Origin of the sequence: [Flexibacter] sp. ATCC 35208 (genome assembly GCF_001975825.1) — a bacterium.
Classification (GTDB): Bacteria; Bacteroidota; Bacteroidia; order Chitinophagales; family Chitinophagaceae; genus Chitinophaga.
Genome location: NZ_MTKN01000037.1, coordinates 1 through 57,671, shown reverse-complemented (window position 1 = coordinate 57,671; position 57,671 = coordinate 1). Strand labels below are relative to the sequence as shown.

Annotated in this window: 47 protein-coding genes (1 of these 47 running past the window's edge); 32 read left to right on the top strand and 15 right to left on the bottom strand. The window is 40.6% G+C overall.

Annotation, left to right across the window (positions count from 1 at the left end):
* Together BW716_RS21700 and BW716_RS21695 are read right to left on the bottom strand one after the other, a co-directional pair.
* A protein-coding gene (locus BW716_RS21700) for a HEPN domain-containing protein (RefSeq protein ID WP_083725919.1) crosses the window boundary here: on the bottom strand, positions 1-657 show its 5' portion. It extends 258 nt beyond the left edge of the window; the window shows 657 of its 915 coding nt (coding positions 1-657); it begins with the start codon at positions 655-657; its stop codon lies beyond the left edge, outside the window.
* A 36-nt stretch (positions 658-693) separates the two neighbouring features.
* Positions 694-1,425 carry a HAMP domain-containing sensor histidine kinase gene (locus BW716_RS21695; protein ID WP_083725917.1) on the bottom strand — a complete coding sequence of 244 codons (732 nt, stop codon included), beginning with the start codon at positions 1,423-1,425 and terminating at the stop codon, positions 694-696.
* Positions 1,426-1,684: 259 nt separating this feature from the next.
* On the opposite strand from BW716_RS21695, the gene BW716_RS21690 reads away from it, so the two are divergent.
* The 8 genes from BW716_RS21690 to BW716_RS21655 all read left to right on the top strand — a co-directional run bounded on the left by BW716_RS21690 (position 1,685) and on the right by BW716_RS21655 (position 15,144).
* Positions 1,685-2,119, top strand: coding sequence for a helix-turn-helix transcriptional regulator (locus tag BW716_RS21690; RefSeq protein ID WP_083725915.1), 435 nt, complete (start codon positions 1,685-1,687; stop codon positions 2,117-2,119).
* 207 nt (positions 2,120-2,326) lie between these two features.
* A complete protein-coding gene (locus BW716_RS21685; protein ID WP_083725913.1) occupies positions 2,327-3,148 on the top strand; it encodes a type IV toxin-antitoxin system AbiEi family antitoxin in 822 nt (273 codons plus the stop codon).
* Positions 3,145-3,957, top strand: a complete 813-nt coding sequence (locus tag BW716_RS21680; protein WP_083725911.1) for a nucleotidyl transferase AbiEii/AbiGii toxin family protein — start codon at positions 3,145-3,147, stop codon at positions 3,955-3,957. Before BW716_RS21685 ends, BW716_RS21680 begins: the two co-directional genes overlap by 4 nt.
* Before the next feature lie 20 nt (positions 3,958-3,977).
* Positions 3,978-4,883 carry a hypothetical protein gene (locus BW716_RS21675; RefSeq protein ID WP_083725909.1) on the top strand — a complete coding sequence of 302 codons (906 nt, stop codon included), beginning with the start codon at positions 3,978-3,980 and terminating at the stop codon, positions 4,881-4,883.
* Entirely contained in the window at positions 4,880-6,352 is a 1,473-nt protein-coding gene (locus BW716_RS21670) for a hypothetical protein (RefSeq protein WP_083725907.1), read from the top strand. Before BW716_RS21675 ends, BW716_RS21670 begins: the two co-directional genes overlap by 4 nt.
* On the top strand, positions 6,349-9,951 hold the full coding sequence (locus BW716_RS21665) for a helicase-related protein (protein WP_083725905.1): 3,603 nt from the start codon (positions 6,349-6,351) through the stop codon (positions 9,949-9,951). The genes BW716_RS21670 and BW716_RS21665 overlap by 4 nt, the downstream gene beginning before the upstream one ends.
* 5 nt (positions 9,952-9,956) lie before the next feature.
* Positions 9,957-11,831 (top strand): DUF1998 domain-containing protein, encoded by a 1,875-nt coding sequence (gene drmB / locus BW716_RS21660; RefSeq protein WP_083725903.1) that lies wholly within the window; start codon positions 9,957-9,959, stop codon positions 11,829-11,831.
* A 163-nt stretch (positions 11,832-11,994) separates the two neighbouring features.
* Positions 11,995-15,144, top strand: a complete 3,150-nt coding sequence (locus BW716_RS21655) for a DUF3883 domain-containing protein (RefSeq protein ID WP_083725901.1) — start codon at positions 11,995-11,997, stop codon at positions 15,142-15,144.
* A gap of 231 nt (positions 15,145-15,375) precedes the next feature.
* Here BW716_RS21655 and BW716_RS21650 read toward each other — a convergent pair whose 3' ends face one another.
* Together BW716_RS21650 and BW716_RS21645 are read right to left on the bottom strand one after the other, a co-directional pair.
* Positions 15,376-17,988, bottom strand: a complete 2,613-nt coding sequence (locus BW716_RS21650; RefSeq protein WP_083725899.1) for a glycoside hydrolase family 3 C-terminal domain-containing protein — start codon at positions 17,986-17,988, stop codon at positions 15,376-15,378.
* 319 nt (positions 17,989-18,307) lie between these two features.
* A complete protein-coding gene (locus BW716_RS21645; RefSeq protein WP_083725897.1) occupies positions 18,308-18,538 on the bottom strand; it encodes a hypothetical protein in 231 nt (76 codons plus the stop codon).
* Between the two features lie 494 nt (positions 18,539-19,032).
* Here BW716_RS21645 and BW716_RS21640 point away from each other — a divergent pair, with 494 nt between their 5' ends.
* Positions 19,033-21,411, top strand: coding sequence for an ABC transporter permease (locus tag BW716_RS21640; RefSeq protein WP_083725895.1), 2,379 nt, complete (start codon positions 19,033-19,035; stop codon positions 21,409-21,411).
* 551 nt (positions 21,412-21,962) lie between these two features.
* On the opposite strand, the gene BW716_RS21630 is transcribed toward BW716_RS21640, so the two are convergent.
* Positions 21,963-22,559: a Crp/Fnr family transcriptional regulator gene (locus BW716_RS21630; protein ID WP_083725891.1), complete on the bottom strand. Its 597-nt coding sequence runs from the start codon at positions 22,557-22,559 to the stop codon at positions 21,963-21,965.
* 141 nt (positions 22,560-22,700) lie between these two features.
* Between BW716_RS21630 and BW716_RS36865 the strand changes: the two genes are divergently transcribed.
* A complete protein-coding gene (locus BW716_RS36865; RefSeq protein ID WP_179091220.1) occupies positions 22,701-22,853 on the top strand; it encodes a hypothetical protein in 153 nt (50 codons plus the stop codon).
* 95 nt (positions 22,854-22,948) lie between these two features.
* Here BW716_RS36865 and BW716_RS21625 read toward each other — a convergent pair whose 3' ends face one another.
* The 3 genes from BW716_RS21625 to BW716_RS21620 all read right to left on the bottom strand — a co-directional run bounded on the left by BW716_RS21625 (position 22,949) and on the right by BW716_RS21620 (position 24,636).
* On the bottom strand, positions 22,949-23,308 hold the full coding sequence (locus tag BW716_RS21625) for a glyoxalase (RefSeq protein ID WP_083725964.1): 360 nt from the start codon (positions 23,306-23,308) through the stop codon (positions 22,949-22,951).
* 799 nt (positions 23,309-24,107) lie between these two features.
* Positions 24,108-24,257, bottom strand: coding sequence for a hypothetical protein (locus tag BW716_RS36860; RefSeq protein ID WP_179091219.1), 150 nt, complete (start codon positions 24,255-24,257; stop codon positions 24,108-24,110).
* Between the two features lie 103 nt (positions 24,258-24,360).
* Positions 24,361-24,636: a hypothetical protein gene (locus BW716_RS21620; RefSeq protein WP_083725889.1), complete on the bottom strand. Its 276-nt coding sequence runs from the start codon at positions 24,634-24,636 to the stop codon at positions 24,361-24,363.
* Positions 24,637-25,123: 487 nt separating this feature from the next.
* On the opposite strand from BW716_RS21620, the gene BW716_RS21615 reads away from it, so the two are divergent.
* The 16 genes from BW716_RS21615 (at position 25,124) to BW716_RS21540 (ending at position 44,979) form a co-directional block, all read left to right on the top strand.
* On the top strand, positions 25,124-25,618 hold the full coding sequence (locus BW716_RS21615) for a hypothetical protein (RefSeq protein ID WP_083725887.1): 495 nt from the start codon (positions 25,124-25,126) through the stop codon (positions 25,616-25,618).
* A gap of 38 nt (positions 25,619-25,656) precedes the next feature.
* On the top strand, positions 25,657-26,208 hold the full coding sequence (locus tag BW716_RS21610) for a flavoprotein (protein WP_143708952.1): 552 nt from the start codon (positions 25,657-25,659) through the stop codon (positions 26,206-26,208).
* Between the two features lie 12 nt (positions 26,209-26,220).
* On the top strand, positions 26,221-26,808 hold the full coding sequence (locus BW716_RS21605) for a hypothetical protein (protein ID WP_083725883.1): 588 nt from the start codon (positions 26,221-26,223) through the stop codon (positions 26,806-26,808).
* A gap of 10 nt (positions 26,809-26,818) precedes the next feature.
* Complete coding sequence (locus BW716_RS21600; RefSeq protein WP_083725881.1) at positions 26,819-27,115, top strand: SCP2 sterol-binding domain-containing protein; 297 nt, start codon at positions 26,819-26,821, stop codon at positions 27,113-27,115.
* A gap of 9 nt (positions 27,116-27,124) precedes the next feature.
* Complete coding sequence (locus tag BW716_RS21595; protein ID WP_083725879.1) at positions 27,125-28,123, top strand: DUF1028 domain-containing protein; 999 nt, start codon at positions 27,125-27,127, stop codon at positions 28,121-28,123.
* Positions 28,120-29,055, top strand: a complete 936-nt coding sequence (locus tag BW716_RS21590) for a DUF1702 family protein (protein WP_083725877.1) — start codon at positions 28,120-28,122, stop codon at positions 29,053-29,055. The genes BW716_RS21595 and BW716_RS21590 overlap by 4 nt, the downstream gene beginning before the upstream one ends.
* Position 29,056: 1 nt before the next feature.
* The gene (locus BW716_RS21585; RefSeq protein ID WP_083725875.1) at positions 29,057-30,898 is read left to right on the top strand and encodes a VCBS repeat-containing protein; all 1,842 of its coding nucleotides are present in this window, start codon (positions 29,057-29,059) and stop codon (positions 30,896-30,898) included.
* A 5-nt stretch (positions 30,899-30,903) separates the two neighbouring features.
* Positions 30,904-31,821, top strand: a complete 918-nt coding sequence (locus tag BW716_RS21580; RefSeq protein ID WP_179091218.1) for an enediyne biosynthesis protein UnbU — start codon at positions 30,904-30,906, stop codon at positions 31,819-31,821.
* Positions 31,811-37,246 carry a type I polyketide synthase gene (locus BW716_RS21575; protein WP_083725873.1) on the top strand — a complete coding sequence of 1,812 codons (5,436 nt, stop codon included), beginning with the start codon at positions 31,811-31,813 and terminating at the stop codon, positions 37,244-37,246. Before BW716_RS21580 ends, BW716_RS21575 begins: the two co-directional genes overlap by 11 nt.
* Positions 37,233-37,649 (top strand): thioesterase family protein, encoded by a 417-nt coding sequence (locus BW716_RS21570; RefSeq protein WP_083725871.1) that lies wholly within the window; start codon positions 37,233-37,235, stop codon positions 37,647-37,649. The genes BW716_RS21575 and BW716_RS21570 overlap by 14 nt, the downstream gene beginning before the upstream one ends.
* A gap of 11 nt (positions 37,650-37,660) precedes the next feature.
* Positions 37,661-40,048, top strand: coding sequence for an outer membrane beta-barrel family protein (locus BW716_RS21565; protein ID WP_179091217.1), 2,388 nt, complete (start codon positions 37,661-37,663; stop codon positions 40,046-40,048).
* Between the two features lie 87 nt (positions 40,049-40,135).
* Positions 40,136-40,510, top strand: coding sequence for a nuclear transport factor 2 family protein (locus BW716_RS21560; protein WP_220388807.1), 375 nt, complete (start codon positions 40,136-40,138; stop codon positions 40,508-40,510).
* A gap of 82 nt (positions 40,511-40,592) precedes the next feature.
* On the top strand, positions 40,593-41,351 hold the full coding sequence (locus BW716_RS21555; RefSeq protein WP_083725865.1) for an ABC transporter permease: 759 nt from the start codon (positions 40,593-40,595) through the stop codon (positions 41,349-41,351).
* The gene (locus BW716_RS21550) at positions 41,338-42,057 is read left to right on the top strand and encodes an ABC transporter ATP-binding protein (RefSeq protein WP_083725863.1); all 720 of its coding nucleotides are present in this window, start codon (positions 41,338-41,340) and stop codon (positions 42,055-42,057) included. The genes BW716_RS21555 and BW716_RS21550 overlap by 14 nt, the downstream gene beginning before the upstream one ends.
* A gap of 21 nt (positions 42,058-42,078) precedes the next feature.
* Complete coding sequence (locus BW716_RS21545; protein ID WP_083725861.1) at positions 42,079-43,095, top strand: ABC transporter substrate-binding protein; 1,017 nt, start codon at positions 42,079-42,081, stop codon at positions 43,093-43,095.
* 99 nt (positions 43,096-43,194) lie between these two features.
* On the top strand, positions 43,195-44,979 hold the full coding sequence (locus BW716_RS21540; RefSeq protein WP_143708951.1) for a hypothetical protein: 1,785 nt from the start codon (positions 43,195-43,197) through the stop codon (positions 44,977-44,979).
* A 207-nt stretch (positions 44,980-45,186) separates the two neighbouring features.
* On the opposite strand, the gene BW716_RS21535 is transcribed toward BW716_RS21540, so the two are convergent.
* On the bottom strand, positions 45,187-45,510 hold the full coding sequence (locus BW716_RS21535) for a nuclear transport factor 2 family protein (RefSeq protein ID WP_083725858.1): 324 nt from the start codon (positions 45,508-45,510) through the stop codon (positions 45,187-45,189).
* A 20-nt stretch (positions 45,511-45,530) separates the two neighbouring features.
* Entirely contained in the window at positions 45,531-46,325 is a 795-nt protein-coding gene (locus BW716_RS21530) for an SDR family oxidoreductase (RefSeq protein WP_083725856.1), read from the bottom strand.
* 119 nt (positions 46,326-46,444) lie between these two features.
* On the opposite strand from BW716_RS21530, the gene BW716_RS21525 reads away from it, so the two are divergent.
* The 3 genes from BW716_RS21525 (at position 46,445) to BW716_RS21510 (ending at position 50,971) form a co-directional block, all read left to right on the top strand.
* The gene (locus tag BW716_RS21525) at positions 46,445-46,825 is read left to right on the top strand and encodes a helix-turn-helix domain-containing protein (RefSeq protein WP_083725854.1); all 381 of its coding nucleotides are present in this window, start codon (positions 46,445-46,447) and stop codon (positions 46,823-46,825) included.
* A gap of 191 nt (positions 46,826-47,016) precedes the next feature.
* Positions 47,017-48,933 carry an alpha/beta hydrolase-fold protein gene (locus BW716_RS21520; protein ID WP_083725852.1) on the top strand — a complete coding sequence of 639 codons (1,917 nt, stop codon included), beginning with the start codon at positions 47,017-47,019 and terminating at the stop codon, positions 48,931-48,933.
* 625 nt (positions 48,934-49,558) lie between these two features.
* Positions 49,559-50,971 carry an SDR family oxidoreductase gene (locus BW716_RS21510; protein ID WP_083725848.1) on the top strand — a complete coding sequence of 471 codons (1,413 nt, stop codon included), beginning with the start codon at positions 49,559-49,561 and terminating at the stop codon, positions 50,969-50,971.
* A gap of 14 nt (positions 50,972-50,985) precedes the next feature.
* Here the strand turns inward: BW716_RS21510 and BW716_RS39030 are convergent, their stop codons facing one another.
* The 4 genes from BW716_RS39030 to BW716_RS21490 are packed head-to-tail and all read right to left on the bottom strand — an operon-like array spanning position 50,986 to position 54,490.
* Entirely contained in the window at positions 50,986-51,696 is a 711-nt protein-coding gene (locus BW716_RS39030; protein ID WP_179091216.1) for a lycopene cyclase domain-containing protein, read from the bottom strand.
* Complete coding sequence (locus tag BW716_RS21500) at positions 51,671-52,165, bottom strand: sterol desaturase family protein (RefSeq protein WP_083725844.1); 495 nt, start codon at positions 52,163-52,165, stop codon at positions 51,671-51,673. The genes BW716_RS39030 and BW716_RS21500 overlap by 26 nt, the downstream gene beginning before the upstream one ends.
* Positions 52,162-53,001 (bottom strand): phytoene/squalene synthase family protein, encoded by an 840-nt coding sequence (locus BW716_RS21495; protein WP_083725842.1) that lies wholly within the window; start codon positions 52,999-53,001, stop codon positions 52,162-52,164. Before BW716_RS21495 ends, BW716_RS21500 begins: the two co-directional genes overlap by 4 nt.
* Positions 52,985-54,490, bottom strand: coding sequence for an NAD(P)/FAD-dependent oxidoreductase (locus tag BW716_RS21490; RefSeq protein WP_083725840.1), 1,506 nt, complete (start codon positions 54,488-54,490; stop codon positions 52,985-52,987). Before BW716_RS21490 ends, BW716_RS21495 begins: the two co-directional genes overlap by 17 nt.
* Before the next feature lie 145 nt (positions 54,491-54,635).
* Between BW716_RS21490 and BW716_RS21485 the strand changes: the two genes are divergently transcribed.
* Positions 54,636-55,517: a MerR family transcriptional regulator gene (locus BW716_RS21485; protein WP_083725838.1), complete on the top strand. Its 882-nt coding sequence runs from the start codon at positions 54,636-54,638 to the stop codon at positions 55,515-55,517.
* 602 nt (positions 55,518-56,119) lie between these two features.
* On the opposite strand, the gene BW716_RS21480 is transcribed toward BW716_RS21485, so the two are convergent.
* Positions 56,120-56,479: a hypothetical protein gene (locus BW716_RS21480; RefSeq protein ID WP_083725836.1), complete on the bottom strand. Its 360-nt coding sequence runs from the start codon at positions 56,477-56,479 to the stop codon at positions 56,120-56,122.
* A 467-nt stretch (positions 56,480-56,946) separates the two neighbouring features.
* Between BW716_RS21480 and BW716_RS21475 the strand changes: the two genes are divergently transcribed.
* Both BW716_RS21475 and BW716_RS37670 read left to right on the top strand, forming a co-directional pair.
* The gene (locus BW716_RS21475) at positions 56,947-57,420 is read left to right on the top strand and encodes a ribonuclease H (RefSeq protein WP_083725834.1); all 474 of its coding nucleotides are present in this window, start codon (positions 56,947-56,949) and stop codon (positions 57,418-57,420) included.
* Positions 57,421-57,488: 68 nt separating this feature from the next.
* A partial coding sequence (locus tag BW716_RS37670) for a hypothetical protein (protein WP_220388806.1) occupies positions 57,489-57,671 on the top strand: 183 nt, incomplete at its 3' end.

The following is a 57,671-nucleotide window of genomic DNA, read 5'->3' as shown; positions in this document are numbered from 1 at the left end:
GAAGTTGTCAATCAGGGCCAGTAAGCGGGATAGATTATGGGTAGTTGAGCGATAGCCGGTGATTCCCCTTAATATTGCCATACAGGTATGTTGTGCTGCCTGATGGAGGTTAAATACTGCCTGCTCCGGCCAGTTGTCCTGCTGGCAATCAATCGCTGTCTTGAAAAACCGTTGGGCAGTAGTGAAACACCGGTTCCATTGGGTGGTAATTCGGGTTTTAATCTCTTCTTTCGTTAGCTCACCGGGCAATTCCGCTGTCAATGGCTTTCCATTGCTGTAAACAGGTACGGCTTTACGGTAAACGGCGGTATCGAAACGATAACCGGCAGGCAGCCCGTCCATAAATGCTGCATACTTCTGCACCATACAGGTGATTTCACAGGGTAATGATGCCGCTTGCTGCTCTATCAACTGGATAAGTTCATATTCCGGTCGTTTTTCTGTATCGGTGGTTAGGATCATCAAGTCGAACGTTATCGGAAATATCGTTTCCCGGTAACCTTCACCCGGCCAGAAGCAACTCCAATCCTGCATAATGCTTGTACGGGTGCCTAAGCACCAGATCAGTTCCGGTTGAAGAACAAGCAGGATTTTCTCTATCAGCTTTGCCAGTTGTATGATCTGTTGTTTGGACAGATGGGGTAAATGTGTGCGCATAGGTACTTTTTAGATTGTTTAGAGGGCGGGTTAGCGCTAAACGGGAAGGGTTAACGTAAAAACGGTATTTCCCCGCTCGCTTTGCACAGCAAGAGCACCGCCCAAAGCCTGTGCATACTGCGCGCTGAGAAAAAGCCCTAGCCCGGTGCCTGCCAGGCCATTGTCTAATCTTTCATAGGGCATAAATAAACGGGAGACTTTTTCCGGTGGGATTTCCATGCCTTGATTGATGACCTGTAGAGAGATTGCGTTACTTTCCAGGCGGCATTTTACGGTAATAACAGTACCGGGATGGCTGTATTTAAGCGCATTGGAGAGGAGATTTTGCACTATCTGCCCCAGCTTTACAGGGTCTGTGGTAACCTGTATATTTTCCAGCGAGGGATGCAGTATCAGGCAAACATCCTTTTGTTGCAGGGCCGCAGTCCTTTCCTGTTGGCGAATGACCGGTGTTATCCATGACCGGAAATCAATCTGGCAGTAGGCAGGTGTAATATCCAGTTTACCGTTATGGAATTTTACGGTATCAAGCATATTGTCCAATATATGTAAGGTATCAAGGGTTGTGGTTTCCAACGCCTGAAAGAATGCTTCCGACTTGCTGCCTTCGCGGATATACCGGCAAACCTGGACAGTACCAGCCACCTGCGTGCGTAGTTCATGGGCAAACATACCGAGAAACAGCTCTATAGTCTGTGGGGCGCTTTTTTGAGTTACAGCAGCCGGGGGCAATGGGGTAATAGTGTTGTTTTCAAATGAGATTGGCATAACTGGCTAGTTTAATGGTGTTAAAGGAGACGGTTGTCCATAATAGCTCTGGTAGCGTATTTCACCACTGGCGGCTGTTGGATATCTGATTCGAGTGGTAAATTACCATCCCCGGTAACCGTACCCCACTAAGCGAGCCTGTGCATTAACAAAAATTAGTTGTATTTTACCGGATAGTTAACCGGGAATAACCCTTGGTATCTCACCAGCCCGGATGAAGTAGGATACCAAATTATTAGTTTTCAATATCTTTGTGACTATGACAATTACCAGTATGCCTGAAAAAGTACACCAAGGACGCGCGGTAAAACGCCTTAGAGAAATCCTGCATGTTAAACAGGATGTGTTGGCTGATGCCCTCAATATCAGCCAGCAGAGTGTTTCTTTATTGGAAACCAAAGAAACCATTGAGCCGGAACAGTTGGAGTTGATTGCAAAGACGTTGAAAGTGCCGGTGGACGCGATTAAGAATTTTAATGAGGAGGCGCAGATCTATAATATTCAAAACAATTATGAGGGTGCATCATACAATAAGGTCAATGAAGTTGGCATAGCCTATAATTGCACGTTCAACGCACTTGACAAATGGGCTGAGGCGATGGAAGAAATAAAAAAGCTGAATGCGGCGCTCTTGAAAGAAAAGGATGAGAAGATTGCCATGCTGGAGAAGTTGTTGGGAGAGAAAAAGAAGTAACTCAAAATTCAAATATTCTTATTTAAGCCATCTACAGAAGTAGGTGGCTTTTTATTGTAATCAAGCTCGCAAATAATTCTATAAGAAACTGTATTTCATAGTTAATTAGTCAGCTCAAAGCTGACTAAGGCGATACTAAACATACTTTTATAGTATTTGGCATATATTTCATATCATTGTAGTCAGGTTTAAGCTGACTATCGGCATATGAAAAATAAGTACATATCAACACAATCTAACGAACTACTATCTTACTTTAATCAGCAAGGCAGAGCGTGCTTTGAATACACGGAAGCATTTCAAGCCTTGCCAGATTCAAAAGAAAGTGCAGTAAAACAATTGCTTAGCGATATGACCCGCCGTGGGCTATTAATGCGGCTCAAAGAAGGGGTATATTATATTATACCTTACGAGGCCGATGCAGAAACGTTCATGCCTGATTGGCATACAATAGCAGGATTCCTGGTTAATAATGCTGATTATTACATAGGATATTACTCAGCACTTCATATTCACAATCTTATTATACAGCCATCCTTAAAAGAGCAAATAGTTGTATCAAAACAATTACGGCCTACTATCATTAAGATTAAAAATATTCCCTTCCAATTTATATATCATAATGAAGATCACTTTTTTGGCGCAAAAAAAATTTGGGTAGATAGTTTTAATAAGGTTCAATGCTCAGACCTGGAAAAAACAATTATTGATTGCCTATTCAAGCCAGATTATGCCGGTGGCATAGTAGAGGTTGCAAGAGCAATAAATATTTCAAAAGATAAAATTAAGTTTGATAAGTTACTGGAATATACAAGGAAGTTTAAATCACAAGCTGTAATCAAAAGATTAGGGTTCCTATTAGAAGCACTGGACATCAATAATAGTATCATAGATGAATTATTAAAAGCGAAAACCTCCTCTTATATTTTATTGGATACTGAATTACCAAAATCAGGTAAATTGGTAAGCAGATGGAGCATTCAGCAAAATCTGGAATCGGAAACAATTAAAGCTGCTATATACACATGATTAAACCAGGAGAGATACAACAAAAAGCAAGAGAAACTGGTGTACGCGATCAGCAGATAGAAAAGGATTATGTGCTTTCATGGATATTAAAAGGAATTTCCCAAAATCCGCAACTATCCAAAGTGATTGTGTTTAAGGGAGGTACAGTATTGAAGAAAGTTTATTTTGAAGATTACCGCTTCTCTGAAGACCTCGACTTTACTTTATTGGACGATACAGTAACGAATGAACAAATTTTTGAATGGTTCAAAGAAACATTTGACTATGTAAAAGAAGAAGCTAATATCCCGTTAGGAATAATAGATAATAATGAGCATGAAGATGGGGGAATAAACTTTTATATTAGCTATGTTGGCCCCTTAGGTGGACAAGGGAATAACAAAAAGGTAAAGGTGGATATTTCAAGAAGCGAAGTATTAGCTTTTGATCCCATTAAAATGCCCGTACATATTGGCTACACTGATATAGAAGAATACGAGTTATTATGCTATTCGTTGCAAGAAGTACTGGTAGAAAAAATGCGTTCTGTAATGCAGCGAATGGCAGCACGAGATTTTTACGACATCTGGTATTTGCTGGAAGTTGAAAAAATGGAGGCCGGACATTATCTGAATGAATTCAGCCAGAAATGCAAAAGCAAAAATCTGAAAACATCGGATTTTTCAGCAAAGTTACAGGAACGCTTGCCACAATATAAAGCGCGCTGGAAAAATTCGCTCGCGGACCAAATTAAGGATTTACCCGATTTTGAGCAGGTGGAAAGAGAAGTGCAAAGACATTTAAGAGAATTAAATAATAAGTTTAAGTAGCATCTATAAATTATTGTGATGTGATTCTGAATGCAACATATTATCAGTTACTGTGGGAAAAGTTCAAAAACGTTCAAATTCTATCAACTGAACGCTTGGATAACTCCGTTCATCTTTCGATTAAAATTATTTTGGAACAGTACAGGAAAAAGACACCCCTACAGGTCAACTTTCAAAATTCAAAAGAGTCAATCTTACAAATAGCTCGTCACTTATTTGTGGAACTAGCAAATGATATCTATTTAAATCATTATGATTTGCCAAATGATTTTTGCATAGGAGACAAGTTGAAAAAAATAAAAGATAATCAGTATTATGAGATAATTAGAACTGAAAAAGATGACTACACACTAAGACAGGTCTTAAGAAAAGGAAAGAGAGATGTTTCACCTGCAATAATTCATGGTTTGACTTATGATAAACTAACCAAAGGTTATGTGAAAGTTGACTTAGGCATAAGTGAAAGGACAATTAAAAATTATTTTAGTTTTTTTCAGGAACTAAATAATGAAAGTAGCGAATTTCCAAAAACAAACTTCGAGATGAAATCGGTATTTATCTCAAAAAGATCACTATGGGATGACTTGGACTTAAAAAATAAGGTACCATCTATATACTTACCCAATCCTAGAGAAGAGAGTAATTTAAGTGAGCAAAAATCAATACCTGCACTTTCTGATTGTATGATTTATTTCACTTCCAAATACGAAGTGTGTTATCAGAAAATTCTACTTAAAAATAAAAAAATAAAAACAATAGTTATTATTGACACTGAAGCAAGTGCAATTCAGCAAATGCTTCAAGACAGAATAAAATTTGGGTTCAATATTATAATATTATCTAATAGCCTTTCGCCAATCAAGAATGATGCAATTCCCTGTTGGGATTGGTTTAAAGAAGAACTTGAAATCGTTAATGCCTTATGATTGAATTCATAGACGTACCAAGTAATGAATTAGACGAGTATATCGAACGCCTTGACCGCAAGATCGCTCATGTCAATTCCGAATTTGGCTTTGAACTGAAATCTTATGGAAACATCCTGAGAATTGCCATAAATGCTATTCAGAAAGAGACAAATGAAAATTTGATTGAACGAGTAATCATTAATAGAGAATTAGAAAACGGCTTGGACAACGCGGGTGGTTATACAGTTGATTATCTTGCGGAAAACAATCCCAAAACAGAATTACTTGAAATACTCAAGTATCTTAAAAATAATCTTCGCAAGCAACAAGTTTTATTGAAATTGTTGAAAGAGACCGACAAAAGAGTAATTGCCGTTTTTGATAACAATGATTTGGATTTTATAAATCAACGCATCAAAAATAGAAAGGTCGAAATTATACCCTTTTCGGAGTTAAAGAAAGTAAACACTCATAACAAAATTTTGGTTTTTTATTCGTTCAATGGGCAGAAAGACTTTGACTATGTCTACAATTTGGATAACGAAGTGATTTTATTACTTTATAAACAAGAAAAAGACCTGTATTACAAATATCTCGATCAAAGAAAGAAATTGATTGAGGCGGAAATAAAGTCAAACGACCGTATGGCAATTTGCGGTATTCCATACACAGAAGTCAGGTACAATGTAACAGATGTTAGCACTACTATCAATAGCATTATTTCCCGTTTAGATGAAATGAGTGGCAGGGCCTATGAAGGGTACAAAAATGAGTGCGATTTATTGCTCAATGAGATTGAAGAAAAATTGATTTACAAAATTGCATCTGACAAAACAACTTTATTCTTAGAGAGCAACGATACGATTTTTACAGATAAAGGCGAACTGATAAAATCATATAAAATTAGTGTAGGCAATAAAATTAGAATATATCCAAAAGAAGAATTAGCGGAAAATTTATATCAGGTTGCTGTTGAAACGGAGCCTGACATTTTCGGGAAAGTAGAAGAGCATGCCACATTTTGGAAACAACTCATAAATGAGTTGAGAAACAAATTGGGTGATGATTTGCTTTACCAAAAATTGAAAGAAAAAGGATTGAGAATATTGCCTGCTACATTGGTAACTTATGGAAAAGGGCACAGGAAATTCCCTATGTTCAATAATGATTTGAGAGCAATTTTCAAATTGTATTACCTGGATAAATCAGATAATGAAATTGATGCAATTTTAAAACCAATCCTCAAATCAAAAACTACTTACAATAGCACAATGATTGTACTAGGAAGAGGCTTGAAACAGGAGTTGCGGTTTTTTTTGAAAGAAAAGAGAATCGGCGAAATTCTCCAAAAGCGGAATTTCAGCGGAATTACCTTGCAGACTTTTGTCGATGAATTTATGCAGGTTCATACCGTAATCACTAAAGAAGTATTTAGCGGTAGTCTTGAAAGTTTGGAAGAAGCAACCTTACAACAAATTGAATTATGAGTCCAAAAGAAAATAGAAATATAGTTATTGACCGTGTCCGAAAAGAAATAATAGGTCCAGGGTCGGACGTTTTTCACTGTAAAGAAGATTTTAGCAATGAAATTATCGAGGGCAAACCTTTGCAAAGGTACTTTTCGAGCATTTTGTTTCCTAAACAGTTACAGCCCAATGCAAACGATAATGGTGAACAAGAAATGAAAGATGAAGATACAGATGACATAGCTGATTTGTATTCTGAATTTGGTGAACCTGAAAACAAGGAAAAGGAAATTTTTGAAGAAGATGAAGACGAAACCGATAAAACGGACACACAACCTAAATACACATCAAACACATTCTTTCCTTCTCACTTCGGGATAACTTTTTCTGTTGATAGAACAATTGAAAAATTAAAAACAATAATCAGTTTTGGAAATTATACCAAAGCAAGCTACTCAGCAATTAAAATTCCTTATGGCGGAGAGGGGATACATTTATTGGCTGAATGCGGCTTAAATCATTATGTAGTCTATGATGAAGAAACAAAAACGCTTTCCCAAACTAAACAAATTAAAAGAACCCAGGGCGGAAAAATAACAGCTGATTATATACATTTTCAAGACAGTTTAAAATCGTTAAGACAAAAGACTTCTTATGATTTTTCTTTAGCTAAAGTAATTTCAAAGTTATTTTTCAAAGACAAGTACAAACGGAATGATAACCTCATAGAATTGGTAATAGGCATTTCAGAGATTTTTTCTGCACCCAATCGACACCTTGAAATAAAATTATCAGAACAACCTAACTGTAATTCAGAAAATTGGAGCAAGGAAATGAAAGACAATCTTGTTTTTCATTTGAAATTGTATGACAATTATACCGACAAGTATTATATCAAAGCAGTCATTGAAAACAAAACATTAATTGAAAAAAAAGATTTTTTACTTTCCAGAGAAAAGGTCAATCGGCTAAGCTGCTTTCAGACCGAAATCAGGATCGGAAGTGATAAACTTTTACCATTCAGAGATTACAAGACACATTTATATAAAACTGATGAAGATAAAATGCTCGATTATCTCTATCGGGATAAACTTGCATTTGGAATTGGTCATAACACAGCGTGCACTTGGGAAAATGCTAAATTCCCAAACACGCCTCAATGGATAAAATCAACATTTCTGCCTGAGTATGACGTAAAGAGTCAAAGCTCGGAAATAGATAAAATTAAAGGCGATATTCTGAACATAAAAAAACTATCCGTTTACAATACAAATAAGGCAAGTATCATTTCAACCCTTAGTAATGTTTCCGAAGCTTACCAATATTGGATTGATGATGAACGAAAAGTAGCAAATGGCAATGAACTTGGATTGAAAAACATTACAAAATGTGAACATATCTATGAGCGAATAAACAAAGGAATAAAGCTGTTGTCAGAAAACGAAAATGCTTTGCGAGCATTTCAGTTAGCCAACACTGCTATTTACTTGCAAATGTTCCAAAGTCAGCGGCATTTCGGTAAGAAAAAAGAAGGATTTGAAGTCTGGGAACGAAACGAAACCTTACAGTATCGTTTTGAAGATTATGCCAAATCACCTTTTCCTTCCGCTAAAGAACCCGAATGGAGACCATTTCAGTTAGCTTTTATTCTACAATGTATCTCTTCGTTCGTTGAAGAAAATAGTTCCGAAAAAGAGTTGATAGATTTATTGTATTTCCCGACAGGTGGAGGCAAAACAGAAGCCTATTTGGCGGTTTCTGCATTCCTTATTTTTTGGAGAAGAATACAATATACTGATACTTATGGGGGAGTAAACATCATCATCCGTTATACATTAAGATTGCTTTCGGCACAGCAGTTTGAACGTGCCTCAAAAATGATTTTGGCTTGTGAATTTATCCGAAACCATTATAAAGACTTGGGCAACAACAAAATTTCAATCGGCTTTTGGGTGGGTAAGCAAACCATTCCAAACTACTTGGAAGATGCCAAAAAGAAGTTAGAAGCCACACTGAAGAAACTAAATAAGGGTGACAATTATGTTGTAAATCCATTTCAATTGTCAAATTGCCAATGGTGCAATACTAAAATCATTTCGCGGCTTGCAGAAAGAGATGGTACATATCAAATCGGACACCGAACAAACAGACAATTACATAGCTATTGCCTGAATGAAAGTTGTCATTTTTCAGAGAAGAACGGAGGTTTGCCAATCGTTATGATTGATGAGGATATTTATTCAAACCCACCAACTATACTATTCGCAACCGTTGATAAATTCGCAACACTCGCTTGGAAAGGAGAGGCAACAACCCTTTTCAATAACGGTTCAAACAGAAAACCCGAATTAATTATTCAAGACGAATTACATCTACTAAATGGAACATTAGGAAGTTTGGTCGGTTTGTTTGAAAATGCGCTGTTGCAACTTTGCGAGAATCCTAAAATTATTGCTTCAACAGCAACTGTAAAAAACGTAGATAAACAAATTCAAGGTTTGTATGGACGTGAAGCAAGAGTTTTTCCACAATATGCCACTAATGCAGATGATACATTTTTTTCGAGAGTCATCGAAGAGAGTAAGAGAAAGTACATGGGTATTTTACCAACAGGCAAAACAACGGTTGTTACTAATTTACAGTTATTGGCTTCCCTTCTCTATGCAAGATTGGAAATTTGGAAAAACGCAAGCGAAAAAAAAGATGCAGATGGTTTTTGGACAATACTTTCTTATTTCAAAAGTCTTAAGGAAATTGGACGTTTCTCCAACAAAATCAATTCGGAACTGAAACCGATTATTAAACAATTACAGGTGCGTTACTTGAATGATGATTCCATTGCAGCTAACAATTACAACAAACTCTCTTTCCGAAACATTGAATTAACAAGCCGTATTCCGAACGAGAAAATCAAAAGAAATTTAGACAAGTTAGAAATTCAGTTTACCGGAAATATCAAAGAACACAAGGCTTACGACTTGGTTTTGGCAACCAATATGATTAGTGTTGGGCTTGATGTAGGAAGACTAGGCGTAATGGTAATGAATGGAATGCCCCCAAATACAGCAGAATATATTCAAACGAGCAGTCGTGTTGCAAGGAGAAATGAAGGATTGGTAGTTACGCTTTACGACCCATTTAACAACCGTGATTTATCTTATTTTGAGGATTTTGTTCAGTTTCATAAAACGTTTTACAAGCAAGTTGAGCCTTTGAGTGTAACACCTTTTGCTGAAAATGCTTTGGACAAAATGCTATTTACGCTCATTTTGGCTTATTTCAGGCATACAACGCAATATACCAACAATGATGCGGCAAAAGCTTTAACTGATGATAAAGTGAAAAATGAGTTGCGGAATAACTTGATACAGCTTTTCAGCAATCACCAATTCGCCCACAATGATTTACAACTCATTACGGAAAAGGTGGACGATATTTTAAGAGATTGGAAATACAAAATTCAGGCACAAAGGGATTTGAAATACTATTGGGCAAATCACCCGAAAGAATCCCTGATTGTTCCAATGCAGGAAAAGGCAAATGATGATGAAAATCTAACCGCAATGCAGTCAATGCGAAGTGTAGAGCCAAGCGCTGAAATACTAATTAGACAATATTAGAAGTTATGCCAAATGATAAAATAAAACATGGGAGAAGCAAACACATCTCCAATTATGGCGGTGTTGGTTCGCTGATTGAAACAACGAACAATTCCATAATTATAGAAACGTTTGATAATTGGGGCTATGATGATTTAAACGAGAAATTGGCTCATTATATTATCAAAGATGACCGTTTATTGCAACGCCTTAAAAATCGTTTTCCTAACCTTAAACATTTGGTAGCAATTCCTACCGACAGAGATTCCTCTCTGCATGGGATAAGACCGAAAGCAAATTATTTTCCAAAATGGTTTTATTGTACCTATTGTCATCGTTTTGCTACCTACAGTGAATGGAGAAATCGTTGGCGAAGTGTGGGGAAAAATCTCGACTTTTTTAATCCCCCAAAATGTAACAATAAAGATTGTAAGGAAAATCATTTGGAACAAATCCGTTTCGTAATGACTTGCAATAACGGGCATATTCAGGATTTGCCGTGGGAATTTTGGAACAACCGTTTACCAACCGACAGGACAAATGAGGAAGAAAATGAAGATAATAGTAAAAATGAAAAGCCGAAAGGGCCTCAGTTAAATTTCTATAAAAAATGTTGCGAAAGTCAGGATTTGATATACAAAATTAGCCGTGAGAATACGGACCTTTCAGGTATTTGGGTGGAGTGTAAAAATTGTAACAGTAAAGCTAACTTAAAAGGTGTTTTCAACTACGAACAAAAATGTAACGGAAAGAAATTTTGGTTGGGGCAAATCAATGGAAAATTTCACGAAGAAGAATGTACAGAAACAACGAGTGTAAAACTGAAAACTAGCAACAGCGTCTACTATGTCAACTCGTTGAACAGCTTGTATATTCCTGAATTGCAAAATCCACTTCCTTCCGAAACCAGAATTGATATCGATAATATGGTAGAAAGTGGAGAATTTTCTACTGAACAAATTGTTCAACTAGTAAGTATTCAGAAGAAAATTGATAAAGAGCTAATCCAACAGTATTTAGCAACAGGAGACATAACATACATTCCTGACAACGTTTACAGGCAAACGGAATATGATTATTTTTTACAGAAAGAGCAGCCGGACAGCAAACAGATAAAATTCCGTGTGATAGATTGCAAGGAACAGATAAGCAGCTTTTCAAAACTGGTAAAAATTGACAAACTAAAAAGAACGACCGTTCAAACCTCATTTACACGAAATGAGCCGATTGATATAGATTCAATCCTGCAAGACCAAAATGAATATGAATATACCGTTCAAAGGCAATCTATTTCTAAAAACAACTTTGATGCAAAAAAATTACCTGCATTGGAAAGTTATGGAGAAGGGATCTTGTTTGTTTTGGAAAAGCAAAAATTAGAGTTATGGGAAAGACAACAAGAAGTAATTGAAAGGACGGAAAAGATAAAGACAAATGCCCAAAATGCCGAATGGAAATCGCATCAGATTATAGCCAAAACATTAACGCCAAGAAAAGTGTTAATCCATACTCTTTCTCATTTGCTAATGCGTGAGTTAGAATATGTTTGCGGTTATCCGGCATCATCGCTTCAAGAAAGATTGTATGTAAATGAAACTATGTACGGTTTTTTAATTTCAGCTTTTGACGGAACAGATGGATATTTAGGTGGACTTTCAAACTTATGCAACGATTTGGAAAATCTGAACAAGATTATCAATAGTGCTATTTTCAGAGCAACAGATTGTTCTTCTGATCCGATTTGCATTGAGTCAGACGGACAAGGCGTTGGCCACTTAAATTTAGCAGCTTGCCATTCCTGTACCTTAACCCCTGAAGCTACTTGCGAATATTCCAATTTATATCTTGATCGAAAATTAGTTGTGAGTGAAGAATACGGATATTTTACGAGTTTAATATAAAGGATAAGGGATAAGGTTACCTCACTTTGTATTCCTAATATTTGAGCCTTATGTACTATTTAACTTGTCTTTGATAAATGGCCGTAACTAATTTATTGGGCTATTATTATGGCTTATCAAAAACTTGAATATAATATGTTAAAAATTTAATTAGAGCTTTGATATGGAAAATATTACAATCGAAACTGCGGAAGACTATCAGAAACAGTCCGAATTAAATGATATGAGGCAACATGCCAATAAGATCATTCAAGGGATCAAGAAGCTTAACAATAAAGATGCGAATAGAGCTATATGGGAATTATTTCAGAATGCAGTAGATTTGAGCAGTGAGTGTATTATTGAGATCAAAATCTCGGAGGATACATTCGAGTTTAGCCATAATGGTGAGCCATTTACACCTATGACGCTGGATTGTCTCTTCAAGCAGGTAAGCTCCAAAACGCTTGAGGAAAAAAAGGAGCAGTACGAAGAGAATGATCCAGTTGGTCAGTATGGTACTGGGTTTATGACTTCCCATGTTTTTGGCAAAAAATTATCTATAGACGGTGCTATCATTAAAGGTAGCGGTTATGTGGCACTGAACAACTTTGTGATCAACCGCCAAACTGATAATTGGCTCTTGTTAGCCGGAGAAATCAGAGATCTTAAAAAGGAAGTCGTAAACCTGTTAAATAAGGAAGCCCTTATTGGGCAGTTTCCCAGAACTAAATTTACATACACTTTTTCAAATGACTATAATCGGAAATGCGCATCCAATGCAGTAGGATCTCTAGGACTCATTCTGCCTTATGTTATGACTTTAAACCCCCGACTCAAGTCAGTTAAGGTTACTGATTCCAATGGGGTTGAAACGTTTTACCATAGAGAAGACATTTATAAGGTTGGTGAATTGCAGGTTAGGCGGATCAAAATAAATCAAGATTTAAAGGAGGTCTGTTTCCTGGAGTCAGAGGATAAGAAAGTAACTGTTATCCTTCCTATAAACGCACAGTTTGAGGCAACCGATCTCCCTGATGCCCTTCCTAGGATTTTTTTGTATTATCCACTTGTGGGTTCAGAACATTTTGGAGTTAACTTTTTGGTACACTCACGGCAATTTCAACCTACTGAACCAAGGGATGGCTTGCATTTGAAATCAGAAAACGAATCCAACAAAAAAGAAGAAGAGAGGAATCAGTGGCTCATTATGCATGCTTCTGAGAAAATATTTGACTTTATCGCTGCTCACACGGATAAGATCAAGAGCCCTATAAAAATGGCTTCTGTTAATTTTATTGTAAATGGCGAAGATGAGTTGTTAAACGAATATTTCAAAGGGCTTAAAGCTGTTTGGATTGATAAGTTTAAAGAGCTGGAACTGGTTGAAACCGGGTCAAAGAGAATAAGTCCGAGTAACACCACTTTCCTCCACAGAGAGCTACTGGAAGATATTTCAAGTTTCGATGCTATTTATTCACTTGTCAGCCAGTTTTTGACAAATATTCCTAAGTCGGAAATTATCATGGAATGGGCTCAGAAAATAAGAGAGTGGGATGTGCAGGATATTAAAGAAATTAAGATCAAGGATTTAATCACAGAACTACAGAAGCTAGGACATTTAGATGGTATTACTAATAAAGAAGATTTAAAGACCTTTTATCGGTATATAATCAATTTAGAGTATGCGGAAGTGTTCAATACGTGCAACTTATTACCTAATATTAAAGGGGAGTTTCGCTGTATTATAGGAGACAAAGGATTAAATCAAAGTCACAATATTACTCCTGAGTTAATTGCAATCGCGGATGTGTTAGTCCCTGAAATACCAAAAAGACATGTACATCCCGATTTTACTTTTGATATAACATTCCCCAGTTATTCCAGGAAAAACTATGTATCGGAAGTTAACGAGCATGTATTGAGGGTCGTTGCTGAAAAAGGGAGTGTAAAAATTCTTCCTGCGCCTTTTTTTGATAAACTCTTGGATTATGCTAAGATTGTGAGTTATGCCGACGCTAGTAATGTGCCTACTAACATGATGAAACTCATGGCTCGTTATTATGGAAAGAGTGAAGAGGTGATTGTTATTCCTACTATTGCAGACGATGAGATAGATGTAAGGACAGTACAGAAGAGACTTGTCAGCGCTTTGTTGAATGATATTAGCGCTTCAGATAGCAAGTGGGTTGCAGATGAAGTGGCATATTTGCAGGAATTGTTTAGTGTCGGTGCGAAATATGAAGCATACGAGGATTATTTTAAAACATCTAAAGTTTTTCCCAACCAGTTAAATGAGCTAGCAGTTCAAAATACATTGAGAACCGATGCGGGTATCCCATCGGAGATTAAAGATATGTATGGAGATGTAGTGAGTCCAAATCCATCCATCCGCGCGGAGCTGGTGCATTCTGATTTTAAAAAGTATCTTACGAATCCTAATCCGATGGAAATTAACGAGGTGACGGCGAAAATCGAAACCAAGTTTTTTATAACTACTTCTGTAAAGTCTATTAGCGAACACCCATATAAAAAGCAAATATTAAGTATCATCGAAGAGTTTAAAAGGTCTGATAAATATAAAGAGTATTTTCCCCTTGTTTATCTCAAAAAATCGGAAATATTAGTAACACTGGCTGATGGAGAAGATACTTTTAAGATTTTGACATTGAACGCGGCAAAAATAAAGAAGTTGGCAGAGCTTGGACGCGATCCAAATTTTGAAGAAATCGTAAAGTTGGGAAAAGAGGAGTTTGAACGGAAGCGACAGGAACAGAATAATATGTTGTATAAATATACTATTGGGACTCATATTGAAAGTGTGTTAAGAAATAACCTTTCAAAAATCATCCCGGATAGTATTGAAGCTGATTTTAAGAATGTGCAGGACGGACAGGATATTATTGTAAAAGTTTTAGGTGAATCACTTTACCATATTGAGGTCAAATCTCGTTGGGCTACCAATAGCTCTGTTAGGATGTCAAAAAATCAGACATTGACTGCTTATAAGGAAAAAGACCGTTACGCTTTGTGTACAGTAGATATGACGAAGTATGAAGGAGTGGACAGGGAGACCATTTGCGATTTAGACAAAATTAAACATTGTATAAGATTCAATAAGGAAATTGGCTACGATGTTTCTCATCTAGTAACTATCCTTAACCAATCAGAAAAGATGGAAGAAATACATTTGGATGGAGATTACAGAACATTGGTGCCAATGAGGTATATTGAAGATGGCTGGGATTTGGATCGATTTATTAAATATTTAATAGAGGTAATTAATAAGAGGATTGAGGATACCAATTCTCAGAATGAAATAGCCAAGCCTTAAACAGGAAGGGCCAAATTGCAGTGTAATATTCCTATATTTGTTCTGACAGGTGAAAAAGAGCTAAAAAGTGTGAACAACAGGCACACTTTTCAACTGCCTAAAAAACAGTGTCACCAATTTGACATTCCGCGACTGTAAGATATTAATAACCAGACAGATAGTATTCCTGTTCTGGGCACAAAATGAAAATGTCGGAGATATCTCCGACATTTTCATTTTAAATTTTCCAACCTACCGGACCATCACCGTATGCAATAACACCTTATTCATACCTCCATGCGCCTGCCCCGGTTGTCCTCCTCCTATACTGATCACTGTTTTTCCTCCAGGTTGATATCGTATTCCATTGTCATCAACCAGAGAAAGATCTTCTGTCGTTAATGTAAATGATACTTTTTTACTTTCACCATGTTTCAACGATATGCGCTGAAAACCTTTTAATGCCCTTACAGGTGCATTTGCCACCCCGGGGTGACTTACATAGAGCTGTACCACCTCATCCCCATCAAATTGCCCTGTATTAGTCAACAATACACTGATACTGACCGGCGTCCCTTTGCGGACACTTTCTGCCACCTTTAGCTCACTATAAGAGAAATGAGTGTAGCTTAATCCATACCCAAATGGATATAAAGGCTTCCCCCTGAAATAGCGGTAAGTCCTGTTCTGCATAGAATAGTCTGTGAAAGAACGCAGATCTTTATCTGATGCATAGAACGTCACCGGCAGGCGTCCCGAAGGATTATAATCACCAAAAAGTACATCCGCAATAGCAGAACCTGCCCGCTGCCCTCCATACCAGGCGTTGATAATGGCAGGTAGCTTCACCTCCTCTTCAGGAATAGCAATAGCGCTGCCGGTCATCATCACAAAAACGACCGGTTTACCGGTTTGCTGTAAGGCTTTCAGCAGCGCTGTCTGTACCTTGGGCAACATAATGGAAGTGCGGTCACCACCGTCAAACCCCGGCACACTTACAGGCATCTCTTCTCCTTCCAGTTGCGGTGAGATACCGCCGGCAAAAATGATGGCATCTATATCCTTCAGCCTTCCTGCCAAAGCAGCAAAGTCAGTTTTTACCCTGTCGCCGGCTTTTACCCGGATAAAGGCATTGCCCTCATTCTGATGAAATTCAACCACGATTTTGTAGCTGCTGTCTTTCCTGGCAGATAATACAAAGGGTCTTGCACCCCAGCGGTTCTTTGTCCAGGCATCAACGATCAAAGAGTCATTGATAAACAGGCGATAGCCGTCATCTCCATCTATCTCAAAATTCATTATCTCCGTTGCTGCTGCTTTCAGAAAGGTGGTATACCTGGCTGAATAATGGATGGTCTTCAGGTTAGGTGCAGGTGTCTGTCCTTCCGCCCAGTAATGGTCAATATCCTTTTCGATGAGGGTCTGCAGGGGTGTACCCTCCAGCCGCTCATTGTCAAAATACGCTGCCTGCACCCCAGGACTCCCTTTAAAGGATAGCATAGCGGTAATATCCCGGTAATTCAGCAGGGTATCGTTAGTATGATTGATCGCCTTTTCGTAGATAAGTGTTACATCCGGACCCAGCTTTTCCCTGATCCCTTCCACAACGGTCACTACCCGGGAGGGGGTTCCGTTATAGTTGCCAAGAACTGCTATTTTATTATCAGCATTGGGCCCTATCACCGCTATCTTTTTTATCCTTTTACTAAGCGGTAGTATGCCTTCCGAGTTTTTCAGCAGAACAATGGATTCCCTGGCCATTTTCAGGGCATGGGCATCATGCTCCGGGCTTTCCAGTACTGAATCGGGCGTTTGTGCATACCTAACCTGTGATACAGGGTCGAACAAACCCAGCCGGTACCGTATGGTGAATAATCTACTGAGAGAAGTATCCAGCTGAGCTTCGCTGATCAACCCGGTTTTTACTGCATTGATCAGCGAATAGTAGACCGAGGTGCCGCACTCAATATCTGTTGAATGAATGAGGGCATCTGCTGCTGCTGCCGTAGCATCCTTATGGGTCTTATGGTATTTGAAAAAATCATCCAGTGCCCAGCAATCGCTGGTTACATAACCGGTGAACTTCCATTGCCTTCGCAGAATGTTGGTCATCAGCAGATCATTTCCACAGCAAGGCTGACCATCTACGGCATTGTATGCGCACATTACGCCGGCAACACCCGCATTCACAACCAGTTCATGAAAAGCAGGCAGGTAAGTATCCCAGAGATCATGCAGCGAAGGATGAATATCATCGGAATGCCGGCTGGGTTCCGGACCGCTGTGTACTGCAAAATGTTTGGCGCAGGCAGCAGCCTTCAGGTATATGGGATCATCGCCCTGCAGTCCGCGTACAAATGCAGCTCCCAGTTTAGCGGTCAGGTAGGGGTCCTCTCCGTAGGTCTCCTGTCCCCTGCCCCAACGGGGATCACGAAATATATTGATATTGGGTGTCCAGTAGGTTAACCCCATATACCGTTCATTGTTCTTTCCCTCAGCCGTAGCCCTGTTATAAATGGCCCTGCCCTCGGTGGCCGAATAATCTGCCATCAGGAACAAAGCAGCAGTATCCCAGGTGGCAGCCATGGCAATGGCCTGCGGATAAGAAGTAACGTGATAAGGAGTACGGGCAACGCCATGAAGCGTTTCATTCCACCAGTCATAGGCTGGTATACCGAGATGGGTGATAGCAGGAGCCGCATTGACCATCTGCCCCACCTTTTCTTCCAGCGTCAACCGGTGAACCAGATCATTGACACGTTGCTCCACAGGCAGCGTGTAATCCCACATAGGAAAACTCTTATACTGCTGGCCCAGGGAAGATCCGGCAACAAATAATCCAATAAATACGATTAGTTTTTTCATAACATGAGGGTGGTCTTTAATGGAAAATAAGTAAAATTGTCAATCAGACAGTCATTAAACTTATTCCAAATAACCCAATTAACAAACTTATTTATGTTAACCCGGTTAAGCATTTCAGCTGCATGCACAGATCGGCAGGCAATTTTCTGCAAAGAAAAAGTATTCAGCGAATGAAAAAGTTCAAAAATGACCGCTGTTTATTTTTAGAAGTAGGTGACTATTCTCTTACAGACTACCCGAAAATAAAAAGCCACCCTAAAAAATTTAAGGCGGTAGTTGTATCAATTATTGGTTATTGGGTTACTTTGATGAAATTCTCCTATCCCCCCCTGCCATTAATCGGATCCATCAACAGCGCCAATTGACCTGTACACAGGATATTGATCGTGTTGGTTACAATTACATTACCTATTGTGGCAGTTACTTTATTGCCGTTCAGAACCCAGGTTCCGGTAGTAGTAATAGTAGCACCAGATTTCCTGGCCCATGTACCATTGGTAGAATACTCTTCTGTTACAGCGGATGTCTTGAAACTTAACAACTGAATCATGCGGGAATGGGATTAAGACAATTTTTTCATTATCAATAATAATTGGTTCGAGAACTTACCGCTACCGGGCACCTAAGGCTCTGTAATCGATGATTAAGGAGCCTTTTTTAGTTTGTCCTTATCAATAAATCACAGGTTTTAACGCATTCTACCACTATTATTGACAAGTAGCATGACAAGCAGAAATTGTTGCAAATCCATTTGATAATTCTGCCTTTATCTCATTAAACGCTTCCGCTGTAAATTTTTCTATCTCAGGCTGTGTTCTTTAAGCTTCTCTTCCTTTCCGTTATGATGATCACATTAACCCGGTTTAAATCTTATCTTCAGACCGTGTTCAGAATCGGACGATTTCGAATTGAAAATGAACAAGCCGGCTTTTATGACACTATTATACTTAGTTGTAAATCAATCATATAATTATCTGGCATTGTCTTGGCCTATAGTTTCCCCAAATCCTGCTTGTTACATTTCAACGAATGAATTGATATATCATGGTTAGAAATTTTTTCAAACTCATTTACCGGAATCTTCTGCGTAATAAAGGCTTTTCTGCAATTAACATTATAGGCCTTGCAATTGGCATGGCTGCTGCAATACTCATTATGCTGTGGATACAAAACGAAGAAAGCTATGATGAGTTTCATGAGCATAAAGACAGGATATACGAGGTGTGGAATCGCGTACCAATTGAAGGTAAGATCACCTGCTGGAATTCCGTAGCCTCATTGACGGGCCCTGCCCTTGAAAAAGATGTACCTGAAGTAGCGCACGCAGTAAGAGTAAAGATGAATGGTAATTCCCTTTTTTCAGTTGATGATAAAAAAATAATGAAGTCGGGAGCTACCGTTGATACTGCTTTTCTCCAGGTGTTCAGCTTTCCGATGCTGAAAGGAAATCCTTCTACGGCATTGAATGATGTGCATTCCATAGTGCTCACTGAAAAAACAGCTAAAAGTTTATTCGGCCATGAAGAGGCTATGGGGAAAATTATTAAAATTGAGAATAAAGAGAATTTCACAGTTACGGGTATTCTAAAAGATTTGCCTGACAATACAAGGTTTAATTTTGAATACTTACTGCCCTGGTCATCTTTAAATTACGGAGAGGGACAGGAATTAGGCTGGAACGATAACAGCACCCGTACTTATGTATTGCTAAAGCCAAATTCTAACTTTAATGCTGTCGCTACTAAAATTAAAGAATTAAAACAGCATTACAGTAGCGAAGCCAAGATGATGAAATGGGAAATGTTTATTTATCCCCTTACCCGCTGGCGCTTACATTCAAGCTTCACTAATGGTGTGGAAGACAACGGAGGGCGTAGTACATTCGTCAGAATATTTGGCATCATCGCGGGGCTGATATTATTGATTGCATGCATCAATTTTATGAACCTGAGTACCGCACAAAGTGAAAAGCGGGCAAAGGAAGTAGGGATACGAAAAGTAGTGGGTGCGGGAAAAACCACTCTCATAACCCAGTTTATCGGAGAATCTGTTTTTATCACTTTTCTGGCAGGCATTACAGCTATCATTATTGTTCAGATAAGCTTACCCAGCTACAACCAGCTTACGGAGAAAAAACTATTCATAAACTTTGGTAATATCTATACATGGATTGCATTTATCGGGTTTATCTTATTCACCGGTTTACTGGCCGGCAGTTATCCCGCATTTTTTTTATCATCTTTCCAACCCGTTAAGGTATTGAAAGGTACGTTTAAAAAAGTAAATGCATTCATCACACCAAGAAAAACGCTGGTTGTATTGCAATTCACCTGTGCCATCATTCTTATTATTTGTACTATTATCGTAAAACAACAGATAGACTATGCTAGTCAGCGGGCAACTGGGTATAATAAAGACAATCTTGTTTATCATTTCATGACGGGAGATATACCTAAGAACTATACATTGATAAAAAATGAATTGATTCAATCAGGTATTGCGAAGTCAGTTACAAAAACAAATTCTCCCCTTACTGAAAGGTGGAGTAATGGATGGGGACAGGACTGGGAAGGAAAAGACCCAAATGACAAGACATCTTTCGATCGGTACTTATCTGATGAAGGATTGGGGGTTACAGCAGGCCTGCAATTTATACAAGGCCGTGATTTCGATTTGGAGAAATTCCCCTCCGATTCAACAGGGTTGCTCATAAACGAATCATCGTTGAAAGTAATGAAGTTCAAAGACCCTCTTGGTAAAGTAGTAAGTGACCTTGGCATTGACTGGCATATTGTAGGGGTTATTAAAGATTTTATTCTTACCAGCCCTTATGAGCGAACAAGACCCATATTGATATGTGGTGCTAAGAGTCGCTTTATGACCTTCAATGTGATGCAGATAAAACTAAATGGGAATAACGCAACTACTGAAAATATAAAAAAGGCAGCTGCTATTTTCAATAAATATAACCCAGACTATCCATTTGAGTATAAGTTCGTGGATGAAGCCTATGCGCAGAAGTTCGATAATGAACGGCGCCAGGGGATTTTAGCAGCTTTATTTGCAGGACTTACCATTTTTATTTCCTGCCTTGGCTTATTTGGCCTTGCTACATATATGGCAGAAAACAGGATAAAAGAAGTTTGTGTGCGGAAAGTGCTAGGCGCATCTGTAACCAGCATTACGGCTTTACTATCCAAAGATTTTGTAAAGCTGGTCATTATTTCATTTTTAATAGCAGCGCCATTATCATATTGGAGTATGTATAAATGGTTACAGGATTATGAATATCGTGTTAGTATTCATTGGTGGGTATTCGCGCTTGCGTGTTTATTGTCAGTCACAATTGCAATATTAACGGTCAGCTACCAGGCTATTAAAGCGGCATTAGTGAACCCTGTGACAAGCCTGAGAAAAGAATAGCATTAAGACAAAGGCCATTTCCGGGGAATGAAGTCTTTGGTTGTTTTGTCATAGACGGCGATGACTCTTTCTATATCGGGTATTGTTGATGATTTATGCCGCAAAGACAAGGATCATTTCAGGAAATAAATATCCATATATAAGGACATGCCGGGATCTACCTGACGTCAATATTTTATCCTGTGCATCTTAACCAGTCACAATAACAGGTCGCGGGGATGAATGATCGAAACCAGGGTGTCCCAAGTTTGCCGGCAGAAACAATGAGCTAAATACGCAGAATTTAAATACAAGTTTATAGGAAATGAGGAATATTCAGTATGAATAGCTGATACAATTTATTAATTATCAACCACACCTGGTTAAAAAACTTACCGCTACTGGGCACACTAATGGAAAGGTCGGAGAATTCTCCGACCTTTCTTTTTTTCTCTTCTTCTGAGCCCTCTGAGGGCCTACTTATCAACTCTAATATTACATTCGGTTCTGTGGTTCGAAGTTTCTCTTTGAGAAAAATGACCAACCGAGACACTTAAAACAGCATGTTTGTATTACGGGTGTAAAGTTTTGGGCTGTTGGTTACGAATACGGCTAAGTGTTTCTTTAGTCATCCCTAAGTAGGAGGCAATGATATGTTGTGGAAATCGTTGCAGGAATTCTGGATATTTCTGAACTAGTTCATCATATCGATATTCTGCGGTATTATTGATTGCAGAATTTAATCTGCACTGCATTGCCATGTGATGGGCATCGTCCAGTTTTTTCCGCATTTCACAAAATGCAGGAATAGCATTTACTTTATCATACCACCCATCTAGTTTAGGTAGCATTAGCACTTGGGTTTCTTCCCAGGCATCTATGTTGTATATAGAAGGCGATTGTTTGTGGTAGCTTTCTCTGTCGGACATCCACCAATTTTCTATACCCAAATTCAGTACACGTTCATTTCCTTTATCGTCGACAGTGTATTGGCGGATCGCCCCTTTTACGATAAACGAAATGTATTTGCATATTTCGCCTTCCTGTAATAAGAACTGCCTTTTCTTAAACTGCTTAGGTACAAATGCCTTTCGGATTAACTGTTTATCCACATCTGAAAGAGGTGTAGACGATTGTTTGATTAAATAGTTAAGAAGTGCTGTAACCATTTTACAAATCTAAAAAATATTGCCAAATTAACGAGGCCCTCCATATAGGTATCCGTTGATATACGTCAACCTCATCCACATGCAGGTTTTTAGGCAGTTTTACTACTAATTGATGGTGAAATTAAGGAAATGCCTGAATCCATGAAAAAGGGTGATTTTCAAATTATGCCCGTGGATAGCGATACACTCCATACAGAAGCATTTATTGGGCCTGCCAAAGAGCGTTTTTTTCTTCAAATGTGGTTTAATATACGTAAAGAAAGTCGGTGGGCTATTGGTGAACAAACTACTTAATAAAAAATCATGTATTCACGAAGCGGGTGCTTCAATTAAATGAAACACCCGCTTCGGATTTATAGATTCGCCACTTAATAATCGATAATCCAGACCTAATGGTCCGCAGGCGTCAAAAAAGCATATAAATGTTTCACTTTTTCATCCTCGATAAGAAAAAAGTCCATACTATTTAACATTCCTTTACTGGTTTGAATGTGGCCGAAAAGCCTTGCACTGTTTTGAAGTGATTCAATAGGTTTGGCTGCGGAAAAATTATAAGCAGGATCTTCAGCTATAAGCTTTCCAATAAAATCCGATACTGCTTTTAAACTGTCGAGAATTAATTCATTATCATACATTTTAATATCATCTGAATAGATCTTTTTAAGCAGCTCATCCCGTCTTGCCCTATCTTTTTCATTCCAGGCAGCCACATGTATTTCTTCCAGTTCGCTAAATACTTTACTTGCCATTTTAGTTTGTTTTTTTGGATAATCGGCTCCATTACTGGAGATAACATCAATAATCAAATTTACTTCCTTTCCTTATTAAGAAAGTTGATATACATCAACAAACACTCCAAAAAAACTGATCAGTTTCTCTTACCTGGAACTTGCTAAAACAAAAGCCCTGCATAAATGCAAGTTTTTTTTTCTAAGTCAGGATCACAGGAGTCGAATAACTGTTTCTTTCTAGCTTTTCCTTAATTTTAGCTACCACAGAGAGAATGATTAGGGATATCCGCATTAAGCGAATAGCACAACTCCGGCCGATTTTATTACTACTTTATTCTCATGCAATCAAAGGTTCCAAATGAGTATATTTGAAAAACAACAGACATTCAATGGGAGACGTTAGGCTCTCCTGTGTTCCCGGACTACCCCTGTCTGCCTTTGATATGTTCTTAGCCCCCGGTCGAATCGCCCCTAATCGTCAATAACGCAGGTTTGATGTTGCTTAAGCATTTCGAACAACTAAAGCCTCAACATTCAGGACAGTTTCGAGTCTCAATAGCATACCGTCAGCAGTCGCTGTCTACACTTCGCGCCATCATCTATAATGACTACGCAAGACTCGCTTCCAGTAGTTGACTAGACCTTGTCGGGCAGAATTGATTACCTGCCGGATAATTTCAAGGTGTTTCATTTATAAATCCCCACCTCAAGGATTTTGCACAGCGCAATCGATAACTTACCGCTGATGAGCACTTTACAACCTTTCAAATCATTGATTTACAGTAATTTTCGTTTCTCAAAAAAACCGCTTCCCACCTTATTTACTAATCATTCTGACACCAAAGACACACCATTTGACCGGAATACGACCTGCGACAACTCCTGCTACAATTGTATCATCCCCTATCAACCCACCATTAATTATAGTATCCACAGAAATCATAATCACCAACGGTATTCTTTCCATACACATCTTCTTTTAGCTTTCCCAAATAATAAGTATCTGTACTGAAAGCAAGTTCATTCAACACTCCACAAAGTCCTTTTTATTCAGTAAAAATTCTTCAAAATTATAGTAATACCGGCATTAGCTTATTTATTACAAACTGATCAAACAAGGTAGCTGTGTATGCCTCGGGAGTACGTGGAGTAGCATAAGCGCCATTGGGATCACCCAAGGCCTTAAATAGATCTATTAGTTCGTTTTGTATTGTTTCTCCAATTCCCCAATTGTTTAAACGGAATTTGATTTCCTCAAAGGACTCCTGTCTGTAACGTACAGGTTTATCTGTTAAAGAAGATAATCGAAGTGCAACATCGCTAAGCGTTATATTTTCAGGTCCCATCAGGTTGAGTTTCCCCCCTTTCCCCTTTGAATTGAATTATCAAAAATTGATCATTATTCATCAAAGAGGATACAATTGAGCATGAGTACATAAGGTAGCCCAACGTAAAATTTCATTTCCTGCTTTGAGCAGATTTGGGGGAAATAATCCCGGATTATGTCAAGTATTGTCTACTATACACCATATAGGTGGAAACCTCTAATTGGCACTTATGAAATAACTTTATCCTGTATCTACTCAGAAAAAATATTAGTTGTTCTAACTTGTTTTATTAAAAATAAAAAATTAACTTAGGTATATTCTTTAAGGATTTACCAAGTTGCTCGGATATATTCAACCTATAGCTACATTTACAACCCATAGCGAACTAACTTAATAATTACCTATATGTACCCTAATTCATTAACCATTGAATTACGTGCTGTAAAGTAGATCCCATCTCCTTTCGGTTATTACTCCTTTTTGTTTACACTTTAAATCAACTTGTATGTCGACATCTTCAAATGAAGTAATGTTCCCTTCCGCAAACACTTTTCTTATCAACTCCAATCCAATTTTCCTGATTACACGTAAAGGGGAACGTGAAATTCTCGTTTTTGATGCTAAAATGGAAGTAAAAACATCTGACCCTAAAAAAAATGATGGCGGCAACCGCCATGTGGGCGTGGATGTTAAGTACTGGGAAGCAAAAGCTACCAGCAAATTATTAGGTTGTGATATCGGATTCAGAATCACAGACCTGGGCGACAATAGTAAAGTTACTGCCCTTCAGTTAAACAAAGACTTCCCTTCTAAGCTCGAATTCAACATGGAATACGAGGTAATGGTAAATGGTGAAGTAATCAAATCCGGCCTCAGTGGCTCTGCTGAAGGTCAGATCAACAGCTTCCCGCCAAAGCCTAATGATATGTTCCGTGTAGCCGGAAAAAGCATGACACTGGGAGAAGACACTACTGTTGATGTAGTTGCCTGCGCCTGTTAATGTAGTCCAAATTCATTCTTACAGGTAAATCAGAATTTTTGAAGACCATTTTAGTCTGCATTACCGGGGCTGTCGCTGCGGTTGTAATGCCTTCTTATGTCCTGCAGATAAGGAAAGAATTGAATGCACGCGTCTTCATCATGGTATCAGATAATGCTACAAAGTTTGTCACTCCATATGCATTAAAAATACATTCAGGTAATGAAGTATTTACCAACACTTACGATGTAAGTGATGATACCCTCGTGCCTCATATCAAACTTACACAGGAAGCTGATCTCATCATGATAATGCCTGCTACTGCTAACATCATAGCAAAAGCTGCCAATGGTATTTGTGATGACCTCATATCTACTACCATCGTAGCTGCCAAGGCCCCGGTAATTTTTGTTCCCTCGATGAACGAAAACATGTGGTATGCCAACACTGTTCAGCGCAACCTCAAAGTGCTGCAGAACGATGGACACTACATCATGGAACCCCGTCGGGGAATAGAGATTGAAGGAATGAAAGAAACGTTTGGCGTCATGCCATTATTAAAAGACGTGATCTCCGTTATCAATCATGTATTGAGTATGTCTAATCCTTAAAATCTTAAACAAATGAAAAGAAGAGATTTTGGTAAAAACATGGCCATCTTCCTTGCTGGTGCCCCATTAGTACCTGGCGCATTCTCCTTCCCCAAAAAGGAAAAAATGAAAGTTACCATAGGCGAATCCCAGGAGACATTCCCTACGACTGCCGCCTATTACACCAATACAAATCCAACTTTTGCCATCACTAAGAATGGACACACAGAAGTACTGGTGTTAGATGGCACGCTCCACTTCACAACTAAAAACCCCGGAAAAAAACGTGATGGCCTCCGCTATATTGACATCGCACTCGATAGCTGGAACGGTAGCGCATACAGCAATTTACTAGGTAAAGAAGTTCGTTTTGAAGTAACCAATAACCTCAAAAGTGGCGTAAAATCCCACTACCTCAACCAGGACTTCCCTTCTACAATGGAAATGAATTTCGAGTATAATATTTATTTCGATGGTGAGTTAGCCATCAAAGATGCATCTGCCAGGGCCTGCTCACAACTGGAAACATTCTCTGCCACAAGCGCTAACCTGTACCAGATAGAAAGTAATAACCTGGTTACAAAAAATAATAACATCGAAATCATCTTTTGCGCAGCATAAAATAAATTTAATGGAATTAACTGAAATCTTCGACCAGATGAGAGTTCAGGTAGAAGATATGGATCCCATTCAAGCTAAAATGAAGCTTGTAATGGGAGAACATATCTTCCTTATTGACGGTACAGGGGAAAAAAATATTATTAGCCAGGATGATGTTGAGGCAAACTGTGTCGTTAAAACGGATCTGAACACCTTTTATAAAATGAAAAGCGGAAAGCTCAATCCCATACTGGCATTGATGGAGGGGAAAATCAACATTGACGGGAGTATGGGACTGGCCTTTAAAATGAAATCCTTACTTGCTTGATTAATTCCTATGCTGAAATACAGATTCCATGTGTTGTTCATCTGTATGTACCTGCTCATACATCCTCAATGGATGCATGGACAATACATTAATGAAGAACCTTTTGCGCATACATTCTCGATTGTAGCATTTGATCCGGAAACAGGAGATATGGGTATAGCTGTTCAGTCCCATTGGTTCTCAGTAGGTACTACTGTAGCATGGGGTGAAGCCGGGGCCGGGATTATCGCTACACAGGCTGTGGTGAATATTGGCTTTGGGCCTAATGGCCTGGCCTTGCTGAAAAAGGGTATATCGCCAGACAGTGTATTGCACAAACTGTTGCAGGCAGATCCTGCCAGAGATATAAGACAGTTGGCTATTCTCGATACCAATGGCAATATCGCTGTCAGTACAGGTAAAATGTGCGTAGCGGAAGCCGGTCATCAGCAGGGTAGGTTTTACTCCGTTCAGGCAAATACCGCTGAAAGTAAAGACGTGTGGAAAATGATGGCTGCTGCTTATGAACAAACGGATGGTCCGCTGGCCGCTAGAATGATCGCTGCTTTGGAGGCCGCTCAAGCCGCCGGTGGTGATATCCGGGGAAAGCAATCAGCCTGCCTGCTCGTTGTAAGAAAGAAGCCTACCGGAAAAATATGGTTAGACCGTAAAGTTGATATCAGGGTGGAAGATAACCCCGATCCCATCAAAGAACTGAAAAGGATCTATATCATTAAAACTGCCTACGATGCTGTGAATTTGGGATACTACTACCTGGAAAAAAACGATCCCGACGCTGCTGATGAAGCCTTTAATAAGGCTGAAAAATTAAATCCCGGCAATAGCGAGATGAAGTTCTGGTATGCTGTAGAACTGGCTAATAAAGGCATGGATGATCGTGCCCTCGATGTGTTTAAAACGGTGTTCCGCCAGGATCCTGTCTGGAAAATTAAAATGCTGCCCCGTATTGTAAACGCAGGCGTGCTGAATGTACCATCTGAGCTGTTAAAAAGAATTGAAAAACTATGATCTACAACCTGTTCAAGGTATCCTACAAAGAAGCCTCCCTGAAAAAGAGAGGATTTTTTGTAAAGGATGCCCATGCTGCCAGCTTACTGGAAAATATAGGTATTGCTTTCCTGGATGGATACCATCATTGCCTGGATATTGATGACCAGGCCGTGTTATGCCGATCGCTGGACCAGAAGACAAACCTGTTCAGAGGTTTTTCCTATGAAGGTGCTGCTATGGGCATGGCTGTGAAAGATGCTTTTAAAGCCAAACAGAACAAGTGCATTCCTGATTTTCTCAGTGGTAAAGGCAACCATCATATATATATGCTGCATGTTGGTATAGGATGGGCTTATGCCAGACTGCCTTTTCATGTAGAAAACATATTATCCCGTTATGATCCCCTCTTAAGATGGCTGATCATCGATGGATATGGATTCCACGAAGCCTATTTTAAAACTGAAAAAATAATCCGGCAGCAAATATTGCCTAAACTCTCCCAGGCTGCCACACATGTTTTTTATCAGGGTGTAGGACGTGCCCTTTGGTTCACCTGCGGTACAGAGGTAGATAACGTGGCAAAAACGCTCTATGCATTCCCTGCCCTTTATCATGCCGATCTGTGGGCTGGTGTTGGACTGGCTGCTGTATATGCCGGCGGTGCTCAACCAGCCGAATTACAGCGCTTAAAAGAGCATACGGGCTCCCATCTGCCTTTCCTTTTACAGGGTGTAGCATTTGCTGCCAAAGCCAGGGAAAGGGCTGAAACGGTCACCGCAGATACTAATAACGCCATTACCGCTATCACTGGTTATAGCCTGTCCTCTGTAGCAGAAATAACTGACCGGGCACTGCTGAAAGTGGATGCGCAACAGGATGCTTTTACGCAATACTATTCCTGGAGAAAAATGATCGCTGAAGAATTATACTCAAAGACCCTAATCGCTTAATATGATTAACAATTACCTGATCAAAGCACTGGCCGTCATCGTCGTTTGTGTATGTTTCATTTTTGCCAGAAAAGCACAGCTTACACCAGCAGAAAGAACAACGCTGGCCGCTGATTTCTCCTTTTCGAGAATGGACCTGCCTGTGACGGAAGGAACGCCGAAATTAATCCGGGATGTACACCCGCAATATAAAGATATAGCCGCATGGATCTCTTCTGTAGGTGCTGCGGTGACGATTGCTGATCTCGACAATGATGGTCGCAGTGATGATATCATCCACGTAGACCCCCGGTTTGATGCGGTGCTCATCTCTTCTATCAAAAAACGGGAGCCACCTGTAAGACTGGATGTAAAGCTCCTGCCTTATGACTCAGCTACAATGGCCCCAATGGGCTCCCTCACTTATGATTTCAATGCTGATGGCAAAACCGATATACTCGTCTATTACTGGGGCAGAACGCCTGTTATTTTCTACGCTGACAACATTGGCTTCAAAGAGACGGAACTGGTGACAAGCGGTGAAAGATGGTTCTCCAATGCAGCTACACTCGCTGATTTTGACGGCGATGGCAAAGTGGATATCCTCATCACCAACTACTTCCCTGATGGCTCCCGTGTACTGGACAATGTAGCACCTGACCAGGACCAGACCATGCAGCATTCCATGTCAAGAGCAGCAAATGGCGGGAAAAATCACTTCTTCCTGTGTAAAGGTGTTGAACTGCAAAACGCTGTCTTTACTGAAGATAAAACATGGTCTGATGGTATTAAAAACCCGGAAGACTGGACACTGGCTGTTGCTGCTGTTGACCTTAATGGTGACATGCTGCCCGAATTATACCTGGCCAATGACTTTGGTCCGGATAAATTCCTGCTGAACCAGTCTGTTCCCGGCCGGTTAAAATTTAAGCTACTGTATGGTGAACGTAAACTGACTACTACTGCTTCCAGCGTTTTAGGCAAGGACTCATATAAAGGAATGGGCGCCGGCATCGGCGATATCAACAGCGATGGCTTACTGGATATCTATGTCAGCAATATTGCCGCTGAATATGCACTGGAGGAATCGCATTTTGCTTTCATCAACACTGGTGAGATAGACAAATTCAACAAAGGCATTGCGCCCTTCGTGAACCAAAGTGAAGAACTGGGTTTATCAAGAAGTTCCTGGGGATGGGATTCGAAATTGGGAGATTTCAACAATGATGGTGTCAACGAAGCCATTCAGGCAACCGGTTTTATGAAAGGTACTGCCGATCGCTGGCCGGAGCTGCAGGAGCTCGCTTTGGGTAATGATGATCTGCTGGCCTACCCGGCTTCATGGCCCAATTTCAAGCTGGGAGATGACCTGTCCGGGCATTATCACCATCCTTTTTTTGTCAGGTCCGCATCCGGTCAATTCTATGATCTCGCTGCTGAACTGGGTATGGATGATACACAGATATCCCGTGGCATCTCAGTGGGTGACCTGGATTATGATGGAGACCTGGACTTTGTAGTCGCCAACCAATGGGAGACTTCCTATTACTACCAGAACAACTACAAAGGTAAGAATGGTTTTATCGGCTTAAGGGTTTTGCTACCGGTAAATGATTCCTGTTTAAGACCCGCCATTGGCGCCATTGTCCGTTTATATGAAGGCACCCAGTTAAAGCAAACCAGCTTTGTCGATGGTGGCAATGGCCATTCAGGCAGAAACACAACTGATATCTTCTTTGGCCTGAAGAATGCCACCACACAGCATATGCATCTCGAAATACAATACCTGGATAATAGTGGAAAAAGCCAACAGCAGGTATTTGCCGCTAAAGAAGGCTGGAATACGATCACCCTATCAAACTAATCTACATGGACAAAGTGTATAACCCGCTTCCCGCGTTAAGAAGATTTGCACTAGCTATCACTGTACTCAATATTGCCGGACATTTCTTCCTTGGTTTTGAACAATCATGGGCATATCCGCTGGCAGCATTAGCTACTACCTATTCACTGGAATTGTTGTATGAATACCTTTTTGCAACCGCTAATCATAAGCCCCCCCGTTTTAGCGGTAGCTGGAAAAATCTTGTCAACTTCCTGTTGCCAGCACATATTACAGGGATGGCTACTTCTATGTTGCTATTTGCCAACAGCGATTTATCACCAATAGTATTTGCATCTGCAGCAGCTATTAGTTCAAAAGTGATTTTCAGGATCATCATCAATGGCAAATCAAGACATTTCCTTAATCCTTCCAATACAGGCATTGCACTGACATTGATCCTGTTTTCATGGGTCGGCATTTCACCCCCATATATGTTCACGGAAAATGTGACTGGCTGGGGAGATTGGATCATTCCTGCTATTCTGGTGACAGCTGGAACATTCCTGAATTTCAAATTCACCGGCAGAATACCACTGATCCTTGCCTGGCTCACTGGCTTTGTGGCACAGGCCGTGCTAAGAAGCATCTTCTTTGATGTATCACTGACAGCTGCTTTACTACCTTGTACTGGTGTGGCGTTTCTGTTATTCACATTTTATATGATCTCTGATCCTGCCACTACCCCTTCCGGTATTACCGAACAAATGCTGTATGCATTTTCTGTAGCCATGGTGTATGGTGTGCTGATGATTTTCCATGTGGTATTCGGGTTGTTCTTTGCGTTGTTTATTGTGTGTATCCTGAGAGGCATACTGCTCAGTATTCCAAAGGTAGGCGCCGCTAAATACGCATTATCGCCACGGTTAAATATTTCTTCAAGCGGGTTAACATATGAAAAATGAAATAGCGATTATCGGAATGGCCTGTAAATATCCTGATGCCAATAGCTACCAGGAGTTTTGGGAAAATATCCTGGCGCAGCGAAGAGCCTTCCGGAAAATTCCGGATGTGAGATTGAACGCCGCGTATTTTTCAGATAAGGATGATGATAAAATACGTACTGTTATGGCAGCCGTATTGAGTAATTATGCCTTTGACAGGAAGAAATATAATATATCAGGAGAAGTGTTCCGGGGCACAGACCTTACCCATTGGCTGGCCCTGGATGTAGCTTCTGAAGCTATGGAGGATGCGGGTTTATTGAAAAATAACCAGCTCCCGAAAGATCAGGTAGGCGTGTATGTAGGGAATACGCTGACAGGGGAATTTTCCAGAGCGAATACAATGCGTTTACGCTGGCCTTATGTACAGCGAAAGCTCATGGCCAACCTGCATAAACTGGATCTGAACCCGGATATGCTGGCGACCTTTATGCAGGATATGGAGGCAGATTATAAGTCTGCTTTCCCCAGAATGTTCGAAGATTCGCTGGCGGGTGGTTTATCCAATACCATCGCGGGGAGAATATGTAATTACTACGATTTCCATGGTGGTGGTTATACAGTCGATGGAGCCTGCAGCTCTTCTTTGCTGGCGGTGATAGATGCCTGCCGGCATATTGCCGCAGGAGATAATGAAGTCTGTATTGCCGGAGGCGTAGACCTGAGCCTGGATCCTTTTGAGCTGGTAGGTTTTTCAAGAGCTGGTGCTCTTGCCTCGAAGGAGATGCTGATCTATGATAAAGATGCCAATGGCTTCTGGCCGGGTGAAGGATGTGGTTTTGTGGTCCTTTCCACGCTGTCTTTTGCGATTTCCAATAATTTAAAGGTCCATGGTCTTATCAAAGGATATGGAATTTCTTCTGATGGACAGGGAGGGCTGACACGCCCTTCTGTCAATGGTCAAACACTGGCCATGGAAAGAGCGTACGCCAAGGCAGGTTATCAGCCGGATAAAGTCGCTTATTTTGAAGGACATGGTACGGGTACGCCAGTAGGTGACCAGGTTGAATTACAGACCCTGCTTGGCAAAATTAGAAATACAACTGCCGCGCATTATATCGGTTCTGTAAAAGGGAATATAGGACATACAAAAGCTGCTGCAGGTATTGCCGGGTTTATTAAAATCATTAATGTCGTTAAAAACCGGATCATCCCCCCGGTGACCGGTTGCCGGAATAAAAATAACTTACTGGATGGAACAGCCCTGAACCTTCCATTTAAAGCCATCCCTTATGCGGAGAAGGAAGCGATGAGAGCAAGTGTGAGTGCAATGGGGTTTGGTGGTATCAATACACATATCACTATAGAAGAATATCAGCCCACAATGCCGGTTAGTGTAGCAATCCCTGCTGCCCCGGACACCGAGCTATTCCTGCTTGCAGCCGCCACTCCGGAGTTACTGCTGGCGCAACTGGATATGGTCAACACCTATGCAGGGGCATTGTCTTTTGCAGAACTGGGTGACCTGAGTACGCACCTGATGAAACAATTACAACCTGCTTCATTCAGAGCAGCGGTAGTAGCTGCTTCGCCGGCAGAACTCTCAATGAAACTCGGGAAATTGATACACCTGATAACGCAGGGGCATGATTTTATAGAAAATAAAGGATTTTACTACAATGCAGGCACCACTAAATCCCGTATCGGGTTTTTATTCCCCGGTCAGGGAAGTAAACGATTTGCTACAGCAGGACGCTTTAAGCAAATAGGTATTCCTGAAAGTTATCCTGCCGGCAAGGAAAACAGTCAGCAGCTGGATATGATCCAGGCTGGCATTGTCGGTACATCGATGATTGGATTACGCATCCTGGAACAATTAGGTGTGCAGGCGGAAGTGGGCATAGGTCATAGCCTGGGCGAAATATCAGCATTGCACTGGAGTGGTTATCTGCGTGAAGAACAAGCTATACAGCTGGCCCAAAAACGGGGAGAGATCATGCACGATACCCCAGGTATTGACGGCTTGATGCTCATAGTTCCACTACCTGCTGACCGCATAACAGTGAAGAATGTGGAAATTGCAGCTGTTAATTCACCTACACAAACAGTCTTATCAGGTACTGCTGATAATATCAATGCCTGTAAAGCCTACCTGCTGTCACAAAAGGTTCCTTCGATGTTATTACCTGTCCGTTATGCATTTCACAACAGCAGGATGAAAAAGGTCGAAGATCGCTTACGTGAAGTGGTCAGCGAACTGTCCATACAAAAGCCTTCCCGGAAGATGATCTCTACTGTCAGCTCGTCAGATGATGTGAAAGAAAACCTGATACGACAGCTGAGCAATCCTGTTTTATTTATGCCTGCTTTTCAACAGGCTGATGATTTGGTGGATCTATGGGTGGAGGTAGGAGGAGATAAAACGCTTACACCAATTGCCAGAGATCTTACGAAGAAACCAGTGGCTGCCATTACGATGGATGGTCAAACCACACAGGGATTGTGTGAAACTGCAGGCCTGATCTGGACTGCCGGTACAGATATACAGCTTGATATCTTCATCAAAGACCGGCCAGTTAAGCAATTTGACATCAACTGGCAGGCCAGGTTCATAGCCAATCCCTGTGAGGACGATACTTCCATCACTGTCGGTAATATGCCAGTAGAAGCGCCTCAACAGGATACCGGACTACTGGCATCTTTCAGCGCATTGATCGCACAAAAGCTGGAATTACCAGTAGCAGAGATTGATATCAATGCCCGCTTTCTGGATGACCTCCATTTGAATTCCTTACAGGTTGGCCAATTGATTGCGGGATTTGCTTCCAGCCAGAAAATTGTCATGCAAGGCATTCCAACCGAATATGCCAATGCCAGTATTGCGGAAGTGGTAGCTGTATTGTCTGTCTCCCAAATGAATGATGCACCGCAAACAGATCAGTTGCCGGGCATTGAGCCATGGGTACATTTCTTTCATACATCATATATCAACACACCGCTTAAAGTGGACTCCCAGCCTGGGGCTGATGGTATTTACCTAAATCTTATAGGTTGTTCACATAGCGATGTGTTGGACATGCTGCCAGGCGTTTTAACATCTCTGCAGGAGAAGGATCTACTGGTTATTATACAGGATCGGCCATTGGTAACCGGATTTGTCAAAAGCCTTTTCCTTGATAAAAAAGGACTACGCTGTGTCGTTATCAATACTGACGTTTTACCAGACGCAACTCTTATCAACAGTGAAGTAAATGCCAATAAAGGCTTTACGGAAGTAAAGTATATAGACGGTGTTCGCTATACACCTATGTTCTGCCCTGTATTTAATTATCCTTCCCGTGGCCAGGTGCCGCTCACAGAGAAGGATGTCATATTAGTCAGCGGTGGCGCAAAGGGTATTACAGCGGAATGCGCTTTATCATTAGCTACCAAATATGGTGTAAAGTTATTATTGATCGGTCGTGCAGCCAATGACGATCGCCTTCGCCAAAGCCTGGAACGCTTTGATGCAGCGGGTATCACTTATGAATACCACAGTGTGGATATCTGTAACGAAAAAGCGATCAGTAAAGTGATACAGGCAGCTAGTGTGAGATTGGGCCCGGTCACAGGCGTTATACATGGCGCAGGCAGGAACATACCTACTCCATGGTTCAAATTAACTGCTAATGATTTGCATGCCACTGTTAATGTGAAGATAGATGGGTTCCGGAACCTGGTAAATAGTGACCTTAAATTACTGATCACTTTTGGATCGGTGATAGCAGAAAGTGGTATGAATGGTAATGCCGACTATGCACTGGCCAATGAATGGCTCAGAGAAGAAGTTGCTAATTATGCTTCTACTCATCCAGCATGTTTCTCTTTGAATGCAGAATGGTCTGTGTGGAGCGGTGCTGGTATGGGAGAACATCTGGGAGTGCTGGGAAACCTGATGCAACAAGGCATTCAACCAATCAGCCTGGAAAAGGGCGTCGATATATTTATGTCGTGGATGGAAAATTTCCCTTCCGGACATAACCTCATTATCTCCGGGCGTTACGGTAAAATGGAGACGCTGAAGACACCACCGCTTACGTTGCCCTTATATCGTTTTCTGGGACATGTGCGACTGTTATATCCCGGCATTGAACTAATAACTGAGTTTGAACTGTCTGCTATCAATGATTTGTACCTGAAAGACCACATGCTCAATGGGGGATATGTGTTTCCTGCTGTCATGGGCTTGGAATGTATGCGGCAGGTAGCTGCTGCTTTTTTCCCTGCAGAGAGCAATTATATCTTCCTTGATACAAGGTTCAGTTACCCGATCATATTGGAAGAAGGCGAGACACAGACCATCAGGGTGATCGCTTTACGCTTATCGCCAGATGTGATAAAAATTGTACTTAGAAGCAGCGCCACTGGTTACGGAAAAGATCATTTTGAAACATGTATCACTGTAAAACCGGCCGCGATCAAGCCATTTATTCTTTCTGACAGTAATATGCCGGATCTGAATGTCGCTGAAGACCTCTATGGTCAGTTGCTTTTCCACCGGGGCATTTTCCAGGTGATTGATCATTATGATGCTTTATCTCCATATCAATGCGGGGTAACCTTACAACCTCCTACCAGCATCAACTACTTTGGCGAGTTTCTTTCCCCGGAAATACTCTCCACCTCTCCTGTAGCAAGAGATGCTGCTTTACATTGTATACAGGCCTGTGTACCTGATTACAGATTATTGCCAACAGGTGTGAGAAGAATATATACGGTAAGTACAAAAACTGTTCACCGCATCGAAGCAAAAGAAATATCAAAATCAGGCAATATATACACTTATGATCTATTGCTGCTGGATGAAGAGGGGCTGCCCGTGGAATATTGGGACCAGGTAACCTTCCAATCTTTCACAGCACAAAAAGATCCGGTACTTCCTTTGGTACTGATTGAAGTCATTGCCCAGCGCCGTATGGATGAAATCAGCGGTCAGCAGGATAGCACGGACTGGCGTCAACAGGACTACATTCTCCGGCGCTATGATGGGAAGCCCTCTCTCAAAAATAGCTTTGTTTCCAGGACCCACCTGCAAGACCTGACCCTGCAGTTACAAGCTGGTTATAAAATAGGTTGTGATCTTGAAAAAGTAACTTCTTTTAAAGAAACATTTCTGGGGAAAGAACGTTATGAACTGGCCCGGTTTGTCAGTACCCATACCGGAGAAGAGCTTTCCGTAGCCGGAACCCGCATCTGGGGGATCATGGAGAGCATTAAGAAGGCGGGTCTTAATCTGCTGGAAACAATCCTGTTTGAAAAAGAAGAATCATCTGCTATACATTATTACAAATGTGGCCAATCCTCCATCCTGTCTATCGCTTTCAAATTAAAGGAGGTGGATGGAAAAGCCGTATTCACAGCAGTATTAGGTGATATCCATAAAAACGTCTATAGTGAAAAGATTTGAATACTTCCATACTGTCACCTTTGAAGAAACAAATGTAGTCGGGAACGTTTATTTTTCTAATTATGTCAAATGGCAGGGTACCTGCCGGGAACATTTTCTGCTGGAAAAAACACCACAGGTCCTACAGGATATGGAGAACGGGCTTGCACTTGTTACCCTGGGCTGTAGCTGTAACTATGTGGGAGAATTACACGCGTTCGACAAGGTCCTGATCGCAATGTATCTCATCAGTATATCTCAAAATAAGCTAAAGCTAAAATTTGAATACTTCAGGGGAGAAAACATTGTCGCGCAGGGTACTCATGAAATAGGTTTCTTTACCAGAAAAGAAGAACGCTTACACCCGACACATATACCCGAATACATTGTATCAGAGCTGTCATTTTATACCCTTGCTGAATGAAAATTAGCACTATGAAAATCATATTTACCTGTTTACTATTAATAACTTTACAACAAGTCAGGGCCCAATCCATCCTGAGTGGGAAGGTGTCGGATGAAAGTGGCAACCCCATTGAGCTGGCAACTATCACCCTGTTGAAAACAACGGATACCAGCTATGTTGCAGTGGCGGTGTCTGATATAAATGGTGCTTTTTCATTTAAGGATTTAAAAGAGAAAGACTATTTTATCCGTATCAGCCATCTCTCTTTTGAAAAAAAAGAAATGGCTGTCACACCCGGAGTAAACATCAATGTGCTATTGGGAAAAAGTTCTGCTCAATTATCTGAAGTTGCTCATCATGCACGCAAACCCCTGTTTGTAAAAGAAAAAGACCGGCTTATATTCAACGTGGAGAACGGCATTATCAGCTCATCCCAATCAGATTTAATTTCCTTGATCCGTAATTTGCCAGGCATATTTATAGACCATCAGCAGAACATCTTGTTAAATGGTCAGGAGAAAGTGCTGGTGACCGTCAATGACAGATCTGTATATATGAAAGGAGGTGACCTGATGCAGTACCTGAAGACAATTCCTGTCAATATTGTCAAAAGCATAGAGGTGATCGCACATCCTTCCGCTAAGTACGATGCTGAAGGGACGGCTGTCATCAATATCAGGACAAAAAGTAAGATCGCTACCGGTCTGGCAGGAAACCTGAGTGTAGGAACAGGGTCATCTTTGGGATATGATAAATATTATCCCAGGCACAATGCTGGAGTCAACCTTTCATTAGGACAGCAATTGTATTCATTGTATGCCAACTATAGCGTAAATTATAAGGAATCGCTGGGTGACATTCATGAGAAGCTATCATTCTACCAGAACTCCTCACTGGAGCAAAATGTATTTTTTGAGAACATCCCGGATAAGGTACATAACTATTCAGCGGGCATAGATATAAAACCTACAGCCAGGCAATCCATTAGCCTCTTTTACAGTGGTAGTAATAACAGCAGAAAAGTCGATCAGGTCAATGCGATCCGGCTGAAAACCAATGATACAATTACCGACGTCAGCTCTACTGCTATCGAGCATTATAGTGCCGGGCAGAACGCTGTGAATCTGGTATATCGCAATAGTATAGATTCTGCGAACACTATTACATTTAGTTCAGATTATCTGTCCAGTCACAAGAATAATCTGGGGGATTACTACAATGAATATACAAAAGGAAATAACTGGCAGGAGCTGGTACGTAATAATTCCTTTACGAATATCATGGTATGGGCCACCCAGCTGGATTATGCAGTGAATCTGAAAAAAGGGACAAAGTTAGATGCAGGACTTAAATACAGTCATGTGGCTACAAAGAACAATGTGGAATACAGTGACTATATCAACAATGAGTTTAAAATGGATAGCCTGAAATCAAATGCTTTCAGGTATAAGGAAAATCTTATAGCAGCTTATGTTGAAGTTAACACACATATCAAAAAACTGGAGATAAAGGCTGGTTTGAGATATGAGGATGACAAGGTAAATGGGAATTCAACGGTCAATCAGTTTCGTGTTTCGCGGGATATGTCCGGACTTTTCCCCAGTCTTTCTTTAAATTACCCGCTCAACAAAGCCTGGGAAGTCGGGGCAGCTTATGCGAGAAGAATTGCCCGTCCTAATTATGTGGATATCAATCCTTTTGTGTACTATGTAAATCCTTACGTGGCATTGGAAGGAAATCCTTCGCTATTACCAGCATTTACCAACAAAATCACCGTGAATGCACAGTGGAAGCAAATGTACACAGCAGCCCTCACCGTATTCCGTACGACTAATTACTTTACTACCGCACAATTTCAAAATGTAGACACCAAAGAACAGAAGCTGAAACCGGCCAATATCGGAGACCTTACTAATATTGATTTGAATATTGCGGTACCATTAGATATTACAAAGTGGTGGGAAAGCTATTTTGATGTAAATTTAGCTTACCAGAAATTTGCTGAAACAGGAGCGAAAGTACTGGGTTATCCGGACAACTCACGTGTTACCCTTCAGTTGTTCACCCAACACTCTTTTGCTTTGCCCAAAGGAACATCACTGGAATTCAGTAATACATTAATAACACCATCCGTACAAGGACAGTTTAAGTTTTCAACAATCTGTTCATTTTCAGCCGGCGCCAAAAAGACACTACTGAAAGATAAGATTGAGCTAAAGCTGAGTGTGAGCGATTTCCTGAAAACCTTAAAGTATGTAGGAACGTTGCAGGGCGTCTATTGGAAATCCAATTACCAGGAGAAAGCAGACAACCGGCAACTGATACTGACGTTAAAATACAACTTCATCAACAAAGGTAAAGTAAAAGTGAAGAAGCCCGCATGGATCAGCAATGACGAAAAGACACGTATGAAATAAACCATCTGTTTAAATATGAAGAAAGTATCAGGATTGTTTTTTGTAATGTGGATATTCATTTCATGTAACAACCAAAAATCGACAACTATGAGTAACGACAATGAGGCCCTGGTAAAACAGTATTTCGAGCATTTTAATAACCACGACTGGAAAAAGATGGCTGAAATGTACACGCCCACAGCTGAATTCAAGGATCCCTCATTAGGAAGTGGATTAGTGAAACAGACCACCGCCCAGGTTATTGAAAAGTACAGTGGCTTGCAGCAGGCATTCCCGGATGTCAGGGATGAGATAGTAAAAATGTACCCATCAGGTGATCAGCATGTCATCGTAGAGTTTGTATCCAAAGGCACTGCCCCCGACAGTACCACTTTTGAATTACCTATCTGTACAATTTTTACATTCCAGGACGGCAAGATTTCAGGAGATTATACCTATTACGATAATTTCGGGGAAGAATAAATAGTATTTCCGCCTGACATCTACAGAAAAATGATCGCAGCAATGCGGTCCAGGTAATTATTACCCCAAAAATACGCGCAATATGATACATAAAAATTGGCTGGCACCGCTGGCTATCCTGTTTATCTTAGTCTGCTGGCAGGTGATTTCTTTATTAAAGATCTTCCCTGAATATGCATTCCCCTCTCCGCTGTCCGTGGTAAAAAGTTTCCAGGAGGAGCTCTCCACCGCTCGCTTATTGAATGATATTGTTGCTTCTTTATGGAGAGTTGCCATCGGATTTTTATCGTCAGCATGCCTGGCTATCCCTATCGGGCTGTGGTTGGGAAGGAACCGAAACTGGAATACGGCTATACTGCCGATACTCAATTTCTTCCGTTCCTTATCTCCACTGGCCTGGATACCCTTTGCGATATTATGGTTCCATATAGGTGACAAGCCAGCTATTTTCCTGATATTCCTGGCCACCTTTTTTCCGCTTACCTTATCAGTAATATCAGCTGTTGCTACGATCCCGGATATTTATTTCCGTGTGGCCAGAGATCATGACTATAACGGTACAGAACTGCTGTTTAAGGTCACGTTGCCGGCTATTATGCCGCAATTACTGACTTCCATGAGAATTTGCTATGGTATCAGCTGGGTGGTCATTGTAGCCGCAGAAATGGTCGGTTGTCAGGATGGATTGGGATATGGGATATGGGATGCCAGAAACGGCTTACGACTGGATACAGCCGTCTGTTATATGATTACGATCGGCACCATTGGTACGGGCATTGACAAATTATTCCAAAGATTTACAAAAGCTGATAATTTAAAATGGGGTTATGGTAAACAATGATCACGCACATATTATACTGGAGAATGTTTCCTTTACATACGGCAACATGAAAGTACTTGACAATATCACTATCGAGGTGAGGCGTGGGGAAAGGGTAGTAATTGTAGGCCCTTCCGGGTGTGGAAAAACGACTTTGCTCAACCTGTTAACGGGGTATCTGCAACCTGCCAGCGGTCGGGTAAAGGTTACTAGTTCCGTACGTACGGTCTTCCAACAGGGCGGTCTGTTTCCCTGGCTGACGGTGGCAGAAAACGTGGGTATTGGCCTGCGTCACATGAAAGATATTGTACGTCGGGATGCAGAAATCCAGGACCTGATCAATCTGGTCAATCTGAAAGGCTTTGAAAAATATTATCCCCATGAGTTGTCCGGCGGGATGAAGCAGCGGGTGGAACTTGCCAGGGTATTGGCGGGTACTTCAGATATCATTTTCATGGATGAACCTTTCTCTTCCCTGGATTATCTGTCCCGCATGGAAATCAGGAAGGAACTTATCCGATTATTGGATAAGCGACCCAAGACACTCGTCATGGTGACCCACGATATTGATGAGGCAGTGCAGATAGCTGACCGGATCATCATTTTGACAAGCCGCCCTACCAGTGTTTGTCATGAGATGTATGTAAAAGTAGCCCATCCAAGGCATAATACCCAGCCCGAGCTGCTGGAAGTAGCTGCCCATGTAATGGAGAAAATTCTTGTATAACCCCTGAAATAAATATAAATTATGAAAAAGATACTATTGGGTATAGGACTGGTAGTGGCCCTGCTGGCTATCCTGCGCTTCCGTGTCCTGCCACTGGAAAAGACAGCTTCCGGCACTGCCACGAAACTGCCGCAGGAATTACAGGTAGGCTATCTGCCTGTTACCTGTCATCTGACCTGCCCGGTGGTTGACTATGCCACCAAAACTTCCGGCGCAGCCATTCATTTCAAGTCTCAGAAGTTCTCCGACTTCCCTACCATTGCAAGTGCCATACAATCCAAAAAATTACAGGCTACCTTTATGTTAGCCCCGCTGGCTATGAAACTGAGAGAAGACGGCGTGCCGGTAAAGATCTGCTACCTCGGTCACCGGGATGGCTCAGAACTGGTGATACCCATCAATAGCAGTGCTAAAAACCTGCATGATCTCAAAGGGAAAAAGATCGCTATTCCCAGTCTTTACAGCAATCAGCATTTTGTATTATTGAAGCTGCTGGAGAAGCAGGGCCTATCACCAGATGATCTGCAATTTGTACCATTACCACCACCAGATATGCCTACAGCATTAGCCGCCAAGGCCATAGACGGATATTTTGTAGGTGAGCCCTTTTGTGCAAAAGCGGAGAAAGAGGGAATAGGAAAGGTGCTCTATTACGCCAGGGATATCTGGCCTAATTTCATATCATGTGTCCTGGTCGTACATGAAGATCTCATTAACAATCAACCAGAAGTAGTAAAAGAACTTGTGCGGGGTATAGCAGAGTCTGGGGCCTGGGCTGAGATCCATCGTGCCGATGCCGCAAAAATCATTTCCAGATATAATAGACAGGATTCCTCACTGCTGAATTATATTTTGACATCCACACCCAGACGCGTATCATATGTTCGCCTGACGCCAGATGAAAAAGAACTACAGGAGATCTATAATGTAGCCAAAAGAATTGGGTTGCTGAAAAAGGACCTGCCTGTTAAAGAAATGTTCACTACAGCATTTATTCCTGAGCATGTACTGCCTGCGAACATTGTGATGAATAAGTAAATTACTCACATTCCCCTATCTTTAGTAATAATCATAACCTATACGACATCTTGAAAGGACACAATTTCTAATTACTTCCTCAAAATCAAAATGAACAAGATGAAAAACACTATTATTGCAATCCTTTTCCTTACGGTTACAGGCGCAGTCCTGCTATGGAGCGCATGTAAAGACAACAGCAAGAAGCCTGCTGTACTTTCACAAAACAAGACCGCTTATTCCACCATTCAATTACCACAAGACGCATTATCTACCTGTACCATTCCACAAGACACATTTAACACATGGTTCCTGACAGGCAAAGCAACAGAAAACGGACATGTTACTCCCGCTAATAGTATCACGTTCGGTCATCAAAACAATTGCGATTTCTACCAATGGTCCGAACGCATGTTCTTATGGGTTACGTCACCCAACACTGGCGAGTATGGATCTACCGGAAGAGTACTGGAATCGCCGGTATTTTATACAGTCGCTCCTGATACTTCCGGAGGTATGACACTGATTAAACATCTTCCTGGTACCATCTTACCGGTAGTCCCTGCTCTCAAAAAAAATGGTCCTAACAGACTACCTTTATTCTCTGACAGGAAAGGCCATCTATTTGAAGTGTGGTTCCACAAAGCCGGAGAAAAAGTGCTGGTAAAAAACAGTTCTGGCAAAATAATTGAACTAGGCCCTGTCGGGAAAGATGCTAAGGGGATTATTCTTTTAAAAGATAAACAAGGGGTAGCCATCGAAAAACCGCAATTTGTCACTAAGCTTACAAATCCCAAAAACGTCATCCATGCATTTGCTACCAGCAATGGAAATGTTTTCTTTGATATGAATGGTAACCAGGTAGAAACAGAATTGGCACAGGCTACACAAGATGCACTAATGGCACAAAATGGCTCGCTCGTATATTATATAACATTTGTCAATGACATGTATGCTTATTTCCTTGCCGCCGTGCAGGCTAAATATATGTCAGGTTACCAGTTCCCCACTACCCTCTCTGGCCGGGATAGCATTATGGCTTACGCAAAACAACAAGGCTACAGTCTACCTCCTGATTCCAATGCACTGGCCATTGAATTAAAAACTTCGTGGATCATTGCAGATAGCCTCAGCGACGCAAGTGGTTTTGTTACAATAGACGCTATCATCCCTACTTACAATACAAGCTCCCCTTCAGAATGGCCTGTCACCGGTCAACAACAGGTAAAACTTGCATTGGTAGGAATGCACGTAGTAGGCAGTGTGGCTGGTCACCCGGAAATGATATGGGCGACATTTGAACATAATAGCAATACACCTAATGCGTCTTATCAATATATCGATTCCAACAAAATAGTACAGACTGTTCCGGCAGACAAAGGCAACTGGCTCTTTAACAGCAATACTTCACTACCTGCTGATTCCTTCAATAACCCTCACATGACTGCAGACAGCGTTAATACACTGTTTGCTGAAGCACCTTATACAACTATCAGCGCCAGCAATACACTGCGTCTATTCCCTTTCGGTGCAGCCTTTAACCTTGTTCCCAACCAACAGGATACCAGCGCTTCCGCTTCCAATACTGAAGTAATATCAATCAACAATAATATTATGGGCATGATCCCCGGCAATGATATTCGCAAAAACTATGTATTTATTGGTGCCACATGGACGAATAGTGGCACAGCTCCTAATGGAAACGTCTATTCCTCAGATCCCTCCAAAGGCAGCGCAATAGGTACCAGTTTGCTGGCTAACAGTACCATGGAAACTTATCTACAAGGAACCGCTTTCAGCTGTTTCACATGTCATAACAACAACAATTCCCTGGCACCTGGCGCCCTAAGCCATATTTTTGATTCTATTAATCCAGTAAAGAACATATTGAAGAAAATGAAATAACGGTAAACATCGGGGGCCTGAACAACTCCCAAAAATCCATCTCTTTTCCCATTATAAAAATGCTCCTAAAAGCTGTTAGTTTTTAGGAGCATTTCATATTATATAATAATGGCTTGGTTTATAGTCATTCATACAGATCAGCGTTGCATTTCTTGCTAACGCCTTCCATCCACCTTAATACAATACCGGAATTATACATCAAACTCATCACGACGTTATCCTCAAAGAACTTATCAATCCGTCGGTAATTTCACAATGATAATGCAGCACAATGGGACTACCCGGAAACGTTCCTGATAATTCTGCTGTTAGTAAAGATGCAGCACCTTTTTCCTTATAGGCTATTGGATTCATCGTTGTCTTATATTTTCTATTTGCTTCGGTAATCCATTGCTGTATCTCTTTTTTTCCTGTATGCGTATTGCCTTCGTCATATACCACTGCTGTTTCAGAAAAACAATTGGCGTAAGCGATACTATCAAAACTGTCCTGTGCATGTACTAAATCTGCTATTACTTTTGGTAAATTCATTGTATCAATATTTAAACCTATTAAATCGTTGGGATCGTTCCTCCGTCAATAATGTATTCTGTTCCGGTTAGATAATTCGCCCTGGATGAAACCAAAAAACCGACCAACTCGGCCACTTCCTCAGGTTGTGCGGGTCTGCCGTAAGGTATTCCTCCTAACGCGTCCATAATGCTTTGCGTGGCTTGCTGCATAGTGGTGTTTGAGTTTTCTGCGATACGTTCTACCATGCGTGTGGCAGATGTGGTCATGATCCAACCCGGTGAAACGGTCAACACCCGTATGCCTTTGGGAGATACTTCTTTTGACAACCCTTTGCTGTAATTGATGAGTCCTGCTTTTGCAGCAGCATAAGGCAAGGTGGAATCGTACAACGGCAACTTCCCCTGAATAGATGCAATATGGATAATTACGCCGCTTTTCTGTGCCAGCATTTGTGTTAAAAATTCCCTGTCTAAACGCACGGGCGCCAGCAAATTCGTTTGAAGGGTTTGCTCCCAATCTTCATCGCTTAAAACCGCAAATCCACCACCAGGTGTTTCAGAGCCGCCAAGATTGTTTACAAGTATGTCAAGTCTGCCATATGTAGACAAAACCTCCTGTGCCACTTTCTTTGCTCCTTCGGATTTACTAAGATCTGCTGCAATAAAATGAAGTTGAGCATTCGGCTCTTCCGGTGCTTTTCTTGCTGTAGTAATTACCGTAGCACCTGCACTTAGCAATCTTTCGGCAATGGCTTTTCCCACCCCTTTTGTGCCGCCTGTTACCAATGCGATCTTACCTGATAATTCGTTATTGAAATGGAATCCGTTTTGCATATCTTAACATTTGTACAAAATTGTAACATAGTATCACTTTAAACAAGTACGGAAATAGGATTCGGATAGGGATAAATTTATCCCTATCCGAATCCGGAACATCAGTTATTTTTGATGTTATGTATGAAAGAAAAATTTTACCAAACCTGAATTGCGGACTCGATCTAATTGCGGAGGTCTTATATGGAAAGTGGAAGATAAGGTTATTATGGTTTATCAACGAAGGGCACCGGCGGCCAAGTGAACTCCAACGGAAAATTCCGGATGCTTCCCGGAGAGTGTTAAATATTCAGTTGAATGAGCTTGAGCAACATGAACTTGTTTCAAAAATAATACACCCGATAGTACCTCCCAAGGTAGAATACTATCTTACCGATTTTGGGATGACTTTAATTCCCATCATCTCAGCTTTAGGCCATTGGGGAGATGAAAACGAAGCCCGCCTGAGAAACCTGATACTGAGATCACACGGAAAAACATCGTTAAATGATGAGGAATAAGTATCACCGCCTTTGAACTATTAGCGACTCCTCAACCATAATGATGGCAGGAGCCCCATCAAAAAGTTAAAGCAATGATTTCTTCGGAAAATACCTTACATTGTTGGGTAAAAATAAATAACACCCGCCATTGTTTACGCACGTCTGTATTAACGAAGTATTAAACTGTTGAAACTAAATCCATAATAACCATGAATAGGTTGATCCTTGCCATTGCAGCTTTTTGTATGGCCTATATAACCGGGCATACTCAAGCGATTGTTACCCATGCGCCTCAGGGTTTTGATTCCTTGCGTAATGAGATTCTCCACGGAAAAATCGATACCATCCAGTACACGTCCAAAACAGTTGTTACTAAGCGCAAGGCAATAGTGTATACACCCCCAGGTTATTCTAAAAAAACCAGATATCCTGTATTGTATCTACTGCATGGCATTGGTGGCGATGAGAAGGAGTGGCTCAACGGTGGCACCCCGCAGGTGATCCTGGATAACCTGTATGCGGCCGGTAAATTAGCGCCAATGATTGTTGTAATGCCAAATGGAAGAGCAATGAAAGATGATCGCGCTACAGGCAATATTATGGCACCTGATAAAATTCAGGCGTTCGCTACTTTTGAACAGGACCTGCTACAGGATCTTATTCCTTTTGTTGAAAAGCAATACCCGGTGTTGACTGATAGAGAGCACCGTGCCATCGCGGGTTTATCTATGGGTGGAGGCCAGGCGCTTAACTTTGGTTTGGGTAATCTTGATCGGTTTGCCTGGGTTGGCGGTTTTTCTTCAGCTCCTAATACCCGAAGCCCCGAGTTACTGGTGCCTGATCCGGAAATTGCGAAAAGGCAGCTCAGGCTACTTTGGATTTCCTGCGGCGATAATGATAACCTGATTAGCTTTAGTAAACGTACGCATGACTACCTATATGAAAACAAGGTGCCACACATTTATTATATAGAGCCGGGTGTGCATGACTTCAAAGTCTGGAAAAACAGCCTCTATATGTTTTCCCAGTTGCTTTTTAAGCCTATTCATCCGAATACTTTTACGCAGTATACAGTGCTTGGTACGCCTGCGACTACTAATGTACGCAATGCCAGTTTCCCACAGATATTGCCTGATAACCGTGTCGGGTTTCGTTTGAAAGCACCACAGGCGCAACGGGTGCAAATTGATCTTGGTAAAAAATATGACCTGATAAAGGATACCGCAGGCTATTGGACGGGTACTACTGATTCTATCGGTGAAGGCTTCCATTACTATTCTCTGTTGATAGACGGTGTCGCCGTTGCTGATCCGGCCAGCGAAACTTTTTATGGAATGGGGCGTATGGCTGCTGGTATTGAGATTCCTTTTGCCGATGGCGCTTTTTATGCTATTAAAGATGTGCCTCACGGCGATGTAAGGATCAAGCGCTACTTCTCACCCATCACTAATTCCTGGCGTCGTTGTTTTGTATATACGCCTCCAGGGTATGATAGCGCTACAAATCAACGATATCCGGTACTCTATCTTTTGCATGGCGGAGGCGAGGATGAAAGAGGATGGAGTGCGCAGGGCAAGACCGACCTGATCCTCGACAATCTCATTGCTGCACAACAAGCTAAACCTATGCTGGTGGTAATGATGGATGGCAATGTATCTTCTGGAACCTTCAATGAGCAATCGTTGCGAACTTTTGAAAATGAACTAATGCGCGTTGCGGTTCCTTTTATTGAAAAAAATTATCGTACAATAGCGAACGCGGAACACAGAGCGTTGGCAGGCCTGTCCATGGGTGGTATACAAACACTTTATGCAGGTATCAATAACACTGATCAATTTGCTTATCTGGGCGTGTTCAGTTCCGGTTGGTTTGGTGGCAAGCAACCGGCGGCAGAACAGCAATATGCTTTTATGAAGCAGTCAGCCAGTAAAATCAATGGTAACCTGAAACAATTCTGGATCAGTATGGGCGGCAAAGAAGACATAGCATACAACAACTGCCAGAATATGCTGGCAAAGTTTGATGAAATGCAGATTAAATATAACTACAGCGAATATCCTGGCGGCCATACCTGGCCGGTATGGCGTAATAATCTCTACAAGTTTGCCCAACTGTTATTCAAATAATGCCATTTCAACGAGGCCGTATCTTACTTCTGATACGGCCTCGTTCTTGTTTTAGGCCCGCCAGATCTTTGCCAGGCCTGCTTGTTATCTCTAATATTACTTTCAGTTCTAAAATTCGAAGTGATTAAGATGAAAACCTGGGAGATTACAAGCATCCAGGCTGGTCGTGGTTGATTCGATACCCGATAATCAGCTCCTCCCCATCATTTACTATGCTAACATTTATTTGATTGTCAATCTCATTAACAACATCCATGAAAACAACATTATCGTCCAGATCATCATCAGCAAGCAGAATGTTTTTCACAGCCTGAGTAAGGTTCGACATTTTGTTTATATTTCACATTGTTTAATCAAACAAAAGTATAATTAACCACTGAAATAGTCAATGTGAATATCAACCATAATAAACCACAAATATCTAGTGACATATCTGTACATAACCTATAACCTGTTTATTTAATCAAATTATTCATTAAACAGCAAATTTCCAGTATATTTACTTATATACTCTTTTTAAACTGCCATTAGATGCAGTCCTTTTCCTCCTGACCTCCTATTTATTATCTGCAAAGAAGCTCCCTATATGCTGTATTAAGATCAATACTGACAATAGATATTATTTATGAAAATTTTACTAACCGGTAGCACAGGTTATATTGGCAAAAGATTACTCTCTGTACTTCTTGAGCAAGGTCATGAAGTGTACTGCCTGGTAAGAGATCGCAACAGGGTAAACCAGGAATTATATACACCGCATATTATTGAAGCAGACCTCCTGAACCCCATATCCCCTGGGTTAATCCCCCCTGATATTGACGCTGCATATTACCTGGTACATTCCATGAGTAAAAAAGGGGATTTTACTGAAATGGAAAAACGCTCTGCAATGAATTTTGTATCCGCTATGAATTACACTTCCGCCAGACAGATCATCTACCTCGGCGGAATTGTAAATGCAGATAACCTTTCCACACACCTGCATTCCAGAAAGCAAGTGGAAGAAATACTCGCAGATTGCAAGGCAAGAATTACAGTTTTACGCGCTGGAATTGTGGTTGGCTCAGGAAGTGCATCCTTTGAAATAATCCGCGACCTGACAGAAAAACTACCTGTTATGATCGCTCCTGCATGGCTCAATATACATACACAACCCATTGCCATCAGAAACGTTATTGAATTCTTAACAGGCGTACTCCTGAAAGAAGAAACTTTCGGAAAAACTTACGACTTGTATGGTGCGGATAAGTTAACCTATAAAGAAATGCTCCAGATCTTTGCTGAAGAAAGAGGATTGAAAAGATACATTTTAACAGTGCCCGTAATGACACCAAGACTTTCGTCTTATTGGCTATATTTCGTGACGTCTACCTCCTACATGCTTGCCAGAAACCTTGTCGATAGCATGAAGGTAGAAACTGTTGCACGCCCTAATAACCTGGCAGAAACATTAGGAATCTCCCTTATCGACTACCGCACTGCTATCAGGATGGCCTTTGATAAAATAGAACAGGATATGGTATTATCTACCTGGAAAGATGCCCTCAGCTCTGGCAACAATCTTCAAAGCCTGCCATATCATATCCAGGTACCTCAATATGGTTGTTTTAAAGATTGCCGATACATCAAAGCTGAAAACATCCAAAGCTCAGTTGATAAAATTTTTTCTATAGGAGGAAACGTTGGATGGTACTATGCAGACTGGCTTTGGGAAATCAGAGGATTTATAGATAAATTATTTGGCGGCGTCGGACTTAAACGTGGAAGAAAACATGCAACACGTCTGGCAATAGGAGATAGTCTTGATTTCTGGAGAGTGCTGTATGCGGATCATACCCGAAACAGGTTATTGCTATATGCAGAAATGAAATTACCTGGTGAAGCATGGTTAGAATTTAGTGTCTCCGATGCAGGAATAATTCGCCAGGAAGCCACTTTCAGACCTGTAGGGCTTACCGGACGTTTTTACTGGTACCTGATGCTCCCATTTCATTATTTCATATTCCGCGGCATGCTCCGAAAAATAGCAACAACCTGATAAATTTAAAAAAGTCAGGAATGGGTAACTTGCCGGCATTCAGATATCCATCTTTCCCTGGCAAACAATTCGTAGAAAACAATCTGTGATCCAATCAACACTAATCCATAAAACACATCTTCTACAGGTATAGTCAATATTCTCCATCCAATGATCTCATGACTATTATACCAGACAACAGGAGCTTCTAAACAGCTCCCTGTTAATAACCCATTTATAATAATGAAAGGTATTAATAGCAAACTATAGCAAAAATAGAAGTGGCCTACCCAGCTCTTGTTCCTTACATACATTATAAATAATGCGAGTAAAAGAAACGTTGCACTGGTATACTTATACCTGAAAAAGGAAATGGAAACGATCAATCCTCCTGTTATAAGCACCCATGATATGAAAGATGAGATCTTAGGTGAAAAACTCTTATGTGGCCAAAACAATGTAAGACAATGATAAGAAAATGTACAGGCGTAAGGAATACACAGGAAAAACAAGACCTCTTCAACAGGAAGATAAAAACAATAAATTCCTGAAATATACGATGGATTAAATCCCCACACTCCTGCCTGAGTAAACCCTATATCCCACAAAATAAATAAAGTCCCTGACAGTAGCATAGCTAAAAATACTACACCCCAAACCTTATAAAATTTCACCCGCGGATGAAAGCTTGCTATAAATGGAACAATTATAGCACTAATATCAATCCACAGGTAAAGGTGTTTCATTAACATTCTTTTTTGAAACTAACCTGAAATATTTTAACGGGAAAAACAGCATTCCAAAACATTCCCCTTTTTCTTTTCCAAGATGTTTATGATGCATTTTGTGCGCACGCCGAAGTGCCCTAAGATAAATATGATTGCTATTCCTAATCCATTTGAAGCGCTGATGAACAAATATATCATGCACCATAAAATAAGTAAATCCATATAATGTAATTCCCGAGGCAAGACCAATGAGGAAAAAACTTTTATGAATGGTACCAATTAAAAATAACGCCATTCCAGGAAGAGCAAATATCAAAAAGAAAAAATCATTCTTTTCTAAAAATTGCCCTTCTGGTTTACGGTGATGATCACTATGCAAAAACCATAGCGGACCATGCATCAGGTATTTGTGTGTCAGCCAGGCTACACCTTCCATGCCCACAAAACCTAATAGCAGCATGGAAATAAAAACAAAATTATCAATCATTGCTGCAATAAATTAAATGGGAATAAATAAGTTTGTAACATAATACCAAGCTTTTGAGTATTCGGTACTCTCACCCTCTCATTCATAATGCGCTGTGCCGGCAAACTCTTAATTTTTTTAAACAATACCTGGTAATAAGCATAAGCAAGATACACTCCCTTTCGCGAGCTGAGTGGCAATGCGAATATACCAGTTAAAGCCGCCTGGAAATCAGCTGATATTTCTGCCTCTATGGCAAACTTATCCCCATTTGTAAAATGCTCCAGGTTGACAAGTGGAAAGTAATGCCTGCCTAGTTGCTGGCTATCAGCTTTTACATCCCGGAGAAAATTGACCTTCTGAAATGCTGCGCCTAACTTCATGGCCGGTGTGCGTAGCTGGTTATAAATAGCATCGTTTCCTTCCGTAAAAACCTTCAGACACATCAGACCTACTACTTCCGCACTACCCAGTATATATTGCTCATAAATACTACGGGTGTAAAAATGCTGGTGGAGGTCCATTTCCATACTATCCAGAAATGTATCCACCAGCTCCTGTTCTATATTAAAAGTATGATAAACACTTTGAAAACTATTCAATATAGGATTCAGACTTATTTTATCAGTAATAGCTTTATAAGTTTCTTCTCTGAAATGCCGAAGCAATGCAGCCTTATCATATTCGTGAAATGAGTCAACTATTTCGTCTGCAAAGCGCACAAATCCATATATAGCATAAATTGGCCCATGAAATTTTTTATCCAGCAATTTGATACCCAGAGAAAATGATGTGCTATATGCCTCCGTTGTTAACTTACTACAACCTGCACTTACTTTATCAAATAAAGATTTCATGTTTGACAGATTTTTGTTTTAAAATGTGATGAGCAACCATTTCCCCCGAAAGGATAGCAGGAGGTACACCAGGACCAGGAACAGTCAGCTGGCCAGTAAAAAACAAATTTTTGATCTTCTTATGACGAATAGAAGGCTTTAGAAATGATGTTTGCCCAAGCGTATTAGCTAATCCATAAGCATTTCCCTTAAATGCATGATAATCCTCAATAAAATTACTGTAGGCATAGGACCTGGAATAGATAATATCCTTTTCGAAACGCTCTCCACAAAACAATTCCGTTTCTGATAACAACATTTTTAAATACCTTTCTCTTATCTCTGGCGTATCTGCCAACCCAGGAGCAGTTGGAATTAAATAAAACAGATTTTCCATACCTTCAGGTGCCACACTAATATCCGTCTTAGAAGGACAACATAAATAGAATAAGGGATGACTTGGCCATGTCGATGTCTTATAGATAGCAGCAGCATGCTGTTGCAGATCATGTTCAAAGAAAAGATTGTGATGTAGCAGGCCTGGCAATTTACGGGTAACGCCTATATAATAAATGAGGCACGAAGGTGCCATTACCCGCTTCTGCCAATACTCTTCAGAGTAATTACTTTTTTGCACAGGTAACAATTCCCTGTCCGTATGATGATAATCTGCACCGGAAATCACAATGTCAGCTGAAATGACCCCTCTATTGGTAGCTACTCCCGACACTTTATCATTAATCACTACCAAACTTGTTACTTCTGTACCATTTAAAAAATGTACCCCCTTTTCCCGTGCCAGCGTTGTCAACGCCTCCGATAACTTTACCATTCCTCCCATAGGATACCACGTACCTAATTTCATATCTGCATAGTTCATCATACTATACATCGCTGGAATTTTATCAGCAGTAGCTCCCAGAAATAATATAGGAAACTCAATAATCCTTAAAAGCCTTTCATCCTTAAAAAATTTGCTGGCATGACTCCTGAAAGATTGTAACATGTCCATTCTCAGAACTGATTGTAGTACCTCTACATTGCATAACTCACTTATATGAAGGCCCGGCTTATTAATATAAGTCTTCATAGCTGTCTGGTACTTATATTCAGCCTCACGCATAAATATTTTCAGCTTACTGCCTGCACCCTTTTCTATACTTTCAAATAAAGAACAAATACCACTAAAAGACGCCGGGAGTTGAACAGCATCATTCTTTCCAAAAACTACCTGGTAAGAAGGGTCTAATCGTACAAGAGACAGGTAGTCTCCTATTCGACGTCCATGACGATTAAAGAAGCCTTCAGCCACTTCTGGCATCCAATACCAACTAGGTCCCATGTCAAATGTAAATCCACTCTCACTGAATGCCCTCCCCCTCCCACCGGTAGTCTCATGCTTTTCTACTACAGTTACCTGGTATCCATAACTGGCCATAGTAATGGCAGCAGTTAAGCCTGCATACCCAGCACCAATTACCAAAACCTTTTCACCTGGTTCTTGTTTCATCTTTTATTGAAAATGTTAAACAAAGATAGTGTTTAAACTTTCAAAACAAAGGATAAACAAAAGATTTAATTTTGCCCAGGAATAATCGTTTTATGGAAAGGCAGATATTTATAAATACCTACCTTGACAATTCAAATTTGTAATAATGGCATCTGAAATGTATTCAATTAAGGATCTCGAAAACCTATCTGGCATTAAGGCACATACTATTAGGATCTGGGAGAAGAGATATAAAATTGTACAGCCAGGCAGAACAGATACGAATATCCGTTTCTATACCAATGAAGACCTCAAAAAACTACTGAATATCAGTATGTTGTCACAATATGGCTTTAAAATTTCAGCCATCAGTGAAATGAGCGATGCCGAAATTGCAAGCAAAATATCCGGACTTAAAATTGTAAACCAGCAAGATACATATAGCGATAGCTTACTTTTAAGCCTTATCAACCTGGATGAAGAACTATTTAATAAAACATTCCTGGATATAGTGATGACTGAAGGATTTGAAAATACCATCATCAAACACATTTTTCCATTTTTCCGCCGTATTGGTATTATGTGGCAGATAGGTACCATTAATCCTGCCCAGGAACATTTTATCTCCAATCTCATCCGGAACAAGATCATAGTTGCTACCGAACGAATTACCCGTGCAGTAAACCAGGCGCTCGGTACCGCGTTATTATTCCTGCCCGAAAATGAGTTGCATGAGATAGGACTACTATTTTTTAATTATATACTGAGATCACGGGGATTTAAGACCATATATCTGGGGCAATCTGTTCCTTATGAAAGTCTTGACCGTATTGTTACAGCATGTGATTTCGCATTTATTGTCACTAATTTAACGACTCCTTTATCAGAGGATGATTTTATTAAATATTGTAAGACTGTGTGTATGGCTGTTCCAGGCTCAAAAGTTTATTTTACAGGACCTATTCCGGAACATGTCAATAAGCATTTACCAGATAACGCCTTGTTTAAAAAAGACCTGCTGACATTGCTGAATATTTCGGAGGAATAACTTGAAAAGCCTATGACATGTTTAATAATTTTTAACTTTCATTAAACACAGTCATATTGGTATTTAAGAAACAAATAATTTTATATTGATATTGTACAGGTGAGAAAATCACCCCATTCTTCTCCTGGATCTTAAATCATCGCATTTGTTTATGATCTCACTCCCCGGTAAAACTCAGCCAGGTATTAGGTCCTTGATTTCATAGCCTGGTTCGAAAAACTTACCCTACCGGGCACAAAAAATGAGAGTGTATCATAAATAAATGAAACTCCTGAGAAACGCATAAAATGGAATCTGGCTCCATCAGGTATCCGAATTAAAACATTCATGAAAGTTGGAATTCACCAACGGGGAGTGAAAACTATTTTCAGAAAAAACATTCATGAAAAAGGGAATTCACAACCAACGGGGAATGAAAACCATTTTCAGAAAAACGAGGGTGTATCTGACTCATGATACACCCTCGTTTTTTAGCTATTTTACTTTATTGTAAGCTTCTCATTTTCCAATCTATATTGGTTCGCTCAATGGTCAGTAAGCCAATTCATTTTTCATAACTATTATATGAACTGATTGGCGACGCAATTCGGAGCTATTACAACTTAATCGCAAAAAGGATAAAGCGGGCAGAGTTTCAACTTAGCTTTTTTTACAGATTCGTAGCTAACTTCAAACTCTTCGGTATTGTTGACTTTAGGCGTCTGTGCACCTTTGATTTCTGTTAACAATGCCCGGTAGCGTTCAAGGATCTTAGCCAGATTTTTACTAGATCCATCATGCTGATAAGCCTCTGTTGCTTTCTGCGTTAAACCATCAAACGCCTTATTCGCGTTGTCGTTAATAACGACATTCGCCAATATCTCACGTTTGGCTTCAGCCAGCTTTACATTCAATGAATCTTTAGATTGTGCTTTGCTTTGCAGGCAGAAAAGCAACAGGAACCCACATAATAGTTTGTACATTTTCATAAGATTTAGTTAAAAAGGAATTAAATAAGTGCTGTACAGGCAGACCCAATAGTAGCGTCTGGTGTTTTACTGTTGACAAGCATTTAATCCCCTAAGTTGTAAAAATACCAACTCCCGGGTAGTTTACAAACTCCCTTGCCAGATCGGGTTCCAAATTCCAGGTTTTAATTATCGGTCTGCACAATCGGTTTGTTCTGATAGAATGGTGATATTTAGTTGACACCGAACCTCTTCCAAAAGCGCTACCTGCATCAATGCCGGATCATCGGCTCCTTGCCTTATTTTCTATTATTCCCCGAAAACAACCGCTTCCACATCCGCGCCTTTCATCTTCGCTCAATATCCAATTTGGTGTGATCCCGGGCCACCCCATTTGAGCAAGCATTGATGCACTAACATTGACCAGCACATGTCAGGCAGAATAACAATGGTTAGACGGAATTCACCTTACATTTGTAGATATGATCAATACAGCGGCTATATATACAGATGGAAGTTGTCACCCCCAAAGTGGCCAGGGAGCATGGGTTGCCATCATATTGACAGACGGGGGGAAAGTGGTCTTGTCTGGCAGCGTACAAGACACTACACATAACAGGATGGAACTATCCGCAGTAATAGAAGGAATAAAATATGTTCAAAACAATTTTAAAGACATCCAACACCTGCACATTTACGCTGATAGCCAGTATGTAACGGGATTGATGGAGCGACAATATAAACTTAGCCATGCAAACTTCATTACCAGTAAGGGAACTATTATACGTAATGCAGACATGGTGCAGGAACTCTATCGCCTGGGGGCACAGATTCAATTGATTTTTACCAAAGTAAAAGCGCATCAAAAACAGGGTATGCATATCAATTATAATATTGATGCAGATAAACTGGTAAGAAAGATCATGAGAGAAGAGCTGCGTAAAAGAGCCTTTTGAGACAAAGTTCCTGAGCAGGTAATATTATCATCCCCCCCTTGATGGGAATCCGGGAAAAACGTTCTTCAATGATTATTCCCTTATTAGGTTGGTCGGGAATAAACAAAAACCTTACACCACCTGGTACTCAAATAACGAAGAGCGTGTATTCTATGTTGAAAAACAAGCCCTCGAGAAAAAAAGTTTTAAAAAAGAACTTTAAGGCTGGTCTTTTTAGACCAGCTTTTATTTTTATTATTGAAGTTGTTTAT

Bases quoted from the DNA above. Each gene is read 5' to 3' on its own strand.
- BW716_RS21695 (WP_083725917.1), bottom strand. From the start codon at position 1,425: ATGCCAATCTCATTTGAAAACAACACTATTACCCCATTGCCCCCGGCT.
- BW716_RS21690 (WP_083725915.1), top strand. From the start codon at position 1,685: ATGACAATTACCAGTATGCCTGAAAAAGTACACCAAGGACGCGCGGTA.
- BW716_RS21685 (WP_083725913.1), top strand. From the start codon at position 2,327: ATGAAAAATAAGTACATATCAACACAATCTAACGAACTACTATCTTAC.
- BW716_RS21680 (WP_083725911.1), top strand. From the start codon at position 3,145: ATGATTAAACCAGGAGAGATACAACAAAAAGCAAGAGAAACTGGTGTA.
- BW716_RS21670 (WP_083725907.1), top strand. From the start codon at position 4,880: ATGATTGAATTCATAGACGTACCAAGTAATGAATTAGACGAGTATATC.
- BW716_RS21665 (WP_083725905.1), top strand. From the start codon at position 6,349: ATGAGTCCAAAAGAAAATAGAAATATAGTTATTGACCGTGTCCGAAAA.
- drmB (WP_083725903.1), top strand. From the start codon at position 9,957: ATGCCAAATGATAAAATAAAACATGGGAGAAGCAAACACATCTCCAAT.
- BW716_RS21655 (WP_083725901.1), top strand. From the start codon at position 11,995: ATGGAAAATATTACAATCGAAACTGCGGAAGACTATCAGAAACAGTCC.
- BW716_RS21650 (WP_083725899.1), bottom strand. From the start codon at position 17,988: ATGAAAAAACTAATCGTATTTATTGGATTATTTGTTGCCGGATCTTCC.
- BW716_RS21645 (WP_083725897.1), bottom strand. From the start codon at position 18,538: ATGATTCAGTTGTTAAGTTTCAAGACATCCGCTGTAACAGAAGAGTAT.
- BW716_RS21640 (WP_083725895.1), top strand. From the start codon at position 19,033: ATGGTTAGAAATTTTTTCAAACTCATTTACCGGAATCTTCTGCGTAAT.
- BW716_RS21630 (WP_083725891.1), bottom strand. From the start codon at position 22,559: ATGGTTACAGCACTTCTTAACTATTTAATCAAACAATCGTCTACACCT.
- BW716_RS36865 (WP_179091220.1), top strand. From the start codon at position 22,701: ATGAAAAAGGGTGATTTTCAAATTATGCCCGTGGATAGCGATACACTC.
- BW716_RS21625 (WP_083725964.1), bottom strand. From the start codon at position 23,308: ATGGCAAGTAAAGTATTTAGCGAACTGGAAGAAATACATGTGGCTGCC.
- BW716_RS36860 (WP_179091219.1), bottom strand. From the start codon at position 24,257: ATGGAAAGAATACCGTTGGTGATTATGATTTCTGTGGATACTATAATT.
- BW716_RS21620 (WP_083725889.1), bottom strand. From the start codon at position 24,636: ATGGGACCTGAAAATATAACGCTTAGCGATGTTGCACTTCGATTATCT.
- BW716_RS21615 (WP_083725887.1), top strand. From the start codon at position 25,124: ATGTCGACATCTTCAAATGAAGTAATGTTCCCTTCCGCAAACACTTTT.
- BW716_RS21605 (WP_083725883.1), top strand. From the start codon at position 26,221: ATGAAAAGAAGAGATTTTGGTAAAAACATGGCCATCTTCCTTGCTGGT.
- BW716_RS21600 (WP_083725881.1), top strand. From the start codon at position 26,819: ATGGAATTAACTGAAATCTTCGACCAGATGAGAGTTCAGGTAGAAGAT.
- BW716_RS21595 (WP_083725879.1), top strand. From the start codon at position 27,125: ATGCTGAAATACAGATTCCATGTGTTGTTCATCTGTATGTACCTGCTC.
- BW716_RS21590 (WP_083725877.1), top strand. From the start codon at position 28,120: ATGATCTACAACCTGTTCAAGGTATCCTACAAAGAAGCCTCCCTGAAA.
- BW716_RS21585 (WP_083725875.1), top strand. From the start codon at position 29,057: ATGATTAACAATTACCTGATCAAAGCACTGGCCGTCATCGTCGTTTGT.
- BW716_RS21580 (WP_179091218.1), top strand. From the start codon at position 30,904: ATGGACAAAGTGTATAACCCGCTTCCCGCGTTAAGAAGATTTGCACTA.
- BW716_RS21575 (WP_083725873.1), top strand. From the start codon at position 31,811: ATGAAAAATGAAATAGCGATTATCGGAATGGCCTGTAAATATCCTGAT.
- BW716_RS21565 (WP_179091217.1), top strand. From the start codon at position 37,661: ATGAAAATCATATTTACCTGTTTACTATTAATAACTTTACAACAAGTC.
- BW716_RS21560 (WP_220388807.1), top strand. From the start codon at position 40,136: ATGAGTAACGACAATGAGGCCCTGGTAAAACAGTATTTCGAGCATTTT.
- BW716_RS21555 (WP_083725865.1), top strand. From the start codon at position 40,593: ATGATACATAAAAATTGGCTGGCACCGCTGGCTATCCTGTTTATCTTA.
- BW716_RS21550 (WP_083725863.1), top strand. From the start codon at position 41,338: ATGGTAAACAATGATCACGCACATATTATACTGGAGAATGTTTCCTTT.
- BW716_RS21545 (WP_083725861.1), top strand. From the start codon at position 42,079: ATGAAAAAGATACTATTGGGTATAGGACTGGTAGTGGCCCTGCTGGCT.
- BW716_RS21540 (WP_143708951.1), top strand. From the start codon at position 43,195: ATGAAAAACACTATTATTGCAATCCTTTTCCTTACGGTTACAGGCGCA.
- BW716_RS21535 (WP_083725858.1), bottom strand. From the start codon at position 45,510: ATGAATTTACCAAAAGTAATAGCAGATTTAGTACATGCACAGGACAGT.
- BW716_RS21530 (WP_083725856.1), bottom strand. From the start codon at position 46,325: ATGCAAAACGGATTCCATTTCAATAACGAATTATCAGGTAAGATCGCA.
- BW716_RS21525 (WP_083725854.1), top strand. From the start codon at position 46,445: ATGTATGAAAGAAAAATTTTACCAAACCTGAATTGCGGACTCGATCTA.
- BW716_RS21520 (WP_083725852.1), top strand. From the start codon at position 47,017: ATGAATAGGTTGATCCTTGCCATTGCAGCTTTTTGTATGGCCTATATA.
- BW716_RS21510 (WP_083725848.1), top strand. From the start codon at position 49,559: ATGAAAATTTTACTAACCGGTAGCACAGGTTATATTGGCAAAAGATTA.
- BW716_RS39030 (WP_179091216.1), bottom strand. From the start codon at position 51,696: ATGAAACACCTTTACCTGTGGATTGATATTAGTGCTATAATTGTTCCA.
- BW716_RS21500 (WP_083725844.1), bottom strand. From the start codon at position 52,165: ATGATTGATAATTTTGTTTTTATTTCCATGCTGCTATTAGGTTTTGTG.
- BW716_RS21495 (WP_083725842.1), bottom strand. From the start codon at position 53,001: ATGAAATCTTTATTTGATAAAGTAAGTGCAGGTTGTAGTAAGTTAACA.
- BW716_RS21490 (WP_083725840.1), bottom strand. From the start codon at position 54,490: ATGAAACAAGAACCAGGTGAAAAGGTTTTGGTAATTGGTGCTGGGTAT.
- BW716_RS21485 (WP_083725838.1), top strand. From the start codon at position 54,636: ATGGCATCTGAAATGTATTCAATTAAGGATCTCGAAAACCTATCTGGC.
- BW716_RS21480 (WP_083725836.1), bottom strand. From the start codon at position 56,479: ATGTACAAACTATTATGTGGGTTCCTGTTGCTTTTCTGCCTGCAAAGC.
- BW716_RS21475 (WP_083725834.1), top strand. From the start codon at position 56,947: ATGATCAATACAGCGGCTATATATACAGATGGAAGTTGTCACCCCCAA.